At 46.6% G+C, this 57,671-nt stretch carries 50 protein-coding genes (2 of these 50 cut by a window edge); 42 read left to right on the top strand and 8 right to left on the bottom strand.

The features are described from left to right. The 4 genes in view from tsaB to tsaD are tightly spaced (at most 5 nt apart) and all read left to right on the top strand, a layout consistent with a single transcriptional unit that may run on beyond the window. Positions 1 to 98: the end of a tRNA (adenosine(37)-N6)-threonylcarbamoyltransferase complex dimerization subunit type 1 TsaB gene (gene tsaB / locus KGF70_RS01925; protein WP_050339166.1), read on the top strand. 628 nt of this gene lie to the left of the window's left edge; only the last 98 of its 726 coding nucleotides appear in the window; its start codon lies beyond the left edge, outside the window; its stop codon occupies positions 96 to 98. Next, positions 82 to 660 (top strand): ribosomal protein S18-alanine N-acetyltransferase, encoded by a 579-nt coding sequence (gene rimI / locus KGF70_RS01920; RefSeq protein WP_050339165.1) that lies wholly within the window; start codon positions 82 to 84, stop codon positions 658 to 660. Before tsaB ends, rimI (KGF70_RS01920) begins: the two co-directional genes overlap by 17 nt. Continuing rightward, the gene (gene rimI / locus KGF70_RS01915) at positions 653 to 1,108 is read left to right on the top strand and encodes a ribosomal protein S18-alanine N-acetyltransferase (protein WP_122210992.1); all 456 of its coding nucleotides are present in this window, start codon (positions 653 to 655) and stop codon (positions 1,106 to 1,108) included. The genes rimI (KGF70_RS01920) and rimI (KGF70_RS01915) overlap by 8 nt, the downstream gene beginning before the upstream one ends. 5 nt (positions 1,109 to 1,113) lie before the next feature. Further along, positions 1,114 to 2,160: a tRNA (adenosine(37)-N6)-threonylcarbamoyltransferase complex transferase subunit TsaD gene (gene tsaD / locus KGF70_RS01910; RefSeq protein ID WP_216767525.1), complete on the top strand. Its 1,047-nt coding sequence runs from the start codon at positions 1,114 to 1,116 to the stop codon at positions 2,158 to 2,160. Positions 2,161 to 2,380: 220 nt separating this feature from the next. Here tsaD and KGF70_RS01905 read toward each other — a convergent pair whose 3' ends face one another. Continuing rightward, entirely contained in the window at positions 2,381 to 4,363 is a 1,983-nt protein-coding gene (locus KGF70_RS01905; protein ID WP_216767526.1) for an ABC-F family ATP-binding cassette domain-containing protein, read from the bottom strand. A 168-nt stretch (positions 4,364 to 4,531) separates the two neighbouring features. Between KGF70_RS01905 and KGF70_RS01900 the strand changes: the two genes are divergently transcribed. Beyond that, the gene (locus tag KGF70_RS01900) at positions 4,532 to 5,209 is read left to right on the top strand and encodes a redox-sensing transcriptional repressor Rex (protein ID WP_216767527.1); all 678 of its coding nucleotides are present in this window, start codon (positions 4,532 to 4,534) and stop codon (positions 5,207 to 5,209) included. Between the two features lie 111 nt (positions 5,210 to 5,320). Here the strand turns inward: KGF70_RS01900 and KGF70_RS01895 are convergent, their stop codons facing one another. Next, positions 5,321 to 5,965 carry a CPBP family intramembrane glutamic endopeptidase gene (locus tag KGF70_RS01895; RefSeq protein WP_105920649.1) on the bottom strand — a complete coding sequence of 215 codons (645 nt, stop codon included), beginning with the start codon at positions 5,963 to 5,965 and terminating at the stop codon, positions 5,321 to 5,323. A 1,075-nt stretch (positions 5,966 to 7,040) separates the two neighbouring features. Here KGF70_RS01895 and groES point away from each other — a divergent pair. The 5 genes from groES to KGF70_RS01870 all read left to right on the top strand — a co-directional run bounded on the left by groES (position 7,041) and on the right by KGF70_RS01870 (position 13,809). Further along, positions 7,041 to 7,325, top strand: a complete 285-nt coding sequence (groES, locus tag KGF70_RS01890) for a co-chaperone GroES (protein ID WP_003637813.1) — start codon at positions 7,041 to 7,043, stop codon at positions 7,323 to 7,325. A gap of 55 nt (positions 7,326 to 7,380) precedes the next feature. Beyond that, entirely contained in the window at positions 7,381 to 9,006 is a 1,626-nt protein-coding gene (gene groL / locus KGF70_RS01885; protein WP_003637814.1) for a chaperonin GroEL, read from the top strand. 251 nt (positions 9,007 to 9,257) lie between these two features. After that, entirely contained in the window at positions 9,258 to 11,093 is a 1,836-nt protein-coding gene (locus tag KGF70_RS01880; protein ID WP_216767528.1) for an APC family permease, read from the top strand. 216 nt (positions 11,094 to 11,309) lie between these two features. Then, positions 11,310 to 12,407 (top strand): glycosyltransferase family 4 protein, encoded by a 1,098-nt coding sequence (locus tag KGF70_RS01875; protein WP_082230276.1) that lies wholly within the window; start codon positions 11,310 to 11,312, stop codon positions 12,405 to 12,407. A gap of 496 nt (positions 12,408 to 12,903) precedes the next feature. Further along, positions 12,904 to 13,809: a phosphate ABC transporter substrate-binding protein gene (locus KGF70_RS01870; RefSeq protein WP_216767529.1), complete on the top strand. Its 906-nt coding sequence runs from the start codon at positions 12,904 to 12,906 to the stop codon at positions 13,807 to 13,809. A gap of 79 nt (positions 13,810 to 13,888) precedes the next feature. Here the strand turns inward: KGF70_RS01870 and KGF70_RS01865 are convergent, their stop codons facing one another. Further along, positions 13,889 to 14,530: a YigZ family protein gene (locus KGF70_RS01865; RefSeq protein ID WP_050339157.1), complete on the bottom strand. Its 642-nt coding sequence runs from the start codon at positions 14,528 to 14,530 to the stop codon at positions 13,889 to 13,891. Between the two features lie 65 nt (positions 14,531 to 14,595). Between KGF70_RS01865 and KGF70_RS01860 the strand changes: the two genes are divergently transcribed. From KGF70_RS01860 to galU, 20 genes are all read left to right on the top strand, one after another. Beyond that, positions 14,596 to 15,948, top strand: a complete 1,353-nt coding sequence (locus tag KGF70_RS01860) for a DEAD/DEAH box helicase (protein WP_216767530.1) — start codon at positions 14,596 to 14,598, stop codon at positions 15,946 to 15,948. After that, positions 15,908 to 16,594: a ComF family protein gene (locus tag KGF70_RS01855; RefSeq protein ID WP_216767531.1), complete on the top strand. Its 687-nt coding sequence runs from the start codon at positions 15,908 to 15,910 to the stop codon at positions 16,592 to 16,594. Before KGF70_RS01860 ends, KGF70_RS01855 begins: the two co-directional genes overlap by 41 nt. A 133-nt stretch (positions 16,595 to 16,727) precedes the next feature. Beyond that, the gene (gene raiA / locus KGF70_RS01850; protein WP_003637821.1) at positions 16,728 to 17,294 is read left to right on the top strand and encodes a ribosome-associated translation inhibitor RaiA; all 567 of its coding nucleotides are present in this window, start codon (positions 16,728 to 16,730) and stop codon (positions 17,292 to 17,294) included. Positions 17,295 to 17,609: 315 nt separating this feature from the next. Next, entirely contained in the window at positions 17,610 to 19,973 is a 2,364-nt protein-coding gene (gene secA, locus KGF70_RS01845; RefSeq protein WP_003637822.1) for a preprotein translocase subunit SecA, read from the top strand. 104 nt (positions 19,974 to 20,077) lie between these two features. Then, positions 20,078 to 21,194 (top strand): peptide chain release factor 2 gene (gene prfB / locus KGF70_RS01840; RefSeq protein WP_099722273.1). Its coding sequence is split into 2 segments (ribosomal slippage): positions 20,078 to 20,149 and positions 20,151 to 21,194, totalling 1,116 coding nucleotides; the frame shifts between segments, so codons are not numbered across the junction. Between the two features lie 184 nt (positions 21,195 to 21,378). Then, positions 21,379 to 22,554 carry a PDZ domain-containing protein gene (locus tag KGF70_RS01835; protein ID WP_216767532.1) on the top strand — a complete coding sequence of 392 codons (1,176 nt, stop codon included), beginning with the start codon at positions 21,379 to 21,381 and terminating at the stop codon, positions 22,552 to 22,554. Next, the gene (locus KGF70_RS01830) at positions 22,554 to 23,282 is read left to right on the top strand and encodes a response regulator transcription factor (protein WP_082230274.1); all 729 of its coding nucleotides are present in this window, start codon (positions 22,554 to 22,556) and stop codon (positions 23,280 to 23,282) included. Before KGF70_RS01835 ends, KGF70_RS01830 begins: the two co-directional genes overlap by 1 nt. Then, positions 23,275 to 24,675, top strand: a complete 1,401-nt coding sequence (pnpS, locus tag KGF70_RS01825; protein WP_216767533.1) for a two-component system histidine kinase PnpS — start codon at positions 23,275 to 23,277, stop codon at positions 24,673 to 24,675. Before KGF70_RS01830 ends, pnpS begins: the two co-directional genes overlap by 8 nt. 1,246 nt (positions 24,676 to 25,921) lie before the next feature. Next, a complete protein-coding gene (locus KGF70_RS01820) occupies positions 25,922 to 26,797 on the top strand; it encodes a phosphate ABC transporter substrate-binding protein PstS family protein (RefSeq protein WP_216767534.1) in 876 nt (291 codons plus the stop codon). A 10-nt stretch (positions 26,798 to 26,807) separates the two neighbouring features. Next, a complete protein-coding gene (pstC, locus tag KGF70_RS01815; RefSeq protein WP_003637827.1) occupies positions 26,808 to 27,737 on the top strand; it encodes a phosphate ABC transporter permease subunit PstC in 930 nt (309 codons plus the stop codon). Beyond that, on the top strand, positions 27,727 to 28,611 hold the full coding sequence (gene pstA / locus KGF70_RS01810) for a phosphate ABC transporter permease PstA (RefSeq protein WP_216767535.1): 885 nt from the start codon (positions 27,727 to 27,729) through the stop codon (positions 28,609 to 28,611). The genes pstC and pstA overlap by 11 nt, the downstream gene beginning before the upstream one ends. A 14-nt stretch (positions 28,612 to 28,625) precedes the next feature. Continuing rightward, positions 28,626 to 29,435, top strand: a complete 810-nt coding sequence (gene pstB, locus KGF70_RS01805; protein ID WP_003637829.1) for a phosphate ABC transporter ATP-binding protein PstB — start codon at positions 28,626 to 28,628, stop codon at positions 29,433 to 29,435. Positions 29,436 to 29,446: 11 nt separating this feature from the next. Next, positions 29,447 to 30,202: a phosphate ABC transporter ATP-binding protein PstB gene (gene pstB / locus KGF70_RS01800; protein ID WP_003637830.1), complete on the top strand. Its 756-nt coding sequence runs from the start codon at positions 29,447 to 29,449 to the stop codon at positions 30,200 to 30,202. An 11-nt stretch (positions 30,203 to 30,213) separates the two neighbouring features. Beyond that, the gene (gene phoU / locus KGF70_RS01795; RefSeq protein WP_003637831.1) at positions 30,214 to 30,888 is read left to right on the top strand and encodes a phosphate signaling complex protein PhoU; all 675 of its coding nucleotides are present in this window, start codon (positions 30,214 to 30,216) and stop codon (positions 30,886 to 30,888) included. A gap of 100 nt (positions 30,889 to 30,988) precedes the next feature. Continuing rightward, positions 30,989 to 31,306, top strand: a complete 318-nt coding sequence (locus tag KGF70_RS01790) for a PspC domain-containing protein (RefSeq protein ID WP_050339150.1) — start codon at positions 30,989 to 30,991, stop codon at positions 31,304 to 31,306. 15 nt (positions 31,307 to 31,321) lie between these two features. Continuing rightward, positions 31,322 to 31,687, top strand: a complete 366-nt coding sequence (locus KGF70_RS01785; RefSeq protein ID WP_088769986.1) for a phage holin family protein — start codon at positions 31,322 to 31,324, stop codon at positions 31,685 to 31,687. Positions 31,688 to 31,832: 145 nt separating this feature from the next. Beyond that, positions 31,833 to 32,783 (top strand): HPr(Ser) kinase/phosphatase, encoded by a 951-nt coding sequence (hprK, locus tag KGF70_RS01780; protein WP_003637834.1) that lies wholly within the window; start codon positions 31,833 to 31,835, stop codon positions 32,781 to 32,783. 15 nt (positions 32,784 to 32,798) lie between these two features. Further along, a complete protein-coding gene (lgt, locus tag KGF70_RS01775) occupies positions 32,799 to 33,647 on the top strand; it encodes a prolipoprotein diacylglyceryl transferase (RefSeq protein WP_050339148.1) in 849 nt (282 codons plus the stop codon). Positions 33,648 to 33,663: 16 nt separating this feature from the next. Next, positions 33,664 to 34,680 (top strand): NAD(P)H-dependent glycerol-3-phosphate dehydrogenase, encoded by a 1,017-nt coding sequence (locus tag KGF70_RS01770; RefSeq protein ID WP_101873995.1) that lies wholly within the window; start codon positions 33,664 to 33,666, stop codon positions 34,678 to 34,680. A gap of 42 nt (positions 34,681 to 34,722) precedes the next feature. Further along, positions 34,723 to 35,646, top strand: a complete 924-nt coding sequence (gene galU / locus KGF70_RS01765; RefSeq protein WP_088769983.1) for a UTP--glucose-1-phosphate uridylyltransferase GalU — start codon at positions 34,723 to 34,725, stop codon at positions 35,644 to 35,646. Positions 35,647 to 35,919: 273 nt separating this feature from the next. Here galU and KGF70_RS01760 read toward each other — a convergent pair whose 3' ends face one another. Continuing rightward, a complete protein-coding gene (locus KGF70_RS01760) occupies positions 35,920 to 36,600 on the bottom strand; it encodes an EAL domain-containing protein (RefSeq protein ID WP_050339145.1) in 681 nt (226 codons plus the stop codon). A 549-nt stretch (positions 36,601 to 37,149) separates the two neighbouring features. Here KGF70_RS01760 and KGF70_RS01755 point away from each other — a divergent pair. The 3 genes from KGF70_RS01755 (at position 37,150) to trxB (ending at position 39,901) form a co-directional block, all read left to right on the top strand. After that, positions 37,150 to 38,562, top strand: a complete 1,413-nt coding sequence (locus tag KGF70_RS01755) for an FAD-dependent oxidoreductase (protein ID WP_216767536.1) — start codon at positions 37,150 to 37,152, stop codon at positions 38,560 to 38,562. A gap of 56 nt (positions 38,563 to 38,618) precedes the next feature. Then, complete coding sequence (locus KGF70_RS01750) at positions 38,619 to 38,870, top strand: hypothetical protein (protein WP_253954666.1); 252 nt, start codon at positions 38,619 to 38,621, stop codon at positions 38,868 to 38,870. 92 nt (positions 38,871 to 38,962) lie between these two features. Then, positions 38,963 to 39,901: a thioredoxin-disulfide reductase gene (gene trxB / locus KGF70_RS01745; protein ID WP_216767537.1), complete on the top strand. Its 939-nt coding sequence runs from the start codon at positions 38,963 to 38,965 to the stop codon at positions 39,899 to 39,901. 129 nt (positions 39,902 to 40,030) lie between these two features. Here the strand turns inward: trxB and KGF70_RS01740 are convergent, their stop codons facing one another. After that, complete coding sequence (locus tag KGF70_RS01740) at positions 40,031 to 40,663, bottom strand: DUF421 domain-containing protein (RefSeq protein ID WP_216767538.1); 633 nt, start codon at positions 40,661 to 40,663, stop codon at positions 40,031 to 40,033. Next, complete coding sequence (locus tag KGF70_RS01735) at positions 40,664 to 41,116, bottom strand: DUF3290 domain-containing protein (protein ID WP_216767539.1); 453 nt, start codon at positions 41,114 to 41,116, stop codon at positions 40,664 to 40,666. It lies immediately after the preceding gene. A gap of 218 nt (positions 41,117 to 41,334) precedes the next feature. Here KGF70_RS01735 and KGF70_RS01730 point away from each other — a divergent pair, with 218 nt between their 5' ends. Then, positions 41,335 to 43,062: a phospho-sugar mutase gene (locus KGF70_RS01730; protein WP_216767540.1), complete on the top strand. Its 1,728-nt coding sequence runs from the start codon at positions 41,335 to 41,337 to the stop codon at positions 43,060 to 43,062. Positions 43,063 to 43,239: 177 nt separating this feature from the next. Here the strand turns inward: KGF70_RS01730 and KGF70_RS01725 are convergent, their stop codons facing one another. Continuing rightward, complete coding sequence (locus tag KGF70_RS01725) at positions 43,240 to 43,953, bottom strand: EAL domain-containing protein (protein WP_105920642.1); 714 nt, start codon at positions 43,951 to 43,953, stop codon at positions 43,240 to 43,242. Positions 43,954 to 44,106: 153 nt separating this feature from the next. Between KGF70_RS01725 and KGF70_RS01720 the strand changes: the two genes are divergently transcribed. Further along, entirely contained in the window at positions 44,107 to 45,465 is a 1,359-nt protein-coding gene (locus tag KGF70_RS01720; protein ID WP_216786388.1) for an FAD-dependent oxidoreductase, read from the top strand. Between the two features lie 66 nt (positions 45,466 to 45,531). Here the strand turns inward: KGF70_RS01720 and KGF70_RS01715 are convergent, their stop codons facing one another. After that, the gene (locus tag KGF70_RS01715; RefSeq protein ID WP_122217738.1) at positions 45,532 to 46,089 is read right to left on the bottom strand and encodes a M15 family metallopeptidase; all 558 of its coding nucleotides are present in this window, start codon (positions 46,087 to 46,089) and stop codon (positions 45,532 to 45,534) included. Positions 46,090 to 46,445: 356 nt separating this feature from the next. Here KGF70_RS01715 and KGF70_RS01710 point away from each other — a divergent pair, with 356 nt between their 5' ends. The 7 genes from KGF70_RS01710 to argH all read left to right on the top strand — a co-directional run. Next, positions 46,446 to 47,642 carry an MFS transporter gene (locus KGF70_RS01710; RefSeq protein WP_216767564.1) on the top strand — a complete coding sequence of 399 codons (1,197 nt, stop codon included), beginning with the start codon at positions 46,446 to 46,448 and terminating at the stop codon, positions 47,640 to 47,642. Between the two features lie 1,194 nt (positions 47,643 to 48,836). Next, complete coding sequence (locus KGF70_RS01705) at positions 48,837 to 49,484, top strand: HD domain-containing protein (protein WP_050339134.1); 648 nt, start codon at positions 48,837 to 48,839, stop codon at positions 49,482 to 49,484. Positions 49,485 to 49,632: 148 nt separating this feature from the next. Next, positions 49,633 to 51,636 carry an excinuclease ABC subunit UvrB gene (uvrB, locus tag KGF70_RS01700; RefSeq protein WP_003637855.1) on the top strand — a complete coding sequence of 668 codons (2,004 nt, stop codon included), beginning with the start codon at positions 49,633 to 49,635 and terminating at the stop codon, positions 51,634 to 51,636. Between the two features lie 37 nt (positions 51,637 to 51,673). Continuing rightward, positions 51,674 to 54,529, top strand: coding sequence for an excinuclease ABC subunit UvrA (gene uvrA / locus KGF70_RS01695; protein WP_050339132.1), 2,856 nt, complete (start codon positions 51,674 to 51,676; stop codon positions 54,527 to 54,529). 61 nt (positions 54,530 to 54,590) lie between these two features. Further along, on the top strand, positions 54,591 to 55,067 hold the full coding sequence (locus KGF70_RS01690) for an S-ribosylhomocysteine lyase (RefSeq protein WP_216767542.1): 477 nt from the start codon (positions 54,591 to 54,593) through the stop codon (positions 55,065 to 55,067). A gap of 467 nt (positions 55,068 to 55,534) precedes the next feature. Beyond that, positions 55,535 to 56,782: an argininosuccinate synthase gene (locus KGF70_RS01685; protein WP_216767543.1), complete on the top strand. Its 1,248-nt coding sequence runs from the start codon at positions 55,535 to 55,537 to the stop codon at positions 56,780 to 56,782. Continuing rightward, on the top strand, positions 56,782 to 57,671 hold the 5' portion of the coding sequence (gene argH / locus KGF70_RS01680; RefSeq protein WP_216767544.1) for an argininosuccinate lyase. 514 nt of this gene lie beyond the right edge of the window; 890 of the gene's 1,404 nt are visible here — the first part of the coding sequence; the start codon lies at positions 56,782 to 56,784; its stop codon lies off the right edge, out of view. The genes KGF70_RS01685 and argH overlap by 1 nt, the downstream gene beginning before the upstream one ends.

Below are 57,671 nucleotides of genomic sequence, written 5' to 3'. Positions count from 1 at the left end.
ATTTTGTGCCGAACTACTTGCGGTTAACGCAAGCCGAACGTGATTGGCAAGCCAAGCACCCAGAAAAGGAACATGCGCCCTATGTTGAAAAAATTTAAGGAGTACTTTCAGAAAATCAGAACTGGTGGCAATCAACGACGTCAACGCGTCCTCGCCATCCAAAATCATATCGTCCAAGTTGGTGCGACGAACTACTATGTGTCACGCGCGTTAATTACGGATGTGCCCGAAATGTTGGCGATTGAACGAGCGGTGTATGCCGGGCAAACGCCGTGGGACGAGAATGCGTTTAAGACCGAGTTACGACGGCAAAGTGGTCGTTTTTATATTGTGATGCGCCATGAAGACCGACTCGTTGCATTTTGTGGCTGTGTCTTCGATGACCGGCGGCAAGATGCCCATATCACTAATATTGCCGTTCATCCGGACGTACAAGGTCGCGGCCTTGGGCATTTTATGATGCAGGTGATGATGAAACGTGCTCGGAAACTAAATTATCAAACCGTCACGTTAGAAGTTCGTTACAGTAATACGACGGCGCAGCAACTCTATCAGGACCTCGGTTTTGAAAAGACTGGCATTAAAAAGCGCTACTATTTTGGCGACCACGAAGATGCCATCGATATGACGTATCGAATTCCGGTTGCGGCCAATGACTGAACGGCAGTTGGTGACGGCGTCTGACTTGCCGGCTGAACAGGTTGCTCAGATTTGTTACCAACTAGCGACCAAGGCGTACGCCCAGGGTTCGCCGTGGCGACAGGCGACTTTTGCCAGTGATGTGGCGCTACCAACTGCCCATTACGCGTTATTGCGATGGCAGGGGGCGTTCGTTGGCTTCATCAGCCGTTCGACGGTGCTCGATGAGACGGAGATTACGAATATTGCGATCGACCCGGCGTATCAGCGTCAAGGGCACGCCCGGTGGTTGTTAACGCAATGCTTATCGCAATTGTCAGCCGGCACGGTATTTTTAGAAGTGCGCGCACATAATATTGCTGCGCAGCGCTTGTATCAACAAGTGGGCTTTGAGCAGATCGCCACGCGCAAGGCCTACTATCAGGATCCCGATGAAGATGCGTGGATCATGCGAAAAATTATCGATTAAAAAGGATGGAAACCGTGGAAAAACAAAACTTGATATTAGCGTTTGAATCTAGTTGTGATGAGACGAGTGTGGCGGTCATCAAGGACGGCCACGAGATCTTATCAAATGTGATTGCAACGCAGATTAATAGTCATAAGCGGTTTGGCGGCGTCGTTCCCGAAGTTGCCAGCCGTCATCATATTGAACAAATTACGATTTGTATTGAAGCAGCTTTGGAAGAAGCACACGTGGGCTACGACGATTTGGATGCCGTTGCTGTAACCTATGGCCCAGGACTTGTCGGGGCCTTATTAGTAGGCGTTAATGCAGCCAAGACAGTCGCTTACGCTCACCATTTACCATTGATTCCAGTTAACCATATGGCCGGCCATATCTACGCGGCCCGGTTTTTGGAACCGTTCGAATTCCCGTTAATGGCACTGCTCGTGTCTGGCGGCCATACCGAACTGGTTTACATGCAGGCGGATGGTCAATTTGAAATCATTGGTGAGACGCGAGACGATGCGGCTGGAGAAGCTTACGATAAAATAGGTCGTGTGCTGGGTGTGCCTTATCCAGCGGGGAAAGTTATTGATGAGATGGCCCATCAAGGTCACGATACCTTCAACTTCCCCCGGGCAATGATTGATGAAGATAACTACGATTTCAGCTTTAGCGGGCTGAAGAGTGCCTTCATCAATACAGTTCATCATGCTGACCAGATTGGTGAAACGCTTGATAAAAACGATTTGGCTGCTAGTTTTCAAGCCAGTGTTGTCGACGTTTTGATGAGCAAGACGTTGCGGGTCTTGAAGCAATACCCAGTCAAACAACTCGTCTTGGCGGGGGGCGTTGCGGCCAATCGCGGCTTACGTGAACGTCTCCAACGCGATTTGCCAGCGGCGTTTCCAGACACCAAACTCATTTTGGCGCCATTGAAACTCTGTGGTGACAACGGTGCAATGATTGGTGCAGCCGGCTATGTGCAATATCAACACCACCAATTCGGTGATGCGACCCTCAATGCTGATCCCAGTCTGGAGTTTGACTGGATGCCAGGAATGTTGAAATAAATCAAAAATTGGCAGTCAGTCCAAATTAAGGACGACTGCCAATTTTTAGTTGGTTCTGTTGAAGCTAGATGGTCACAAACGAAAACGGACCGTCGTTTCAGTGATGTTAACTAGCGCAAAACCAAAATAGCCGCCGCAATTTTCCATAATGGAAAGACTTGCGGCGACTATTTTGGTTTCTCGGATAACCGAGTTTTAGCGAATGATTTACAAAACCGGCCTAATCAAAGGCTTCCAGAGCCTCAGCTTGTTCAGTCCATTCCGTTTCAACTTGCTCTTGTTGCGCGCTGATTTCATCCAGCTCTTTTTGTAGATCTGTTAAGCGGCCAACATCCGCTGAGACTTCAGGTTGGGCCATTTCAGTTTGGATTTTAGTGGCTTGCTCATCGAGCGTAGTCATTTGTTCTTCCAGCGCTGCCACGGTTCGTTCCAATTTACGCTTTTCACGTTGCTGTTGCTTGCTAGCTTGATAATCTTGCTGGCCCTTTGAGCGGGGTGCAGCGGTTGCAGCAGAACTTGGCTCTGCGGCGTTAGCGCTAGCTGCTGATTCAGCGGCCTGACTAGCTGCGGCGGCCGCCATTTCAGCTTGTTCCTGTTTCTTATCGATATAATAATCGTAATCGCCAAGGAAGAGTTCGGTTCCTTCTGGCGAGACTTCCACGACACTGGTTGCCACTTGGTTGATGAAGTAGCGGTCATGTGAAACGAAGAGGAGGGTACCATCAAAATCATTGAGGGCCACTTCCAACACTTCGCGACTGTCGATGTCCAAGTGATTGGTCGGTTCGTCCAAAATCAAAAAGTTATCATTTTGCATCGCGAGTTTCGTCAGCAATAACCGCGCGCGTTCACCACCAGATAGCGCGTGAACCGGTTTGTCGACATCGGCACCCGTGAACAGGAAACTTCCCAAAATCGTCCGAATATCCTTTTCGGGCGTGGTGGGATGTTCGTCCCAGAGTTCACTCAAAACGGTCTTTTTGTCATTTAAGTTGCGTTGCTCTTGGTCATAGTAGCCCGTGACAACGCCGGTACCGAAGACGGCCTGGCTTTTGATGAACGGAATCTGGCCGAGGATACTCTTGAGAAAAGTCGACTTACCGATTCCGTTTGGACCCACGATGGCGATGGCTTCGTGCTTCTTAACGTTTAAGTTATCCGGTTCAGACAGAATATGCCCATCATAACCGACTGCCGCATCCTTGACGGTCAAAACGATATTACCGCTCTGCTTTGCAGCGTGAAACCCAAAGTGGGCCGTTTTTTCATCACTATCAGGTCGATCGATTCGGTCCATTTTAGCCAACTGTTTCCGCCGCGCTTGAGCTCGCTTGGTCGTCGAGGCCCGCACGATATTCCGGTTGACAAAGTCTTCGAGCTTGCTAATCTCAGCTTGTTGCTTTTCGTAATGCTTCCACTGAGCTTGAATCCGAGCGGCCTTTTCTTGTACAAACTGGTCGTAGTTTCCGGTATAGTGCACCATTTCGTGATGTGACAGGTCGTACACTTCATTGACGACGCGGTCTAAGAAGTAGCGGTCATGGCTGACGATCAGTAGGGCACCGGCATAGGATTGTAAGTAACTTTCAAGCCACGTCAACGTTTCAACGTCCAAGTGGTTGGTCGGTTCGTCCAGAATCAGTAAATCGCGTTTTTCTAGTAGTAGCTTTGCTAAGGCCAGCTGAGTTTTTTGCCCACCGGAAAGTTCGGTGACCGACTTGTCATAAACGTCGGCATCGAACTGAAAACCGTGTAGGACACCACGGATTTCGGCCTGGTAGCCATAGCCATTTTTCTGTTGAAATTCTGTCTGAACTTGGTCGTAAGTTTTTAAGGTTTGTTGGTAGGCCTGGTCATCGTTCATGATGGCGGGGTCGCTGAGCTGATTTTCAAGCGCATGCATCCGCTTTTCAATGGCGTGTAGTTCAGCAAACACGCTGCTCATTTCTTCCCAGATCGTATTTTGACTATCCAATCCTTGGTCTTGAGCTAAGTAACCGATCGTTAGACCCTTGCGCATCGATATTTGGCCTTCGTCAGGCACGGTCTCGCCGGCAATCATTTTAAGTAAGGTTGATTTACCAGCACCGTTGCGGCCGACTAAGGCAACGCGGGCGTGTTCTTGGATGTCCATTTGTACGTTATCGAACAAGACATCGGCGCCAAAACGCCGCATAACTTGCTGTACTTGTAGTAAAATCACGCTTTATTAAGCTCCTTTCACATTTGATTCGTGAGATAATTGTAGCATATTGTTACGGTTCGACCCAATTATTCGGAATAATAAGTAATTATTATTTCACAAAGTCGCAGGTTATGCTAGAATAGTGTCAGCAAATTCACAAACTTTTGATTGGGAGGAAACGTCCGAATGGCAGAGACAAAGATTCCACGGGCAACGGCAAAACGATTACCAATTTATTATCGCTATTTGAATATCTTACTAGACGCAGATAAGAAACGGGTATCGTCAACTGAATTGTCCGAGGCGGTTAAAGTAGATTCAGCAACGATTCGGCGTGATTTTTCGTATTTTGGGGCCCTCGGTAAACGCGGGTATGGATACGATGTTGAAACGCTGCTGGCATTTTTCAAAAAAATTCTAAATCAGGACATGCTAACCAACGTCGCGCTGATTGGGGTCGGTAATTTAGGCCACGCCCTGTTGAATTTTAATTTCCATAAAAATAGTAATGTCCGGATCTCAGCGGCTTTTGATGTTAATGAAGCCATTGCAAATACGGTCCAGAGTGGGGTTCCCGTCTATCCAATGACGGAACTCAAAAAGCAATTGATCGAACAACAGATTGAAATTGCCATCTTAACGGTGCCAACAACGGTTGTTCAAAAGATTACCGATGAGTTAGTTGATGCGAATGTTAAAGGCATCATGAACTTTACCCCATTGCGGATCTCAGTTCCAGAAACAGTGCGGGTTCAAAACGTTGATTTAACCAATGAATTGCAGACCTTAATTTACTTTATTGAACATTATGGTCAACAATTGGGTGACAACGGTCAAGATGAACCAGACGAAGATGAAGATTAGTCTGCGCATGCATCTCAAGATTATGATACCAAAAAGCTTCTCTGAAATAAATTTTCGGAGAAGCTTTTTTGAACGTCTAAATTAATGCCACGAACGAATAAGCGGCGCAATCTAATGAAGTGCAGTCAAGAGCGTCGGCACAACGACCGCAGCGTTCATCAAAATATGAGACGTCATCGAAGTCTGAATTCGGCCGGTATGTTGATAAAGCCAGCAGAACAGCAATCCAACGAAGGCGTAGAGAATTAGATGACCGTCCGCGTGGGCGAGGCTGAAGAGAAAGCTCGAAATCAAGGCGGCCCCGATTTTGCCGGTCACCGCACTCAAGTTACCAAAGATGACCTTGCGGAAGACGATTTCTTCCATAATTGGGGCACCCACGATAATGGCTAAGAAAAATACCGGGTATTGTTGCCCAACGGTGAGTAGGGTCGACGTATTGTTGGAAGCCGTCGATTGCCCCAACATCGCAGTTATTTTAAGAATCAGGACTTGGCCGACAATGACTAGGACGAGCCCAATCAGGCCCCATAGAATGGCGACCAGCCAGTTACTGCGCTGCTGCTCAACGGCGTTTTTGGCTGTCATTCGGCGTGCTAGCCACAGCAATAACAGTGCGCCGACCAAGTAGTCGACCGTTTGAATCAAGAAGACTTGGGACCCCAGTTGATGAAAGGCGGCCACTAAGACGCTTGGTAGCGCATAAACAATAAAATAAATAATCAGAATTAAGATTGATTGGCGGCGATTAACCATCAGCTCACGTCCTTTTTGAAAGTTTGTTTGATTTTTTCATTAACACACGCATTGTGTTCGTTAATTTATCATGAATCATGATTAAATCATGGTGTTTTCTGAGTTCAAGCCCGCCAGCTGAGACCCGCTGGAAACAGTGCGAATTTGCGTAAACCTGCTGTTGTGGATGCTTCCTACGCCGGCTTCCAGGTATTTCTGACAACGCTGGAACGCGATGGACACAGATTTAAGCCGACAAACCACGTCTTAAATACTGGTCTTCCACTAACCAAGCACACAACGCTTGCTAAGTGGAATTTCATCGCTGAGCATTGTCAGAAACACCTTCCAGCCGGGGATGGTATTCGAAAGGCAGACATGTGCGGCCCCAACATTTTGTTGGATTAGTCGTTGATTCCCTGGTACAGGGCCATTTTGACTTTAACTGTCAGACCGACTCCAACATATAGCAATACTTTTTACCAATGCTTTAAGGTTCCTGACAAACAGCTTCACTTAGCTTGTCAGAATCTTCTTTAGTCGTTTGAGATAGCAAAGTTTCGAATTATAAACAAAGGCTATTTTATCGACTAAATTCAAAACTAGTGTCCGTTGAAATTAGTGAATCATATCCAAGTAATCTGATCAGTACTAAAATGCCATAAAACAGCATCAATACTGATCAAAAAGTTTGCCTGAAGGGCCGGTCACTTAATATCCAGTGGTCAATTGTACCAAGATAGCTGGGCGTTCATCCGTCATTCGAGCGGTTTCCCGACCGGAGGGGCTGGCTGACAATGCTCAAATCGATGTCCGCCCTGTTCCAGCGTTGTCAGCCAGCCCCGGAGGTCGGAATCGGACGCGCATCGGCTGACGAACAGGAATCCACCAACTGGCACATTTTAATCATCATGAATACAAAATAATAACAAGCACAACACATATTAACACGATAATACCCATTATAGTCGATTTGACATTCTTTGACTAATAATTGACAAATCACTTGCAATCTCAAATTAAAATGATATAGTTGACAATGTAATTAGCACTTGAGGTTCAGGAGTGCTAAAAAAGAATAAATGGAGGGATTCACGTGTTAAAACCATTAGGAGATCGCGTTATCTTGCAACAACAAGAAGAAGAAGAACAAACCATTGGCGGTATTGTTATCGCCAATAACGCTAAGGAAAAGCCCCAAAGCGGCAAGGTTGTTGCCGTCAATGACGGTCGTGTTTTAGATAACGGGACAAAAGTTGACCCCAGCGTGAAGGTCGGCGATCAAGTCTTATTTGACAAGTATGCCGGTACTGAAGTGAAGTACCAAGGTGATAAGTACTTGGTATTGCACGAAAAAGATATCGTTGCAATCGAAGACTAATCCATTTAAAGGACGCAATTTAAAATAAACTAAATTCATGAGGTGAATAAGGATAATGGCTAAAGAATTAAAGTTCTCTGAAGATGCACGTTCAGCTATGCTAAAAGGTGTCGACCAATTAGCTAACACAGTTAAGTCAACGTTAGGGCCTAAGGGTCGCAACGTCGTATTGGAACAATCATATGGTTCACCAACCATTACTAATGATGGGGTTACCATTGCCAAAGCCATCGAATTAGATGACCACTTTGAAAACATGGGTGCCAAGTTAGTTTCTGAAGTTGCTTCAAAGACTAATGACATCGCCGGTGATGGGACCACCACTGCGACTGTTTTGACGCAATCCATCGTAACGGAAGGTATGAAGAACGTTACGGCCGGTGCTAACCCTGTTGGCATTCGTCGTGGGATTGAAGAAGCTACTAAGACGGCGGTTGACTCATTACACGCGATGGCACACGAAGTTAAGACGCAAGAAGATATTGCGCAAATCGCTTCTGTTTCATCAGCAAGTGAAGAAACTGGTAAGTTAATTGCTGAAGCTATGGAAAAAGTTGGTCATGATGGTGTCATCACGATTGAAGAATCCCGTGGTGTTGATACGAGCTTGGACGTTGTTGAAGGGATGCAATTCGACCGCGGCTACTTATCACAATACATGGTTACTGATAATGATAAGATGGAAGCCGACTTGGACAACCCTTATATCTTAATCACAGATAAGAAGATTTCAAACATTCAAGATATCTTACCATTGTTACAATCAATCGTTGAACAAGGCAAGCCATTGTTGATCATTGCTGATGACATTTCTGGCGAAGCTTTACCAACCTTAGTATTGAACAAGATGCGTGGGACGTTTAACGTTGTCGCTGTTAAGGCACCCGGTTTTGGTGATCGGCGTAAGGAACAATTACAAGATATCGCTATCTTAACTGGCGGAACGGTTATCACTGACGATCTTGGCCTTGAATTGAAAGATACGACGATCGATCAATTAGGTCAAGCGAACAAAGTAACGGTTACTAAGGACAACACGACCATCGTTGAAGGTGCGGGTTCTAAGGACGCCATCTCCGAACGGGTTGAATTCATCCGTAACCAAATCAGTGAAACGACTTCTGACTTTGACAAAGAAAAGTTACAAGAACGTTTAGCTAAATTAGCCGGTGGGGTTGCCGTTGTTCGTGTCGGTGCCGCTACTGAAACTGAATTGAAAGAACGCAAGTACCGGATTGAAGATGCTTTGAACGCCACTCGGGCTGCCGTTGAAGAAGGCTTTGTTGCCGGTGGTGGTACTGCCTTGATCAACGTGATCAAAGACGTTGCTGCATTGAAGGAAACTGGTGACGTTCAAACTGGGATCAACATTGTCAAACGTGCTTTGGAAGAACCAGTTCGTCAAATCGCTGAAAACGCTGGTTTGGAAGGCTCCGTTATCGTTGAAAAGATGAAGGAACAAAAGCCAGGTGTTGGTTTCAACGCTGCGACTGACGAATGGGTCGACATGATTGAAGCTGGTATCGTGGATCCAACTAAGGTGACACGTTCTGCTTTACAAAATGCCGCATCTGTTTCAGCCTTACTCTTAACGACTGAAGCCGTTGTTGCTGAAAAACCTGAAGAAAATGCACCTGCTGCACCAGCCGCACCAAACCCAGGTATGGGCGGTATGATGTAAACAAATCGTAACATTAAGCACTTACTCGGCTGAGTAAGTGCTTTTTTAATGCTGTTGGTGGGCAAATCAACTAAAATATGGGTATTGATTTATCCATAATGGAGCGGTAGGATTAGTCGTTAACGCAAAACAGGGGTACCTGGTCGTGCCCGGTAGTTTTAACTGGTAGTATTAATCAAGCTAAAGTAGTAGAATCTACTTTGACTTAGCTTACTTGGGATAATTATTTTGGATATAAAGGAGTTATTATCATGTGGCGTTATTTAAAACGGTTAGTTATTGGGAAACCGTTAAAAACCATGGACGAGGGTGGGCAAGCGCTCACTAAGTTCAAGGCCCTGGCGCTGCTGTCGTCAGATGCGCTATCATCAGTGGCTTACGGTACTGAACAGATTACGACGGTCTTAATTACACTTTCAGCGGCTGCTTTGATGTATCAATTGTATGTCGCGGCGTTAGTGCTGGTCCTACTGTTTGCCATCACGATGTCGTACCGGCAAATTATCCGGGCTTATCCATCTGGCGGGGGCGCCTACGTGGTTGCTAGTACTAACTGGGGTCGTCCAGCTGGACTAGTGGCTGGGGGCTCGCTGCTCGTCGACTACATGCTGACAGTGGCGGTTTCGGTGACTTCAGGGACTGAAGCCATTACGTCGGCAGTTCCGGCGTTAGCCAATTACCAAGTGCTGATTGCGGTACTGATCGTGATCGCAATTATGGCGCTGAATCTGCGTGGAATGCGTGAATCCGCATCATTCTTAACGTTCCCCGTATACTTTTTCATTATTATGATTATTGGCATGATTCTGTGGGGCATTATGAATATTGCGAGTGGTAACTTAACTTACCATGCATCCGCCGCTGTTGGGGCGCCAGTACAAGGCATGACGCTAGTACTGTTCCTACGAGCCTTCTCCTCTGGGTCGTCATCACTGACCGGGGTTGAAGCCATCAGTAACGCGGTGCCAAACTTTAAACGGCCGAAGCGTAAAAATGCGGCCAATACGCTTGCCATTATGTCGCTCGTGTTGGCAGTATTCTTTGGTGGAATCACTTATTTGAGTTACTACTTGGGAATCAAACCGCAAGCAGACAATACCGTGCTGTCACAAATTGCGACGGCGGTCTTTGGTCACGGCTTGTTCTACTACTTGCTCCAATTAGCCACTGCCTTGATTTTAGCGGTTGCCGCTAACACCGGTTTTTCCGCGTTTCCAATCTTGGCGTACAATTTGGCGAAGGATAAATTCCTGCCACATGCTTACATGGACCGGGGCGACCGGCTAGGCTACTCTAATGGGATTATCTCGTTAGCCGTCGGGGCGATCGCGCTCATCTTTATTTTCCACGGTAAGACGACGCTCTTGATTCCGTTATACGCGGTCGGGGTGTTCGTGCCGTTTACGTTATCTCAATCCGGGATGATCGTGCACTGGCTACGCGAACGTGGTCAATGGTGGTGGATGAAAGCCGCTGTTAACTTCCTAGGTGCCTTGATTTCGTTAGGTCTAGTGGTCTTCTTATTCTTGCTCCACTTTGGCAACGTTTGGCCATACCTAATCGTGATGCCACTGTTGCTTTACATGTTCTTCCGGATTCACGTGCATTATAAACGAGTAGCTGCCCAGTTACGGGTGGTCGCAAAGGAAAAGGCCGCTATTCATGATTATGATGGGGCCACGGTGATCGTGCTCGTTTCAAATGTTACGCGGGTAACGGCCCAAGCAGTCAACTATGCGCGTTCGATTGGGGATTACGTGATTGCGATGCACGTGTCCTTTGATGAAAATCCTGAAAAGGAACATAAAACGGCCGCGGAATTCAAAGAAACCTTCCCGGATGTTCGGTTCGTCGATATTCATTCGTCGTATCGTTCGATTGCCACGCCAACGTTACGCTTCTGTGATGTGATTGCCGAACGGGCGGCGGAACGGAACTTCTCTACTACCGTTTTGGTCCCACAATTTGTGCCTAAAAAGCCTTGGCAGAATATTCTGCATAACCAGACCAGCTTACGGCTACGCGCGGTATTAAATTCGCGTGAAAATATTATTGTGTCGACTTATAACTACCATTTAAAAGAATAGTAACTTGATATTGAAACCCGGTATAACTGCCGGGTTTTTAATTTTGTGTCATAATATGAGTAACGATGGTTATAATTTAAGGGTTTGATTAGCACGTGACGGTTCAAATGTGAACGAATTGTGTTGCCTTTCCTAAGTTTTGGTGAAGCAAGTTGTCAAGCGTCATTGGGATTTGTATAATTATCATAATAAGAGTGAGAAGGGGGTTGCGCACAAATGATCAGGTTTGAAATTTTAGTATGCCTAGTGGCGACCATGATAGTTTCTGCAATCTTGACGCCGTTTGTGCGGAAGCTCGCATTTAAAATCGGGGCGGTGGACAAACCGAATGTCCGGAGGGTCAATAAAATACCGATGCCAACAATGGGTGGCTTAGCGATTTTTATTTCCTATACCGTCGGGACAACTGTCCTCTATCTGATGCACCAATTTCCTAGTCGCATTTTTTTCGCGCTATTAGGTGGCGAGCTGATTATTATTGCGACTGGAATTATCGACGATATTTATGAATTGAAGCCCCGTCAGAAGATGTTGGGTATCACATTAGCGGCACTTGAAGTTTACTTTATCGGTGGCATCCGAATGACGACCTTTACCTTTCCGTTGCTGGGACTGATTCATTTCCAATGGTTAAGTTTGCCGGTGACGCTGTTATGGATTTTAGCCATCACCAACGCGGTGAACCTAATTGATGGTCTGGACGGCTTAGCGACCGGAGTCTCAATCATTTCACTCACGACGATGGGAATCATCGGGTTATTCTTCTTGAATGCGAATATGTTTGTCTCGTTGCTGATTTTTACCCTAGTTGCAGCGATGATGGGCTTCCTGCCGTACAATTTCTTCCCAGCAAGAATTTATCTGGGGGATACGGGTTCCTTGTTCATCGGTTTCATGACGGCGGTGTTCTCGTTGTTTGGACTCAAAAACGTGACGTTGATTTCCGTTGGGATTCCAGTGATGATTTTAGGCGTGCCAATCACGGATACGGTCTACGCGATGATTCGCCGGATCTTGAATAAAAAGCCGATTTCGCAGGCGGATAAACATCACCTGCACCACCGGCTGATGCAATTAGGATTGACCCATCGACAAACCGTCATGGTCATTTACGGGATTGCATTGATTTTTTCGTTCATTTCATTGCTTTACCCGATTTCATCGATCTGGGGTTCAGTTCTCCTGACGATTGGCTTGTTACTGGGACTGGAACTCTTCGTTGAAGCAATTGGCTTAGCTGGCGATAATCGTCAGCCGTTACTCGATTGGATCAAACGAACCGTTGCCCGGCTGACTTCCAAGACTAATCATTAAAAGTTAAGTCAACAAATCAGTTGAATGTAAGGCCCTCTGATATTGTGATTGGTGGCGACGTCATCAGTACGCGTTAGTTAGTGGTCTAACTCACTGCTCAGTTCTGAGTGCGTCCACCGTGGTAGCTTGGCTGCCAGATTGATGGCCTCGCGCTTAAGACAATGGGCACAGCTGGTATCATTCAAATGAAAATACACTTTAAATTATTACAGGCATCCGCCACGTCAATCGTGCGGGTGCCTGTTTTTCGTTATCGCTGCTTGCGTTCATCGACCTCGACTTTACCAAAACTATACAAGCATTTTACACAATCGTCATTCACAATTTACAAACGATCAGTAATATTAAGCATGTTCCAAGCAATCAACGAAGTGTAACCGTCGAGTGGTGATGCTGCTCCATCACCAGCAACAATACTCCTACCCAGTTATGCGATGACGGTTATCATGTTGGTTGCTTCATTTTGATAGTCAATTGAAGAAGGGGAGTTTCAATTATGAAAAAAGCACTGACACTCGGCGCATTGGCAGTAACGATGACCGTTTTACTAGCCGGTTGCGGCAGTAGCTCAGCTACGAGCACGAAGAACACGAGTAGTAGTGGTAGTGGCAGCTCAAAAACAACCAAGATTGTGGCAACCGGATCAACCGCGTTACAACCACTGGTCGAACAAGCTGGCCAAGCTTACCAAAATGAACATGCCAACGTGACGATCAACGTTCAAGGTGGTGGTTCCGGTGCCGGCCTTAGCCAAGTTGCTAAGGGCTCAGTTAATATTGGAAACTCAGACTTATTTGCACAAGAACAAAAAGGGTTAGACGCCAAAGGGTTAGTTGATCATAAAGTGGCCGTTGTGGGGATGGCACCTGTCGTTAATAAGGATGCCGGGGTCACGAATGTTTCTAAGCAAGAATTAGTTAAGATTTTCCAAGGCAAGATTACCAACTGGAAAGATGTCGGTGGTAAGGACGAAAAGATCACCGTTGTCAACCGGGCACAAGGTAGTGGGACGCGGGCAACGTTTGAAAAATGGGGCTTAGATAATGCCAAAGTGGCAACGAGCCAAGAACAAGATTCAAACGGGACGGTTCAAAAAATCGTCAGCACCACACCGGGGGCAATCAGTTACTTAGCGTTCTCACACGTTAAGTCTGATGTTCAAGCCTTAGCCATTGACAATGTTAAACCAACTGAAGCCAACGTTGCCACTAACAAGTGGAAGATCTGGGCATACGAACACATGTATACTAAGGGTCAACCAACTGGCGAACTGAAGAACTTCTTGACGTACATGACGTCCAAGTCAGTTCAAGGCAGTTTGGTTAAGAAATTAGGTTACATTCCGTTGACTTCAATGAAAGTTGACCGGGGCCAATCAGGTGCCATTACTGATTTGAAATAACCGCAAAAAAGTCGAGCAAGTTGTGCTCGGCTTTTTGTGTATCCTAAATATGATCTAGCAGAACTACCGGTAATCCAGCTTAATCCTGAGATACCGGTACTTCCGCAAACTGTTCACCCTGTTCAGTGAAGGTCACTTGACCACTCAATAAATTAGTGATGGCCGTTTGCACCGCGGCTAACTCTGCTGCACTCACTGCGATCGTCTGGGTGACTTGAACGCCGTAATCGGTATTTAGTATGACCAGTTGGTTTTGCTGCAAGTAATAGTTCAACGCGTCGACGTTGCGGTAATCAAGAGCAATCGCCAGCCGCATCTGTAAAACCCGTTCGACTTTGCCACACGCTTCGATTGCAGCGGCCGGGGTCCCGTTGTAGGCGCGAATTAGGCCGCCAGCCCCCAGCTTGATCCCGCCAAAGTAGCGTGTCACGACCGCCAAAACATCGTGAACGTCATTGGCTTTAAGGACTTCCAGAATTGGGGAGCCGGCCGTTCCTGAGGGTTCACCGTCATCACTCATCCGTTGAATGTGGTCGTCGTCGCCTAGCATGTAGGCAAAGCAATTATGGTTCGCCTTCGGGTTGGCAGCGCGGACCGCGGCAATTTTAGCCTGGGCGTCCTCCTCACTGGTAATGCGGTAAAGGTGTGCGATGAAGCGCGATTTCTTGATGGTCTGTTCAAAGACCGTGTCTTGGGTAATGGTGTAATAGGGTTTCGTCAAAATTATCGATTCCTTTCGTGGATTTCAGCATGATTTGCGTATGTAATCTATAAAGGGGTGAAGACGTGCAAGCACAAGAACTATATGGTCGGCAGTTAGCCTTATCCGCCGAGGCCGCGCGTGACTTACCGGCTGGCTGTCAAGTTTTGCCAGCGATGCAAGTGACGGCGACCCAGGTCCAGTGTCAACGCTGTGGCAGTCAGCTGGACCGCCAGCGCGCGCAATTACCGAACGAGCAGTATTATTGTTACCAATGTCTGAATCTAGGTCGTATCAGCACCCTTGTTAAACTCTATCATATGTCAGAACCGAATGCTTTTGCAACGGTCCCGACCTGTACTTGGACTGGTCAGCTAACGGTCCAACAAGCCGCGTGTGCACAAATGATTCAAGAAAAGTTTGCCGCACGAGAACGACAATTATTGTGGGCGGTGACCGGTGCAGGGAAAACGGAAATGCTGTTTCCCGGGATCACTTGGGCCTTAGCACAACGGTGGCGCGTGGCCATTGCGTCACCGCGAGTCGATGTTTGTTTGGAACTGGCGCCCCGATTGCGAGCAGCATTTGCGGATGCGCCAATTGCCGTGCTGCATGGCCGTGACCCGGAACCGTATCAATATACGCAATTGACGATTTGTACGACCCATCAATTGTTACGTTTTCGCCACGCCTTTGATGTCCTGATTATTGATGAAGTTGACGCTTTTCCATTCGCAGCTAATCCGCGGTTGGCATTTGCAGTCAAGCAAGCGCTCAAACCAGATGGCGCACTACTGTATTTAACGGCGACCCCTAGTCCGGCGCTGTTACGGCAAGTTCGACGAGGACAGTTAGCGATTAGTTATTTGCCATTACGGTTTCATCAACACTTACTGCCGACAATTACGGTGCGATTGCAGCCCAACTGGCCCCAGCTACTAGCACACGGCAAGTTGCCGCGGTGCCTAATTCAACGGTTACAGCAGTATCAGACGCGGCACCAACGCTTTTTGTTATTTGTGGCGCGAATCGAACAGTTGGCGCCCGTGCATCATCTGCTCCAACAGTTATTTCCGCAAATGGCGGGGCAGACGGTACATTCGGCGGACCCAGACCGGTTGACGAAGGTCCAGCAGATGCGAGATAAAGCCGTTCAATACTTAATTACGACAACGATTCTGGAGCGCGGCGTGACACTGCCGGGAATTGATGTCATTGTCTTAGGTGCGGATGATGCCGTGTTTTCGACGGCAGCGCTGGTGCAGATTGCGGGCCGGGTCGGTCGTAGCAAGGCACGACCAACTGGACTAGTCTGGTTTATTTGTCAGCAGCATGGCCGTAACATTAAGCAAGCACAGCGCCAGATTCGTACCGTCAATCGAAAGGGGCGAGCATTGCGTGCCAGCATGCCTATTGTGTCAAAGTCAGATTCAGATTAAGTTAACCTTGCCGTGGTTATTAAGCTGGCAACCCATGCGCCGCCCAGTGGTTTGTGACCGTTGCTGGCAACGCTTTGAGTCGATCAAGCGTCTCCATGCTTGTCCAGGTTGTGGGCGCGCACAAGACCAACCGACGCAATGTCTCGATTGTGCCCGCTGGCCGACATTAGCTGGTTTTCATAACGAAGCCCTATTTCGTTACAATGAGGCGATGCAAGCTTATTTTCATCAGTATAAATTCAGCGGCGACTATCAATTGCGGCAGGTGTTTGCGACGGTGTTTCAACAAGCTGTTCGCCAGCGCATCGCCCATACCGCAGCAATAGTTGTGACGATTCCTGTCACGCCCGCGACGATGCAGACCCGGGGATTCAACCAAGTGAGTGGGTGGATACCCACGATTGAAACGGCGGCAGTACTGACGACTCAAGCTACGACTAAGTTAGTGCCGCAGTCCAAAAAAGACCGGCACGCGCGGTTGCTGACGCCCCAACCGTTTAAATTAACCACGCCGACAGATATTACCGGTCAGTCGATTTTAATTGTCGATGATATTTATACGACGGGCCACACGATTCGGCATGCGGCCAGCCTGCTTTTAGAAAACGGTGCCAAGAGCGTGACAGGGCTGACCCTCGCCCGTTAATTTCGGTGGAAAGTGCCGTTTGGATTGTTTATTGTAGCGCTTTCTATTATAATGAAATTAAGCAAAGTAATTAGAGAGTGGTCCTTTAATTACTTTGGGTACACAGTAATGTGTGTGAAGGGAGAGAAGATCTATGCTAAATTTTAATATTCGCGGTGAAAATATCGAAGTGACCCAAGCAATTCGGGACTACGTTCAAAAACGGGTGGGCAAGTTACAGAAGTACTTTGACAATAATGTTGACTCAATTGCCCATGTCAACTTAAAAGTTCACCCAGACAAGACGGCTAAAGTCGAAGTCACTATTCCACTTCCCTATTTAGTTCTCCGGGCAGAAGAAACTTCTCCTGATATGTATGCGAGCGTTGATTTGGTGACCGACAAGTTGGAACGCCAAATCCGTAAGTATAAAACTAAGGTCAACCGTAAGTCCCGTGAAAAGGGCTACAAAGCGATTGACTTTGCAGCGACTGATGAAACAGTTGCCGCTGCCGACAATGATCAGGACGATAAGTTAGACGTTGTACGCACGAAACGCGTGGCTTTAAAGCCAATGGATAATGAAGAAGCAATTCTGCAAATGGATATGCTCGGCCATGACTTCTTTATCTACGAAGATGCGGAAACCGACGCAATTAATATCGTCTATCGGCGTAACGATGGCCGTTATGGTTTGATTGAAACCGACGACAATCACTAAATTTTGAAACGTAACTAACGAGGACTGGTCAGTTGACCAGTTCTTTATTTTTGACCATGGAAGTCTGTTAGGGCAGACGTTCGGTTAAGAAATGCTGTCCGACTGAATTAAAGAACCCGGGTCAGCGATTGGAAATACGGGGTTAAAGACTAATATTTAGTTAAGGATGTAAATAAAACGGCTGACGGTATCGGTTACATAGGGGTCCGTGGTTTTCATTACTAGTAAATAATGGTAAAATGACAGATGGTATTTTATTTTGAAATGGACAATTGAAATTAAAATTTAGATTAATTATTTGGAGAGGATACGTAAATGGCCAACATTTTAAAACGCTGGGTTGAAAGCGACAAGCGGACTATTCGGCGTCTGGATAAGATTGCTAATAAAGTTGAAGCTTATGCTGACGAATACGCCAAGTTAAGTGATGCTGACTTGCAAGCGAAGACCCCAGAATTTCGTGAACGTTACAAGGAGGGCGAATCGTTAGACGATTTGTTGCCAGAAGCATTTGCTACGGCGCGTGAAGGTGCTAAACGGGTGCTGGGACTTTACCCGTTCCACGTTCAAATCCTCGGTGGAATCGTGTTGCATCAAGGTGACATTGCCGAAATGAAGACTGGTGAAGGGAAGACCTTAACGGCCACCATGCCAGTTTATTTGAACGCCATCTCTGGTAAAGGGGTGCACGTTGTTACGGTTAACGAATATTTGTCAGCTCGTGACGCGACCGAAATGGGTGAGCTCTATAACTGGTTAGGCATGAGTGTCGGCATTAACGGTGCTGAAAAGTCACCAGAAGAAAAGCGGGCTGCCTATAACGCAGACATTACTTATTCAACCAATGGTGAAATCGGGTTTGATTACTTACGTGATAACATGGTGGTTTACCGTGAAGACATGGTACAACGCCCATTGAACTTCGCGATTATTGATGAAGTTGACTCCATCCTGATCGATGAGGCGCGGACGCCGTTGATTATTTCTGGTCAGTCAGAAGGAACGACTGGGATGTACAAACGGGCGGACCGGTTTGCCAAGACGTTGACTAAGGATGAAGATTACAAAGTCGACCTCGAATCCAAGACGGTTGCGTTATTGGACGAAGGGATTCGAAAAGCAGAAAAGTATTTCGGTTTAAAGAACTTGTATGATACTGACAACACGGCTTTGAACCATTACTTGGACGAAGCCTTACGGGCCAACTACATCATGCTCAAGGATAAGGACTACGTGATTTCTGACGGTGAAGCGTTAATCGTTGATTCCTTTACGGGTCGGATCATGGATGGTCGGCGTTTCTCTGACGGGTTACACCAAGCGATCGAAGCGAAGGAACACGTTGAGATTCAAGAAGAGACCAAGACCATGGCCAACATCACTTATCAAAATTTATTCCGGATGTATAAGAAGCTTTCCGGGATGACTGGGACGGCCAAGACGGAACAAGAAGAATTCCGTGAAATTTACAACATGGAAGTTATTACGATTCCAACCAACCGGCCAATGATTCGTGATGACCGTTCTGATTTACTGTACCCAACGTTACAAAGTAAATTTAACGCGGTTGTTAAAGAAATCAAGGAACTCCACGAAAAGGGTCAACCAATGCTAATCGGGACCGTTGCCGTGGAAACATCAGAATATTTATCACACCGTTTGGATGAAGAAAATATTCCGCACGTGGTCTTGAACGCCAAGAACCATGCCAAGGAAGCCGATATCGTTGCCAATGCCGGTCAACGCGGCGCCGTCACGATTGCCACCAACATGGCTGGTCGTGGGACGGATATCAAGTTAGGACCGGGTGTCAAAGAAGTCGGTGGGTTAGCCGTTATTGGGACCGAACGTCATGAATCACGGCGGATCGATAACCAATTACGGGGCCGTGCCGGTCGTCAAGGTGATCCTGGGATGTCACAATTCTACCTATCACTTGAAGATGATTTGATGTTGCGGTTCGGTTCTGAACGAATCAAGAACTTCTTGCAACGGATGAACGTGGAAGATGACGACGCTGTGATCCAGTCACGGATGATTACGCGTCAAGTTGAATCTGCGCAGAAACGGGTCGAAGGGAATAACTACGACTCACGTAAAAACGTGCTTCAATATGATGACGTCATGCGGGCCCAACGTGAAGTGATTTACGGGGAACGTCAACAAGTAATCATGGAAGAAAAATCCTTGAAGCCAGTGATTATGCCAATGATCAAACGGACCGTCGAACGCACCGTTCAATTGCATATGCAAGGCGATGAAAAGGATTGGGACCTTGGTGCCGTGGTTGACTTTGCACAAGCGGCCATGGTCAAGGAAGATTCCATCAGCGTCGATGACCTGAAAGGCAAGTCACCAGCTGAAGTTGAGGATTACTTGATGAAGCGGGTCGACGAAGTTTACGATGCCAAGACGAAGCAATTATATGATGCTGGTCAAATGCTTGAATTTGAAAAGGTCGTTTTATTACGAGTGGTCGATTCACATTGGACGGATCATATTGATTCAATGGACCAATTACGGCAATCAATTGGGTTGCGTGGTTACGGTCAGTTGAACCCATTAGTTGAATACCAACGTGACGGTTATCAGATGTTTGAAGAAATGGTCGCCGATATCGATTACGATACGACACGTCTCTTCATGAAGTCAGAAATTCGCCAAAATATTCAGCGTTAAGATTAAGGTTAACGAAAGCGAGTCTGAGACTGAGGTCTTGGGCTCGTTTTACGGTTGCAAACGATATTAAATAAATAATAAATAAGTTGAAAGAAGGGTTCTTTGTGGAATTAAGTGAATATAAACACCTGATCACGGAAATGCAAAGTGCTGTCGACGACTTTAGGGGGTCGCTTTGACTTAGATGCGTTGAACGAAAGCATCCAAGAAAACGAAGCCCGAATGGCCGAACCAGGATTTTGGGATGACCAGGCTGCGGCGCAAAAAGTCATTGACGATAATAATGCGTTAAAGAGTAAGTATGAGACGTTCAAACAATTGTCTGATGAGGTCGGCGACTTAGCGGTGGCGTACGAGTTACTTAGCGAGGAGCCGGATGCTGAGATGCAAGCTGAGTTCGAAACGGACTTCAAGCATGCCGAACATGATTTACAACAGTACCGCCTCAGTTTGCTATTAGATGGCCCGTATGACCGTAATAATGCAATTCTGGAAATCCATCCCGGTGCTGGTGGAACGGAATCACAGGACTGGGGATCGATGTTGCTGCGGATGTACACGCGTTGGGCCGCTAGTCATGATTTCAAAGTCGAAACGGTCGATTATCAAGCGGGTGATGAAGCTGGCATCAAGAGTGTCACGCTACTTATTAGTGGACATAATGCGTACGGTTATTTGCGCTCCGAAAAAGGCGTGCACCGGTTAGTTCGGATCTCGCCGTTTGACGCAGCTGGACGGCGGCATACGTCCTTTGCCAGTGTCGACGTGATGCCGGAACTAGACGACACGGTCGATATCGATGTGCGGCCAGAAGATCTGAAGATCGACGTTTATCGGGCGAGCGGTGCTGGGGGTCAGCATGTTAACAAGACTTCTTCAGCCGTTCGAATCACGCACATTCCGACTGGAATCGTGGTGGCTAGTCAGGCACAACGGTCGCAATTGCAGAACCGGCAAACGGCCCTGAATATGTTGCGGGCCAAGTTGTATGAGCGTGAAGAAGAGAAGAAGGCCAAAGAACGCGCGGCGATTCAGGGTGAACAGATGGACATTGGTTGGGGCTCACAGATTCGCTCCTATGTCTTCCATCCGTACACCATGGTGAAAGACCACCGGACCAATTACGAGTCCCATGATGGTCAAGCCGTGATGGATGGCGACCTTGATCCATTCATGGACGCCTATTTACAATGGAAATTAGCGCAACGGAACCCCCAATAATGATGGGGTAATACTAAGGTGACCTATCGTTGTGTAGGTCGTCTTAGTATTTTTTTGGCCAAAAGTCTTATAATATAGAAATATTAATGCGGTAATAGCAAGGCTGACCAGTTTGAAACGGCGTTGGTCTACACCGGTAAAAATGCTATACTAACTTCAGAGTTTAACGTTAGGGGTCACGCACATGCAGGTATTGAAGATATTCGAATTGTTCCTTTTACAGCCACTCGTTTGGATTGGCTTACTGCGCAGCTATTTAACTGCCAAACGCCGAGTCACCTATGAACGCCAAAATTTTCATAGCGCCATCAATTCACAATTGGTCGAGGTCCGGCACTTTTTCATGGACGGCTGCTTATTGGGAATTTTAATGACCATCATTAGTTTGGCACTCGGGTTAGTGGTCTCACCAGTCTGGGTCGTCCTGTATGAGGCACTTGCGACCATTAGTCTGATTATTCTGCCAGGAATGCTAGTTCCGGTGACGGTCTTTGGCTTGAGTTGGTTGGGATACTGGCTCATGAGCCCCCAATTGACAACAGTTGGCGGAATTTTGCAACAACACGGCATTTCAACGACGAGCATGAGTGGCAACTTGGTCGTTAATGGCCTGATGTTATTAGCCGTTGTTTTGGGGACGACGGCATTACTGCTACGTTGGCATGACCATCAAGGCCGTTCGCCGAAGTTGCAACCAGATCAGCGTGGCAAACGGCTGGTTCGTTACCAATGGCAGCAATTATTAGTCTTACCAGTTGGTGTGTTGATTCCAGGAGATTGGATTCATGCGACGCTCAGCTGGTGGCCGGTATTCACGGTTGGCGAGCGGTCATTTAGTATTATATTATTGCCATTATTAGTTGGTGCCAGTGCGCGGGTTTACAAGCAGTTGCCCCAAATTGCGTGGCGCCAACTCGCGACCCGCTTGGGGGGTGTCGCGGTGGTCAGCGTGATTCTCGCCATTGTGGCCCGCTTTGCAGTACTCAGTCCACAGTGGTTGCTGGGGCTATTAGCATTCGTGGTCGTGTTGACTTGGGTTGTGATGATTCAACATCGATTTGATGATCGGCATCAGCAATTGCGTTTCTCTGATACTGAACAGGGCGTGCGCGTGATTGGTCTCAGACCGAATACACCTGCAGATAAGTTGAATCTAGACTTAGGCGACGTGATTCTGGAATGTAATCGCCAACCGGTCAACACAGAAACGGAGTTTTATGCTGCGCTATTGAAAAGTCCAACCTATGTCCATTTAAAAGTACGTAACCGACAACAAGAATTGATTATTACCGAAACGGCGATTTATAATGGCGCCCCACACGAGTTAGGAATTGTGTTATTCACTGATCAGGAGGATTAATGACCATGGATAAGATTTTAGTGGTAGACGATGAACCGGCAATCGTAACGTTATTGTCATACAACTTAAAACAGGCGGGATACGAGGTCGTGACGGCGACGAATGGTGCGGACGCGTTGTCACTAGGTCTGGAACAATCGTTTACATGTATTTTGTTAGATTTAATGTTGCCGAAATTAGATGGAATGGAAGTCACTAAAAAGTTACGGCAAGAAAAGATTCAAACGCCGATTATTATTGTGACAGCTAAAAATGATGAATTCGATAAGGTCTTTGGATTAGAACTCGGGGCGGATGACTATATCACCAAGCCGTTCTCACCCCGCGAGGTCTTGGCGCGAATCAAAGCGGTGATTCGGCGGACAACCCCTGATGAACCGGTGACACCACCAACGCCAATCGCACCCGCTAATCGTTCCGTGATGCTAGTCGGGGATTTGCAGATTGACCAGAATAAATATCGGGTCGCACGCAACGGTGAAAATATCAGTTTGACACCGAAAGAGTTCGAGCTACTGATTTATTTTGTCGAACGTGAAGGTCGGGTGCTCAGTCGTGATGCGATTTTAAACCATGTCTGGGGCTATGATTATGCCAGTGAGACACGCATCGTGGATATTCACATTTCACATTTACGAGAAAAAATCGAAGCAGATCCAAAACATCCGCGCCTGATTCGGACGGTCCGGGGCTTCGGCTACGAATTCGTGGGTGACAGTCATGCATAATCGCTGGCAACAGACGACCAGAATCTTAGTCATGGAAAATGTCCTGATTACATTGATTGTCCTGGTTGTGTTGCAGCATTTTTCACCAATCAAGTGGTCGTGGGGATTAGTGCTGAGCCTCTGCTGCGGGCTCATTGGCTTAGCAATTATTGAAGGGGTCATCACTTGGCATCAGCAATATAATCGTCAAAAAACGATCGACCGGATGGAAGCCAAACTACGCCAGATGAGCAGTCAGCAGTTTCCACCCCACATTTTACTGCCACAGTCAGATCCGTTATATAGTCTGGCCCAGGCAGTCAATCAATTAGAAAGCTTTCAAAAGCATCAAACGCGGCGTGCGGAGTTACAAGAAAAAGAACTGATGATGATCATGCGCTATTTACCCGTTGGGGTGATGGTAATTGACCATCGCCGACAAGTACAACTGTCCAATCCAACGATGAGTGAGTTGTTACAGGTTCCCGTTAACTCTGTTGCCCACATTTATACGAAGGACATCCAACTGTACGCGTTGACCAAGTTGATTGAAGATACGATTACTAGTGGTGACAATCAACGGGCGACGATCACATTGACGCCGGCACCTAATACGCAAGTGGTGGAAGCTTCCACTGTTTACATTCAAGGGAACCGCGGCCAGTTTCAAATCGTCTTGATTCTGTATGATATTACTGAGGTCTATATGATCGAACAGATGCAGGATGATTTTGTTAGCAATGCCAGTCATGAATTGAAGACGCCGATTACGGCGATTGCGGGGTTCACTGAGACGTTACTTGGCGGGGCTAAGGATGATCCAGAAACGCTCGACCAATTTTTACACATTATTGCGGATGAGAGTCAGCGGCTGATCGATTTGATTCAAGACGTGCTCTCGTTGTCACGCATTCGAGCTCAGAACACGACCAAGTTAACCTTGTCGTCAGTTGCGGTGCGACCGTTGATTACGCAAGAACTAGCGGTCGTTCAGCAGGCCACCGACCGGCAACACTTGACGATTAATAATCAAGTTGATCCGGATTTGACCGTGACCAGTGATGCCCAAAAACTCAATCAAATCGTCAAAAACTTGCTGACGAACGCGATTAAATATAATCGACCACAGGGGAGTGTGACGATTGCAACCCATGTCGGTGAACAATCTTGGTCGTTGATTATTAAAGATACTGGGATTGGAATTAGCGCGGACGACCAGCAACGGATCTTTGAGCGCTTTTATCGCGCCAGCCCATCCCGCTCACAGCAACTCGTGAGCGGCACGGGACTCGGACTAGCCATCGTCCAGGAACTCGTGAATGCGATGCAAGGCACGATCGAAGTGGTCAGTCAGCGAGGCGTCGGTACAACAATGACGGTGACGCTACCTTTAATTGCGCCGGAATCAGATTAACTAACCGGTGATACGCATTGTAGGCGTTATTCTTTAGCATTAAAGATAATTAAAACGTGCTATTTTCTAAGTTCAAGAGCCGCCAGCTGAGACCCGCTGGAACAGTGCGAGTTAGCGTAAACTTGCTGTCGTGGAGACGTCCTAGGCCGGCTTCCAGGCATTCTGGGCAATGGCCGGAACGTGGTGGACACAGATTTAAGCCGACGACCCACGTCTTAAATACTGGTCTTCCACTAACCAAGCCAAAAACGCTTGCTAAGTGGAATTTCACCACTGGGCCTTGCCCAGAATACCTTCCAGCCGGGATGGTATTCGAAAGGCAGACATGTGTGGACCCAACATTTTATTGGATTAGTCTTTGATTCCTTGGTACACGGGGACTTTGATATTGAACTTTCAGATCAGTTTCTAACAATCGTTAAACTTTCTTACCCAATGTTTTAGCTTTTCGAATCAGCGACTCCACGGTACTTGTCAGAACTTTTCCTAGTTGTCTGAGATAGCAAAATCTTGGATTCTCAACGAAGATAATCCTATCGACTAAGTCCAAGACCAGTTGCTATTGAAGTTGGTGGCATTAAGATGGGTGAATAATATTTGTTAATCTTCTCAGCAGTTAAATGCCATAAGTCATCATCGATACTGATTAAGAGCTTTCTTGAAGGGCAAGCCACCTAATATTCAGTGGTCAGTTGTACCAAGTTAGGTGGTCGTTCATCCGCCATTCGAGCGGCTTCCCGACTGGAGGGGCTGGCTGACAATGCTCAAGGGCGAAGTTCTTCTTGTCCGGGTGGGTTTCCCGGGCTAGAAGAAGACTCGTATTTGAAATTGCGCAGTGGTCTTCTGCGTGAGTTCAAATCGATGTCCGCCCTGTTCCAGCGTTGTTAGCCAGCCCCGGAAGTCGAATTAGGAAGCGCATTGGCTGACGCACAGGACGCCAACTTGGCACGTTTTAATCATGATTCATGATAAATCAACTAACACATTGTGTCCGTGATATTAATGGTGCCCACTGACAAGTCACCATTAAAAATGATTCAAAACATAACGATTTTCAAAGTGAAATGTAAACTTTGAAAATCGTTTTTTTGTGCACTTTTCTCATGTTCTTGCCATTTTAGGACGGATAAAGCGTCAAATCCTTAAAAATAATTCGACGTTTACACAATCTTTACAAAACTCATATAAAGCATTTACACAAACTTTGTATTATTGATATTGAGCAATGGGTAGGAGGTATACATTTATGAAAAAAAGTCGGGTCATCCAATTAATTGGGTTGGTCGTGATTATTGGATTGGTCGGGTTGGCGTATGTGCGTCGTGACCGGACCAGTGCCAGTGAATCGATCACAGCAGTTGGATCAACGGCCTTACAGCCACTAGTTGAAGCTGCCGGTGAACAATATAGTAGTACCCACACCGGGGTATTGATCAATGTGCAGGGTGGTGGTTCTGGAACGGGGCTGAGTCAAATTCAGTCGGGCGCTGTCGCTATTGGTAACTCAGATATTTTTGCAGAAGAACAATCGGGTATCACCGCTAGTAAGTTGATTGACCATCGGGTTGCCGTGGTCGGCATCGCACCAATCGTCAACAAACGCGCGGGTGTCACTAATTTGACGCAACAACAGCTCATCCAGATTTTCACGGGTAAAGTGAAGAACTGGCGTGAAGTCGGTGGACGGGACTTACCAATCACACTGATCAACCGCGCACAGGGCTCTGGAACACGTAAAACCTTTGAGCGGTATGCCTTAAAGGGTCATGACAGTATTGAATCCCAGGAACAGGATTCTTCCGGATTGGCACGCTCAATCGTTGCCAGTACGCCAGGTGCCATCAGCTACGTGGCATTTTCATATTTAGACAAATCTGTTCAGACCGTCAAAGTTGACGGTGTTCGACCAACAGAGCAAAATGTGCGGAATAATCGCTGGTACATTTGGTCGTATGAACATTTATATACCGGGAAAAATCCCAACCAATTAACTAAAAAATTTATTGATTACATTTTATCAACCGCTGTTCAACAAAAGTTAGTCAAGCAGTTAGGTTATATTTCGGTCCATGACATGCAAGTTCAGCGGAATGCGGCCGGTAAAGTTTCAGTTGTGAAATGAGGGAGAGCGCATGGATAAAATTAGAGAGAGTTTATTGAAGAAATCAGTTGCTAGCAAGATCGAACGACGTGGTAAAGCCATTAGTTTGCTCTGCCTAGCTTTAATTGTCGGCGTCGTTTTTTTGATTTTTTACTTTGTGGCGTCACGGGGACTCGCAACGTTCTTCGAAAATCACATTAATATTTGGCAATTCTTGAGCGGCACACAATGGAATCCTGGCACGATTGGCAGTAATGGTCAACCGGCCGTGGGCGCCTTACCAATGATTGTCGGGTCGTTCTTGATTACGATTCTTTCCGCATTGGTTGCAACGCCCTTTGCCATCGGAACTGCCGTCTTTATGACTGAAATCTCACCTCGTCGCGGGGCACAAATCTTGCGGCCAGTTACTGAGTTATTGGTCGGTATTCCATCAGTTGTTTATGGGTTTATCGGTTTACAAGTTGTTGTACCATTCGTTCGCAATACGTTTGGCGGTAGTGGTTATGGGATCTTATCAGGGACGTTCGTGCTGTTTGTCATGATTTTACCGACTGTGACGTCCATGACGGCCGATGCGTTGAATGCGGTCCCTCGTTATTACCGAGAGGCGTCCTTAGCTTTGGGTGCAACGCGTTGGCAGACAATTTATAAAGTCGTGTTACGCGCTGCGATTCCTGGCATGCTGACGGCGGTCGTCTTCGGGATGGCCCGGGCGTTTGGGGAAGCCCTCGCGGTACAGATGGTCATCGGGAATGCGACGCTGTTACCACACAACTTGGTCTCGCCAGCAGCAACCTTGACGAGTATCTTGACGATGGGAATTGGGAACACGGTCATGGGGTCATTACAAAATAATGCACTCTGGTCATTAGCAATGATCTTGTTACTGATGTCCTTAGTCTTCAACCTAGTTATCCGCTACATTGGGCGAAAGGGGAAATTAAACCATGAACGCTAAACGAACTGATAAAATGGCGACCGGGATTCTCTACGGCGTCGCGGCCTTCGTGGTCATTATTCTAGTCGCCCTGTTAGGGTACATTTTGATTCAAGGGGTGCCCAAGATTTCTTGGCACTTCTTAACATCACCAGCGTTAGCCTTTGAAGCTGGTGGGGGGATTGGGATTCAATTGTTCAACTCCTTCTACCTGTTATTTTTAGCCTTACTGATTTCGCTCCCAATCTCGCTGGGTGCCGGAATTTATTTAAATGAATACGCGCCACAAAATACGGTCACTGGTTTGATTCGGACGACCATCGAAATTTTGAGTTCTTTACCTTCCGTGGTCGTGGGGTTGTTCGGTTATTTATTCTTCGTGGTTCAGTTCAAGTTAGGCTTTTCGATTCTGTCTGGGGCGTTTGCACTGACTGTTTTCAACTTACCGATTTTGACGCGGAGTATTGAAGAAGCCTTAGCCAATATTTCAGATAATCAGCGAGAGGCGGGTTACGCCCTTGGATTATCACGCTGGGAGGCGGTGACCAAAATCGTCGTCCCCGCTGCGTTACCAAGTATCATTACGGGGGTCGTCCTCAGTGCCGGCCGAATCTTTGGGGAAGCCGCAGCCTTGATCTACACGGCGGGCCAAAGTGCACCAGCGTTGGACTTTACCAACTGGAATCCGTTCGACATTAGTAGTCCGTTGAGCCCCTTACGACCAGCCGAAACGTTGGCGGTCCACATTTGGAAAATCAACTCTGAAGGGATCATGCCGGATGCCAAAGCCGTTTCAGCCGGTGCTTCAGCCGTGCTGATTATTGCGGTCTTACTCTTCAACTTCTTGGCTCGTTGGCTCGGCAAACGCTTGTACAAACACTTAACCGCTGAATAAAGGAGGCCGTTTTGATGGCAGATAACACAATGATGACAACGCAACGAAATATTATGACGTTTGATCCTAAAGACCACGAAATCGCGCTTTCTACCGAAGACTTACACGTCTTTTACGGGAATTCGGAAGCCATTTCGGAAGGTGATTTGCAATTCGAACGGTATAAAATCAGTGCGTTAATTGGCCCTTCTGGTTCCGGGAAGTCGACCTACTTGCGGTCTTTAAACCGGATGAATGACCGGATTGCGACTGTAAAGGGTAAAATTATGTATCGTGGCTTGGATATTAATAGTAATGACATTGATGTCTATGAAATGCGTCGGCACATTGGGATGGTGTTCCAACGGCCGAACCCGTTTGCAAAGTCGATTTATGAGAACATTGCCTTTGCATTGCGGCAGCGTGGGTTGAACAATAAACAACAGTTGGATGAAATCGTTGAACGTTCACTCCGTCAAGCTGCGATGTGGGACCAAGTTAAGGACGATTTGAATAAGAGTGCGTTAGCGCTATCCGGTGGGCAACAGCAACGGCTCTGCATCGCGCGGGCAATTGCGGTCAAGCCTGATATCTTATTACTGGATGAACCGGCGAGTGCCCTCGATCCAGTCTCGACTAGTCAAATCGAAGATACCTTACTAGAATTAAAGCAAAACTACACGATTATTATCGTGACTCATAACATGCAACAAGCGTCACGGATTAGCGATTACACGGCGTTCTTTAACCTTGGAAAGGTCTTGGAATACTCAGAAACTGGTGAGATTTTTACGAATCCGCAAGTTGACCTGACAAACGACTACATTTCCGGGAACTTTGGATAGGAGGATCGTTCATGAGTACAATTTTAACGACTGAGAACTTATCATTATTTTATGGTAAAAAAGAAGCTCTGAAAGGTGTTAACCTAGACTTTGAGGACCGCGGGATCACTGCGTTGATTGGCCCTTCCGGTTGTGGGAAATCCACTTTTCTGCGCTGCCTGAACCGCATGAATGATCTGATTCCAAACGTCACGATTACTGGTGAAGTTAATTTTAACCAGCATAATATTTACGCTCCGACGATGGATACGGTACAATTACGGAAAGAAATTGGGATGGTATTCCAACAACCCAATCCTTTTCCGTTCTCAATCTATGAGAACGTGGTCTATGGGCTACGTTTAGCTGGTGTCCATGATAAGGAACGTTTAGATGCGGCCGTTGAAAAGAGTTTGAAGCAAGCGGCAATTTGGGATGAAGTTAAGGACCGCTTGCACGCCAATGCGTTATCACTGTCTGGTGGGCAACAACAACGGGTCTGCATCGCACGGGTGCTTGCTGTGGAACCCGATATCATTCTCCTAGATGAAGCAACCAGTGCGCTGGATCCCATCTCTAGTCGAATGATTGAAGAGACCCTATTGAATTTACGTCAAGATTACTCTATCATAACTGTTACGCATAACATGCAGCAGGCTTCACGAATTTCTGACCGCACGGCGTTCTTCTTGAATGGTGAATTGATTGAAGTGAACGATACCAAGCAGATTTTCATGAATCCGGTTAGACAAGAAACCAATGACTATATTTCGGGACGATTTGGTTAGGAGGAAAAAACATGCGACGACTTTTTGATGATGAACTAAATGATATTGATGCAAACTTCACTGAGATGGGAATGATGGTCAGCGAAACGATCGAAAAGGCGGTTAAAGCCTTTATTGACCATGACCGCGATTTGGCCCAAGAGATCATTGATAATGATAAAAAAATCAATCAACGTGAAGTGGAACTAGAACAAAAATCGTTTGAAATGATTGCGTTATACCAGCCCGTGACTTCCGACTTACGGGAAATTGTCACCATCTTGAAAGCCGTTTCTGAATTGGAACGTATGGCTGACTACGCGCGTAACATTGCCCACGCCACGATTCGGGTCAAGGGTAACGTTCGTGTTCCTGAAATCGAAGCCGCGTTATCCGAAATGGGTAACCGGGTTCGGAAGATGGTAGAAGACATGTTAGCCGCCTACGTGAAGAGCGATGACCAAGAGGCACGCCGCGTTGCCGCCAAGGATGCCAAAGTCGGTGAGATGTACGACAAGATCAACGCTAAGGGCATCTCTAAGATGGAACGGCACCCAGAGACGGTAATCGGATCGACCGATTATTTAAATGTGGCGACTTACCTGATGCGGATTGGGGCCTTAGTAACGAATATCGGCGAATGGATCGTTTATTTGAACACGGGCGAAATCATCGAACTGAATCCAGAAAGCTCCAACTTAGTCTAGTTAATCATAAATAATTCTTTAAAGCCGGTCGTCTCGTTTGCAACCGGCTTTTATAATTAGTAAGATAAAGTTAGACCAGACTTATAAGGAGTGGCTAACGATGAAATCAAATACAAAACAAAAATTAACTAAATCCAATAATCGCGTTTTTGCCGGAGTCTTGGGCGGAATTGCTGAATATTTAAATTGGAATGCAAATGTATTACGAGTCTTATATGTTATTTTGACCTTAATTACCCATGGCTTTGGTCTTTTGGTATACTTATTATTAATGACAATTATTCCAAGTAAGCCAGAAAATACCGGCTTCTTCGAACAGATGCGGCAGAGTGCTGGCCAACCAGCACAACCAACCAAACATGGACGAAAAGAAATTCATAATGTTCATGAGGAGGATGAGCCGCGTCACCAAGATTAATGGAGTGATAAAAAAGTGGGTTTTGTGAAACGAATTTTAATCAATACGATCCTATTTATTGCGATTGCAGGCTTCTTTCAGAGTAGCTTTCACGTTGCCAATGTGTGGATGGCGTTATTAGCAAGCTTAGTGTTGGCGTTCCTGAACGCTGCCATTAAGCCGGTATTGATCATCCTTTCATTGCCAATTACGTTAATCACGTTAGGGCTGTTTAGTATTGTCATCAACGGGTTTATGCTCCAAATGACCTCGTTTGTCGTTGGCAAGAATAACTTTGGCTTTTCGAGTTTTGGCATGGCGATTCTTGTCTCCGTCCTGATGTCGATTGCCAATGTGATCGTATCCAATTTTTTCGCAAAAGACAGCATTGATGGTGAATAAAGCGCTTTAAAGTGCTAAAATTAGCAGATAGGGATAATCCGTTTTCAGTCATAAAAGTGTGGCCGCTTGAAAAGGTAGCGTAATAGCGCGACTGGACAACGCCGGTCACACTTTTTTATTAACGGAACGATTTGGAGGGATTCATTTGGCAGAGAGTGTAACCGTTGCCGATTTGGTTAAAAATACGCGTCTGGACGTTTACCATGGCGCTGATTTATTAGATAAAAAAGACATTACGACTAGTGATATTTCACGCCCGGGACTCGCGTTGACCGGTTACTTCAACTACTATCCACGTGAACGGGTTCAATTATTAGGCAAAACTGAAACCGCTTATTCAAAGAACATGAGTCATGATGAACGGTTGATGATTTTTCGTAAAATGTGTCAATTAACGACGCCAGCGTTTGTGATTTCAACTGGTTTACCAGTGCCAGAAGAACTGGTTCAAGCTGGTGAAGAGAATGGGGTGCCGATTCTTGGCACTAAGATGACGTCGTCACGGATCTTGAGTAATATGACCAATTACTTGGAAGGCAAACTCGCTGAACGGCAGTCCGTTCATGGGGTCTTGGTCGATATTTATGGTCTCGGTGTCTTGATCACTGGTGACTCCGGTGTTGGGAAGAGTGAAACCGCGTTGGAATTAGTCAAACGGGGCCATCGTTTGATTGCCGATGACCGGGTCGATGTTTATCAACAAGATGAACAAACACTGGTTGGTGAAGCGCCTGCAATTTTGAACCACCTATTGGAGATTCGCGGTATCGGAATCATTGATGTCATGAACCTCTTCGGGGCTGGTGCGGTCCGTCAAGATACTGACATTGACCTCATCGTCCACTTAGAGAATTGGACGCCTGATAAGCAATTTGATAGACTAGGGAATGGAGAACAGAATCGGAAATTCTTTGATGTTGAAGTTCCAGAAATCTCAATTCCAGTCAAGACCGGGCGTAACCTTGCCATTATTATTGAGGCGGCGGCCATGAACTTCCGTGCCGAGAGTATGGGATATGACGCAACCAAGGTATTTGATGATAACTTGAACAAGCTGATCAAAACGAATTCCGTCCACGATTCTCACAAGGCATAAGGAGATGGCAGTAGCGTGAATACCGTTTTAGGGGCACTTAACCCGATTGCACTACGGTTGGGACCAATTCAGGTCCATTGGTACGGCGTCATTATTGCGAGCGCCGTCGTGATTGCGGTGGCACTCGCGGTACGTGAAGGTCAGAAGCGGGGCATTCGTCCCGATGATATTTACGACATGATTTTATGGGCACTCCCATTTACGTTGATTGCGGCGCGGACGTATTACGTCATCTTTCAGTGGTCGTATTATAGTCAACACCCGAGCGAGATTATTCGTATCTGGGATGGTGGGATTGCCATATACGGTGGCTTGATTGGTGCCGGAATTGTGGTCGTCCTATTCTGTCGGTCGCGGTTCATTCCCACCTGGTTAATGTTGGACGTTGCGGCGCCCACGGTGATCATGGGCCAAGGAATTGGTCGCTGGGGTAATTTTATGAACCAGGAAGCCTTTGGGCGTGTCACGAGTCTGAGCTTCTTGCAAGGGCTTCATTTGCCCGAATGGCTCATCAATCAGATGTATATCCAAGGCGCGTATCGCCAACCGACTTTTTTGTATGAATCAGTCTGGGATTTATTGGGGTTTGTGATGTTGATGGTGACCCGCCATCGAACGAATTGGTACAAGCAAGGTGAGGTCTTCTTGACGTACGTTGCTTGGTACGCCTTTGGTCGCTTCTTTACGGAAGGGATGCGTACTGATTCGTTAATGTTATTTAACGTCATTCGAGTCTCACAAGCATTATCAGTCGTGCTCTTCTTCGGGAGTATCGGCCTGATGATCTGGCGGCGGCGACGTCATCCAGAGAATCGCTGGTATTTAGCTGGTTCAGGGCAAAAGATTGCCACGGAAAACAAGTAGAGTAGAGGTTATTTACATGTCAAAACAAATTGCCGTCTTAGGTGCTGGCTCATGGGGCAGCATCTTGGCAAATTTATTAGATGAAAATGGTCATTCCGTTCGTTTATGGTCGTACGCACCTGCACAGGTCGCTGAACTCAACGAACACCACACGAATCAGCGCTATGTGCCTGATTTTCACTATTCAGAAACATTGACGGCTTATTCAGATTTAGCAACCGCAATCGACGGTGCCGACGTGATTTTATTCGTCGTTCCAACCAAGGCAATTCGAAGCGTCGCACACCAAGTTGCCGACGTGTTAGCGAAAACGAATGCCCACCCAATCATTGTTCACGCAAGTAAAGGGTTGGAACAAGAGACCCATAAACGGTTGTCGCAAGTCTTGGCTGAAGAAATTCCGTCTGCGCAACGTGAAGCAATCGTCGTATTATCAGGGCCAAGTCACGCTGAAGAAGTCGCACGGAAAGATATTACGCTGATTACTGCGGCGAGTGATAATGAGGCGGCGGCCGAAACGGTACAACAACTCTTCATGAACGATTACTTCCGAATTTATACGAATACGGACGTGGTCGGTGTTGAACTGGGCGCTGCGCTCAAAAACATTATCGCGTTGGGTGCTGGTGCGTTACATGGCTTAGGCTATGGTGACGATGCCAAAGCAGCCTTGATGACGCGGGGACTAGCTGAAATCAGTCGGTTAGGTGTTGCGCTAGGGGCGAACCCATTAACGTTTATCGGCCTTTCTGGTGTCGGCGATTTAATCGTTACTGCGACGAGTGTGCATTCACGTAACTGGCGTGCTGGTAACGAGCTCGGCTCCGGTCAAGATTTGAAGACGGTCATTGATACGATGGGTATGGTTATTGAAGGTATTCCGTCAACTAAAGCGGCTTATGAATTAGCTCAGCAACAAAATATCGAAATGCCCATCACGGAAGCGATTTATGATGTATTATATAAGAGTGCTGATATTAAGGAAGTCATTCCACAATTAATGCGGCGCGAGGGGAAACCTGAGATTCAGTAGGAGTTTCCAAACTAATTTCACTATTTTTAGGAGGATTATCACATGTCAAAAGTTAGAAAAGCCGTTATCCCAGCGGCCGGTTTAGGGACCCGGTTCTTACCTGCTACTAAAGCGATGCCTAAGGAAATGTTACCAATCGTTGATAAGCCAACGATTCAGTTCATTGTTGATGAAGCACGCAAATCTGGTATCGAAGATATTGTTATCGTTACTGGTAAGAGTAAGCGGAGTATTGAAGATTACTACGATTCTAATCCAGAACTTGAAGATAATTTACGGGCCAAGCACAAGGAAGAAATGCTGAAGCTGGTTCAAGAAACGACCGATATTAACTTATACTTCATTCGTCAATCACACCCACGTGGCTTAGGGGATGCGGTCTTAACGGCCAAAGCGTTCGTTGGTGACGAACCATTCGTTGTCATGCTTGGTGATGACTTGATGGAAGATAAAGTGCCATTAACGAAGCAATTGATGAATAGTTACGATAAGACACATGCTTCAACCTTGGCCGTTATGAAGGTTCCTCACGAGGAAGTTTCGAAGTATGGGGTCATCAATCCTGAAAGTGAAAAGGAACCTGGCTTGTACAACGTTAACAACTTTGTTGAAAAGCCATCACCTGAAGATGCACCTAGTGATTTAGCCATCATTGGTCGTTACTTACTAACACCAGAAATTTTTGATGTTCTAGAACATCAAAAACCTGGTAAGGGTGACGAAATTCAATTGACCGATGCCATTGATACGTTGAACAAGACGCAACGCGTTTTCGCCCACGAATTCAAAGGTACGCGGCATGATGTTGGTTACAAGTTCGGTTACTTGAAGACGACCATCGAATACGGGTTGACTCATCCAGATGTTAAGGACGACTTACGGACTTACATCAAGGACTTAGGTGCCCAATTAACCAAAGAAGATAGCACAACGGCACCAAAGGCCACTAAAAAAACAACCAAATAAGCGCCACTGATCAGGTTGAGCATCGTCTTAACTTGATTGACGAGCGAGAATCGGCAGCCATTCCAATCTGGGGTGACTGCCGATTTTTTTGCGGTGGTCAAATGAGGTGAGAAGTCGTATGGCTGACCCATGTCAGAAATACCGATCAATGAACTGGCCGGCTACGGTATGCTGCATAAAAAAGCCATGAAATCTGCTTCAAATTTCATGGCTGTAATCCAAGACAATCGCACGTCGTTATCAGTGTGAGCCCCAATTAATGATGAATAATAGCTAATGGTCGGCCTTTAATTTGAATAAATGTGGTTTGCCGTAATAGTAACCTTGGCGTAATGCGATATTTAAGTCATCTGCCATCTGGTCTTCAACGTCATTTTCGACGCCTTCGAGAATCAGGCGAATATCATGCTTTAAAGCGATGTCGCGCCAAAATTTCAGTTGAATTGGAATCTCGTTTTCGCGATCTTCCGCGCGAAAGTTTTGCATCGCAAACTTGATTTCTTCAGCTGATTCTAACAATGGTTTGATGTGATCATACACGTTGATGCCAGTCCCAACATCATCAAGACTGAATTGTAAACCGCTGGCCTTGTACTTGGCAATTTGTTGTTGCATGGCCGCCAGCGTATAGGTGTCTTCACCCGGTTCTTCGGTGACTTCAACGATGACGTGAACCGGGAATAATTTCTTCTGCGCGTCAATGACGGCGTTGGCGATGTCATCGTTCAGAAATTGTTTGCGGTTGAAATTAATCGACACCGAGCCAATTTTAAGTGCTAGTTCACTGGCCGTAGCCTTTAGTAAGCTGACTTGTACATCGATTGGAATATTATCGAAGCTCTCCGGTAATGTCCAGCGGTCCTGATCGGTTTCACGATAGCGAATCAGCATTTCGTAACCAATCAGTGAATTATTAAATTTATTTAACTGAGGCTGAATAAAGTAACGGTACATGAGCTGGCTCCTTTGATTGGATTAAAACGTTGAACCTTTCACTAATACATACTATACCAAATAACGACTTAGGGAAACTGTTTGTCACTGACTTTTTTGCATTATGTTGAATGTCAATTGGGATAATGATAATTGTGCTCAATCAACTAGTTGGCCAGTTAAGTGCTCACAGTCGTTGATAAGCGGCAGAAATTAAACGAGTTCAGGTCCCACATCGCAGTTTGTCATTCGGGGGTTTGGTGGTTACGGACGGGTGATATGTCTCGTGCAGCGTCAGCATAATTTGTGGTGGTCTTAATTCGCGACGAGATGAGTATGAGATTGCACGACCGAGTCAGTTGAATACTTGCTGTTTTTAGGGCGACTAAGCTGTTCAAGAAGACTGGTTTCAATTCGGCCGTAACAACCGTCAGCCAACCCTGACCATAACGACGGTTATCAGGTTATCAATAACTGTGTCAATTGTTGATTAAGTAATGTAAATTTAGAGAGAAGCAGTTATAATTGATTATGTTTAAATAAATCAAATTAATAATGGGAGTAAATGAAATGAAAATCGTAATTGTTGGGTGTACCCATGCTGGGACTGCCGCTGCAGCCCAAATTTTGAAAAGTCATCCTGAAGCCACAGTTCGAATCTATGAGCGTGATGATAATATCTCCTTTCTATCCTGTGGGATTTACTTGTACTTGGGGGGCAAAGTCAATCACCTAGAGGACATGTTTTATTCTTCACCAGAGGCCTTAGCCAAGCTGGGAGCGTGTGTTAAAACACAGCATAACGTGCTCAAAATTGACGCGCAGGCCAAAACGCTGCAAGTCGTCGATATGCAGACGGGGAAAGTCTTCGATGATACCTACGATAAGTTGATTATGACGACGGGGTCAAACGTGGCCGTGCCACCGATTTTTGGGATTGATGAATCCAAAGTGTTGCTCTGCAAGACTTATCAACAAGCCCAAGAAATTTACGAGACTGCCAAGGACAATCAGCGCATTGCCATCATTGGGGCGGGCTATATTGGTACGGAATTATCCGAAAGCTATGCTAATACGAATCATGACGTCACCTTGTTCCAATCACATGACCAGATTTTGAATAACTACATTAGTCCGGATATGTCCGATCAGGCGGTGCAATTGTTGAAAGCGCACGGCGTCAACGTGTTGCTGAACCATCAAGTGACGGCCTTTACTGGTGGGGATGATGGCGAACTCGTTATCGAAACCAATCAGGGCGATTTTACGGCTGATTTGGCAATCGTCGGGACCGGGTTTGTGCCGAATACGGAATTGTTGCGGGGACAGGTCGAGATGGATAAACACGGTGCCATCATTATCAATGACTATGTGCAGACCTCGAATCCTGATATTTACGCTACCGGGGACTCGTGCGTCGTCAACTTTAATCCGACTGGGGCGTCAGCCTACACGCCACTAGCGACTAATGCCGTTCGTCAAGGTGCTTTGGCGGGGTTAAACGTCTTTGGCAATCAGCAACGTTACATGGGGACACAAGCGACGTCCGCGATGCAACTCTTTAACCACACACTGGCAACGACCGGTTTAACGCTGAAAATGGCCCAGCAAAGTCATATTCCAGCCGAACGGGTCACGTTTGACGGCACGTGGCGGCCTAGCTATATGCCAAGCACCGATAAACTCACGATCGAACTCATCTATAATCCGGAGAATCGTAAAATTTTGGGTGCCCAATTCTTGAGTGCTCATGAGGTCGCCCAGTCCGCGAACGCAATCTCGATTGCGATTCAAAATGGGAATACGATTGATGACCTAGCCTTTGTCGACATGTTATTCTCGCCTAATTTTGATGACCCGTTTAACTACCTGAACTTGGTCGCACAACAAGCCGTTGAACAGGAACGTCAGGCCGGACGCGATAACCCCCGTATCACGGCCTATGGCGATTGGGCAAAACAAAATGACCGTGACTTACAGTAAGCCGTTACGTCGATATTGGTGGTTAATCGGCCTGCTGATAGCGTTGATGGGACTGAGTGGGTGTCGGACAGCAGACGACCGTAAAGCCGCCCAAACAAGCGCCCAGTGGCTTTGTCGTGACTACGAAATATGCGGCTGACCGAATCAAAACGAATTTTGCGAAGAATTTGCAACGGTCGACCAGTTTGAATGCCTTAGAAATTTTATTGGTCGTCGGAATCGCCAGTTGGGATGCCGATAAAATGCAGAGCCCGTATGACTTTATGAATACAGGCATCAAGGAGACGGAATACGATGTGGCGCGTTGATTTCGGTTGTGTACAAACAAGATAGTCGACAAATATAAATTTTGGGGGTATATTAGGCGTCATAGTAATTTAAGTGGAAGGGGTCTTTAGAAATGGCAAAGAGTTACGACGTGATTATTATTGGTGCGGGGCCTGCCGGCATGACAGCCGCCCTCTATGCTTCACGGGCCAATCTATCAGTACTGCTATTAGATCGCGGAATCTATGGTGGACAAATGAATAATACCGCCGCAATTGAAAATTATCCTGGTTTTAAATCAATTTTAGGACCGGATTTGGCTAAAGACATGTATGAATCAGCGACCCAATTTGGGGCTGAATATGCTTATGGTAGTGTTGAATCTGTTGAGGATCGTGGCGATGTCAAAATCGTGACGACCGACAGTGATACGTTCGAAACGAAGGCCCTCGTCATTGGGACCGGTTCTGAATATCGTAAGTTAGGCGTTCCTGGCGAAGATACGTATGGTGGCCGGGGTGTCTCATACTGTGCCGTTTGTGACGGTGCGTTCTTCCGCAACAAGCACGTGGTCGTTGTCGGTGGTGGCGATTCCGCAATCGAAGAAGGCACGTACTTGACGCAACTCGCTGATAAGGTCACGGTGATCCATCGTCGGGACCAATTGCGGGCACAACAAATCTTACAAGACCGGGCATTCGCAAACCCTAAGATTGAATTTGTCTGGAACAGCAATGTGACGGAAATCGTCGGTGACGACAAGAAGGTCACTGCGGTTAAGGTCAATAACAACAAGACGGGCGAAGACAGCGAAATTGCAGTCGATGGTGTGTTTATTTATGTTGGGATCAACCCAATTACCAAGCCATTCAGTAATCTTGGCATTACCGATGAAAATGGCTGGATTGAAACCAATGATCACATGGAGACCAAGGTTCCTGGTATCTTTGCAATCGGCGACGTTCGTAAGAAGGACTTACGTCAAGTTGCCACAGCCGTTGGTGAAGGTGGGACTGCCGGACAAGGCGTCTACAACTACATCACTGCGTTAGGTGACAAGTTCAAAAACTAAATCTGATTAAATGCACTAAGACGACCGTGGCTGGTGATTAAGTTTGAACTTAATGACTGTCTGGCGTTAAAGTGCAACACAAAATGCGCGACTAACCTGAGATTAGCCGCGCATTTTTTAGTCATTAACTCAATGCTGATAGGGGAACAGTAACAATTGTTTATTCGTATAAGTTGCTAGGTAAATATCACTGATTTGATACCCCTGTGCCTGCAACTGTGTCAGTAGCCACGTTTCGTCGTGCTCGCTGGTTTCCAGTGCATCAGTGTTGACTTGACCGTCGACGATCAGCGGATATTTGACAGTGTCGTCACCGACTTGCGTAATCGTCAGTTGCCCATTTTGCTCTAGCACGGCGCGTTTGACGTTGCGAATATCGGTAATGCCTTCTGTTCGCAAGCGGAACGTCAAGTCGTTGGCACTCAAACCGTTTTTAAGTGCGGTACTGACTAATAGCTCACCGTTTTTGATGAGTAGCTGTGGGCGACCATCAATCATGCGTTTGACGAAATGATTGTGATTCGTTAAGAACCGTAAGACCAGTACTAACAATGTCCAAATAAGTAAGACCAGGATATACTGCAGCACGGTGAAGCTGGTGCTATAAATCATACCACCGACAATTGCACCAAGGACGTAATTCTGCACTTGATCCAACGCGCTGATCGGGGCTAAGTTACTCTTACCAGAGAGGTTGATTTGGATGATGATGGTTAATAACCCGAGTGCGAGTTTGATGGTCACATCCCAGTATGAGAACATTTACTCACCCTCCTTAACGTAATTGATTTTAGACTGAATCGGGGTCGCTTTGGTCAGGGTATAGCTATTGCCATCCGTATTGACGGTCACGTTGTAGATATGGTCCTGAACTTTGATGAGCATCCCACTGCTGACGGAGCTCGTGTTGGACCAGACGGCCGTCTTCTTAACGCCCTTTTCCTTGGCCACCCGCTGCATGATTTGGGTGACCTGCGACTTCTGATTGAAGCTGTTTTGCAAGCTCTCCCATTTATTGTATTGAATACCGACGAGTAACAATAATAAGAGAACCATGATAATGAATAAATCACGGTATTTGAGGTCCGTCTTGTGACGATACCAGAGCCAACTGAGCACGGCAATGATTAAAATTGTAATACCGATGATGCCGAGCTGAATTAGCGTATGATTGCTGTTTTGATGGACTAAGTAGTTGTATGAATAAAAAGTCATGTCGCCCTCCTTATAAGATTCATTATAGCAAGTTTTGCGACTGACTTTACAAACCGACACTTGGATAGCGCCCCTGTACAGCGCTTACATTAACGAACTAACCGCGCGAAAGTCGGGGATTAATGGATTTTCTTAGTAAATTTTACTTTGTTAAGCCTGGCAATGTTGTATACTATTTTTGTAAGCACTAACAAATATCGGAATTGGAGATGGTTTTTGTGAGTTGGCAAGATACTTATAATACCTGGAAAAACCAAGCGACACTTGAAACAAGTTTAAAACAAGAATTAACGGCGATGGCTGGTGATGACTCAGCCTTAGAAGATGCCTTTTATGAACCAATGGAATTCGGAACTGCCGGCATGCGTGGGGTCCTCGGACCTGGAATCAACCGGATGAATATTTATACTGTTCGTCAAGCAACGGAAGGGTTAGCCCGGTTCATGGATACGCTACCCGCCGATGTTAAGGAACGCGGCGTGGCGATCAGTTTTGATTCACGGCATCATTCTGAAGACTTTGCCCACGAATCCGCACGGGTCTTGGGGCAACACGGCATCAAGTCATACGTGTTTGAAAGCTTGCGGCCAACTCCAGAATTGTCCTTCACGGTACGGCATTTACACACCTATGCCGGCATTATGATCACGGCTAGCCACAATCCTAAGCAGTATAACGGCTATAAGATCTATGGTGAAGATGGTGGTCAAATGCCACCAAAGGAATCCGATTTGATTACGTCATACATCCGGAAAGTTGACGACGTGTTCGCCATTGCGGTTGCTGATGAACAACAATTATTAGCTGACAAGACTGAAACGATTATCGGTGATGACGTCGACCAAGACTACTTGGCAAAGGTCAAGGAAGTCACGATCAACCAAAAATTAGTCGATGAAGTCGGCAAAGACATGAAGCTGGTCTTCACGCCACTGCACGGGACTGGTCGGATGCTGGGTGAAAAAGCCTTGAAGAACGCTGGGTTCAAAAACTTCAGTGTCGTTAAGGAACAAGCAGTCGCTGACCCTGACTTTTCAACGGTCAAGTTCCCGAACCCTGAATTCCCAGAAGCCTTCAAGATGGCGATCGATTTAGGGAAAAAGGAAGGTGCCGATGTATTGATTGCGGTCGACCCAGATGCTGACCGGTTGGGGACAGCTGTTCGGCAACCAGATGGCGAATACGTCTTATTGACTGGGAACCAAATTGCGGCCGTCTTATTACACTACATCTTGCAAGCCAACAAGGATGCAGGGACCTTACCAAAGAACGCTGCCGCGGTCAAATCGATCGTTTCCAGCGAATTTGCGACGAAGGTTGCGGCTTCCTATGGTGTGACGATGATCAACGTCTTAACTGGATTTAAGTATATCGCTGAACAAATCGAACACTTTGAAGCCACCGGTGAACACACCTACATGTTTGGCTTTGAAGAAAGCTATGGCTATTTGATCAAGCCATTCGTCCATGACAAGGATGCCATCCAAACGACGGTCTTATTAGCCGAAGTTGCCGCTTACTACAAGCAACAAGGTAAGAACCTCTATGACGGGCTTCAAGACCTATTTAAGGAATATGGCTACTTCCGTGAACAGACGACTTCTGAAGAATTTGACGGTGTCGGTGGTAGTGACAAGATTGCAACCTTAATGACCAAGTTTCGTAGCGAAGCCCCAACGGACTTTGCTGGTTACGCGGTTCAAGGGACGGAAGACTTCCAGAGCCAAACGGAAAGCTTTGCGGATGGTCACACGGCCCCAATCGATTTACCACAAGCCAATGTTTTGAAATATCACTTAGAAGACGGCACTTGGATCGCCATTCGGCCTTCTGGGACGGAACCTAAGATCAAGTTCTACATTGGTACCTTGGGCGACACCCTCGATGAAGCCAATGATAAATTAGCTAAGTTTGAAGCTGCAATTCAAGCGTTTATCAAAGAATAACGATTAGCCTGCGCAGGCTACCTGCCTGATTTTAATTAGAGCCATCAAAATAACACCCGCTAGTTTCAGTAACTTGCTGAGACTAACGGGTGTTATTTTGGATTCGATAATAGCAGTTGTTGGAAATCGAGTAAAAAAACTGGATGACTGACGCAACTATTTGTGTGGTGGTGACGATTAAGCTTGAGCGGATGGTAATTCAAAGTTGATGGGATCGCCAGGGAGCCGTAATAATTGCGGCTTGCCATAGTAGTAGCCTTGTCGTAAATTAATGTCAAAATGACTACTTAGGCGGTCGTCATCCTCGTCTTCGATGCCTTCGAGAATTAAACGCAACCCATATTCACTACTGATGGCACGCCAGAAATGTAACTTCTGTTGGATTTTGGGGTCCTTCATATCGCTGCGGAAATTCTGCAAGGCAAACTTTAATTCGGAAGCTAATGGCAGAATCTCCTGAATGCTCTTGAAATCATTGATCCCGGTGCCCACGTCGTCTAGTGAAAGCTGCATACCATGTTCAATGAACCCCCGTAAGTGTGGGATCAACTGCGTATCTGGGTACTGCTTAGGCCCGCGTTCCTCAGTCAATTCGACCACGAGTTTGGCAGGGTAGAGTTGGACTTGACTCTGAATAATGGCTTTAGCGACCGTGGTGTCCATCAATTGTTCACGACTGATGTTGACCGCACAGTAGCGGACCTTGAGTGCCAGAATCTTCGTCGTGGCAATCAATAAGTCTGAGGTCGTCTTGGAACTAATGGCCGCAAAGGACTCTGGTAGGCGCCAACCATCTGGTGTCAGCTGTTTAATGAGCAGTTCATAACCATAGACGGTATTATTTAATAAGTTTAATTGGGGTTGTACGAAGTAGCGGTAAATTGGTTCCATAAGTTCCATCGCCTTTTATAGTAAGTTTTAAGTCATTGAATCGTTTTAAAAATAACCAAATCGCTGTATACTCTAAGTATACGTCAACCTAAATGAATGTTTAACCATTCTGTGGTTTAATTTTAATATTTTATGAAAGCTGTGGTCGAATCAATGAAAGTTGCTATTATCGGCTGTACACATGCGGGGATTGCCGCCATGCGGCAAATTTTGAAATACTATCCAGGCACTGAAATTACCGTGTATGAGCGGCACGCGACGATTTCGTATATGTCCTGTGGTACTTATCTACACTTAGGGGGAACCATCAAGGATTTGGATCAAGCACTATACGCTAATCCTGATGAGTTCAGTAAGCAAGGCGTCCAAATGCGGATGCAACATGATGTGATCAAGGTTGATGCGACGAAACACACCATTTTGGCCCAAAATCTACAAACCAAGACGATGGAAACTGACCACTATGACAAATTGGTTATGGCGACCGGATCACTGACCGCGATTCCGGCAATTCCTGGTGTTGAGAACCCGAAAGTGATGCTGTGCAAGACTTGTGAACAGGCTCAGCAACTTTATGAAGCGGCCCAGCACGCCAAACAAATTGCAATCGTGGGTGGCGGCTATGCCGGGGTGGAGCTTGCTGAGGGCTATATCAAGTCTGGGCACGCTGTCACCTTATATCAACGAGGGCCACAGCTCATTGATGAATACTTGGATGCCAATCTGGCGAACAAGGTTGAGGCCTTATTGACGAGTCACGGCATTGACGTGCGTACCAATGCCCAAGTCACTGGATTTCAAGATACGCCCGACAATCGCTTGCAAGTGACGACGGCCGATTCTGAAACTATCTATGATATGGCCGTCATTTGTCCTGGAGTCATTCCACAATCAGAATTGCTGGCCGGGCAAGTCAACCGCACGAAGCAGGGTGCCATCGTGACGGACCGTTACATGGGAACTTCGAATCCTGACATTTTTGCGGCTGGTGATGTAACGGAGGTCAAATTTAACCCCACCAAAGATCACGCCTATATGTCATTAGTTTCGCACGCGATTCGTCAAGGCGCCTTAGCGGGGATCAATATTTTTGACAAACGGCTCGGTTCGATTGGCACACAGGCGACGACCGGCATGTTGATTTTTGGGCAGACGATTGCTTGCACCGGGATGACGCTCACGGCAGCAAAAGCCGCCCATTTTGAAGCCAAGACGGCCGTTTATGAAGGCAATTATCGACCAGACTTCATGCCAACGACTGCCAAAATCACCATCGAATTGGTGTATGATCAGCAAACCCGTAAAGTACTAGGCGGCCAATTGATGAGTGCCCACGAAGTCTCGCAATCAGCCAACACGTTGTCAGTGATTATTCATAACGGTAACACGATTGATGAGCTGGCCTTTATGGATATGCTCTTCTCACCGAATTTTGATGAACCCTTCAATTATCTGAATTTAGCAGCTCAGGCCGCAGTCGACCAGGAACATGGGTATCGACGGAATAATTAAGACCGTCGTGATTTAGATGATTGTATTTAAAAAAGTTCACGTCGCGTTGACGTGAACTTTTTGTGGTTAAGCATAATCGTTGGGGTCGGCTGCTAAGGGCTGGTACGCGTCCATGTCTGCGTCCCGATAGTCCCACCATTCGTTAACGTAGCCGACAAAGCCAGCGGCGCGCATCGCTTCGTCTAAACGTTGATAATACTTGTCTTGTTCGGCCGTCCGTGGTGCATCACGGTGTGCTCGGGCAGTAAAATCATCAAAGGGCGTTGGCATTGGTAGATCACGACCGTCTGCATCGACTAGGGTCAAATCGAGCGTGACGCCTTTTTGATGACTAAAATTCGGATTTGGGCGCGCAACGAATTCGGGGTCAGGGTAGACTTCAAACAAACGTTTTTGCGCACTAACGGGGCGGTAGGCATCCCAGATTTTGAGCCGGTAACCTTCCTGTTTGACGATGGCACTGGCCTGCGCGAGTTTGTGAGCAGTGCCAGTCCGAACGATTGCCGTCGTAAAGTCGTAAATAACTTGATGCGTGAAATTGTCAGTGGTGGCGTAGCGTAGGTCAACAAGGATATCGGGGTCTAAACGTTGGACATTGGTAAAACCGGTAAGTGCTTGCTCCATGGTGTGGCCTCCTCATATAAGTTACCGTTATTGTAGCTGATTTCGCCGCTTTTTACTGGAAAAAGGATTGTCGGTTTGACCACAAACTTTTAACTAGCTTTCGACAGGGCGCCCTGATAAGATGTAAAGCGGTGTGTATTTATGATTATTTTTGTATAACGTAATTTGACATCGTTATGAAGCAACCTTAAAAGCAGTCAGTTGTACTTAGCTGAGGACCGCTCGAAGCCGAACAAACTAGCGGCCATAGTGGTCGACGTGCATACGCTAGTTGCCAGTTGAAACGGCACGTATCCAGGCTAATTAACAACAGTTCAAACGATGTCGGCGATAATTAACAGAAGAGGTGAGGGCATATCGATCGACAAACACGACGAGCCATCTTAATTTTAGTATTTAGTGAATTTTTAGTCTGCTTAGGGATTAGTTTAGTGATTCCAGTGATGCCGTTTATTAAAAACGAGCTGCATTTAACCGCAACGGATATGGGGATCATGAACGCGTTATTTGCGTTGGCACAGTTTGTGGCTTCGCCGATTATCGGACGGGTGTCTGATAAACTCGGTCGTAAGCCAGTTCTGGCCACAGGACTCTTCCTATACATGGTGTCAGAAGTGTTGTTTGCGTTAACCAATCAACTGTGGGTATTCAACATTTCGCGGATCGTCGGTGGCCTGTCAGCTACGATGGTCGTGCCGACCGCAATGGTGCTTGCTTCAGATATTACGACCAAACGACAACGGGCCCGCGTGATTGGCTGGCTGTCAGCGGCGTTCAGTGGTGGCTTGATCCTAGGCCCTGGGATTGGCGGTATTTTGGCGGGAATCAGTTACAAGACCCCGTTTTGGGTTGCGGGTGCGCTAGGCTTATTAAGCGCGATTGTGCTGATCATTCTATTGCCAGCTGACCGGCAAATCGACCCAGACAGTGAAGCCAAATCGGCTGCTGCGATGCCTGAGCATCATCCGATGACGCGGGCGTTCTGGACGGTGCCAATTATTATTTTGTTCACGATGATATTAGTGTCATCCTTTGGTCTGCAAGGGTTTGAAAGCATCTATAGTATCTACGTCAACGAAGTCTTTCACTTTAGTCTGAGCAACATTGCGTTGGTGCTGACGCTCAACGGGCTGATTTCGTTGTTCCTGCAAGTCGCACTTTTCGACACGTTCGTGCAGCGCTGGGGCGAACGGCGCGTCATCCGGGTATGCTTTGCAGCCGCGGTGATTTGCACGATTTGGATCACTCAAGCCCATTCCAAACTCGCGGTGATGATTGCCACACTCGTCATCTTCTCAGCCTTCGACTTGCTACGGCCCGCCATAACGACGCTGCTGACGAAAGCTAGTGAAACGAATCAGGGCCTGATCAACGGATTGAACATGTCTTTGACGAGTGTTGGTAACGTGGTAGGACCAATCATGTCTGGAATGCTATTAGATATGAATTACCACTATCCATACCTAGTCGTTGCGGGATTCTTGATTGTGTCTTATCTGATGGCCTTCATGTTGCGCTTACCAGGACAGGTGCAGTCCCATCAGCACGTCTAGAACTTGAATTTGTCATGAATTATGATTAAAACGTGCTATTTTTTAAGTTCAAGAACCGCCAGCTGAGACCCGCTGGAAACAGTGCGAATTTACGTAAACCTGCTGTTGTGGCGACGTCCTATGCCGGCTTCCAGGCATTCTGGGCAATGGCCGTGACGTGGTGGACACAGATTTAAGCCGACAGCCCACGTCTTAAATACTGGTCTTTCACGTTGCCTGCGATATGGATGAAACGTGTTCAGGTCAGACTGGGACTTCCGGTTAGCTACGCCAGAACGCCAAGCGGAAGTTCGCCGCTTAACGTTCTTGCTAGGCTAATCCTCAGTCCCACCCCGTCTGAACCTCACACTCTGAAAACACTTGGCCTTGCCCAGAATACCTTCCAGCCGGGGTAGTATTCGAAAGGCAGACATGTGTGGGCCCAACTTTTTGTTGAATTGGTCGTTGGTTCATTGGTCCACGAGAATTTTGATATTGAACCGTCAGACTGTTTTCTAACAATCACTAACCTTTCTTACTCATGTTTTAAGGTCTCTGACAAGCGACTTTACTGAACTTGCCAGAATTTTATCTAGTCGTCTGAGATAGCAAAATCTTGAATTATAAGCGAAGGTCGTTTTATCGACTAAATGCAAGACTAGTGTCCGTTGATATTAGTGAATTATATTCAGTAATCTTCTCAGTACTCAAATGTCATAAAGCATCAGCGATACCAATTCAAAGCTTGCTTGAAGGACAAGGCCCTAACATTCAGTGGTCAATTGTGCCCAGTTAGGTGGCCGTTCATCCGCCATTTGAGCGGGTTCCCGACTGGAGGGGCTGGCGGACAATGCTCAAGGGCGAAATTCTTCTTGTCCGGGCGGGTTTCCCGGGCTAGAAGAAGACTCGTATTTGAAATTGCGCAGTGGGTTTCTGCGTGAGTTCAAATCGATGTCCGCCCTGTTCCAGCGTTGTCAGCCAGCCCTGGAAGTCGGATTAGGAAGCGCGTTGGCTGACGAACAGGACGCCAACTTGGCACGTGTTAATCATTTTTAATGCTAAATAATAATTAACACGCGTGCTCTCTCCCAAAAATGTGTGATAAATAGATTTTAAGAATCGTTACAATAATTCTGATCAAAAGCGCCCCAAATTTGCGTCACTGGGGCGCTTTTGGTACACTTAGGCCAAATTAGATTAAGGATGGTGGCTGCAATGGGAATGCATCAATATTTTCAAAGTTTGAGTAATTTAGAAACGATTCAACGCGCGCCGGGCTTCTTTAAGTATCAAAATCATTCAGTTGCGGCCCATTCGTTTAAGGTGGCGGAAGTGGCCCAGTTTTTAGGCGATGTGGAAGAAAATGCGGGTCAAACGGTGGACTGGCGGGCTTTATACGAGAAGGCCCTCAATCACGATTACAACGAGCGTTTTATCGGCGATATCAAGACGCCGGTCAAGTATGCGACGCCAACGTTACGGTCGATGCTTGCGGATGTGGAACATAAACTCTCCCAGAACTTTGTTCAAAATGAAATTCCGGCTGAATTTCAGGCGGCCTATTCGCGGCGTTTGTCCGAGGGTAAAGACGAGACCCTGGAAGGCCAGATTCTGTCAGTGGCCGATAAAATTGACTTACTATATGAATCATTTGGTGAGATTCAAAAAGGTAATCCAGAGCCAGTGTTCACCGATATTTATCAAGAAAGTTTAAAAACAATTGTGGCGTTTAAAAAAATGACCAGTGTTCAATATTTCTTAAAAGCAGTCCTACCGGAGATGTTAGCGGAACCGTTCACGCATCAGGACCAATTACAGGCATTGACGACGCAAATATTAACGGCCACAACGCAATCCGATTAATGGCGAAAGTATGTTCGATGTGCTAAAATTAAATGCGATTTGAATCTGATAGGGAAGCGCGGGCTTGCCTATTTTTTATGGTGGGACGGCAAGTTATCGTTATCAACAAATGAACTGAACGGGCAACCGTTTCAAAGGAGGACTACGTTTGATTGATCGGGTAAATAATAATCATTTTGACTTAGTTTCAGATTACCAACCAACTGGGGACCAACCCCAAGCGATTAAGCAATTGACGGCTGGAATTGAGTCCGGTGAGAAAGAACAGATTTTGTTAGGGGCCACCGGGACCGGGAAGACGTTTACGATTTCCAACGTGATTGCACAAGTGAACAAGCCGACCTTGATTTTGTCACACAACAAAACGTTGGCGGGACAACTTTACGGCGAATTTAAAAAGTTTTTCCCGAATAATGCGGTGGAATATTTTGTCAGTTATTACGATTATTATCAACCGGAAGCGTACGTGCCTTCGAGTGATACTTATATCGAAAAGGATTCCGCAATCAATGATGAAATCGATAAGCTGCGACATTCTGCCACGAGTTCATTATTAGAACGTAATGATGTCATTGTCGTGGCGTCGGTTTCCAGTATTTTTGGTTTAGGGGATCCGCATGAGTACCAAGACCACGTCGTTTCACTGCGGGTCGGTATGGAAATCGACCGCAATGACTTGTTACGGAAGTTGGTCGATATTCAGTTCGACCGCAACGACATTGATTTTCAACGGGGCCGTTTTCGGGTGCACGGGGATGTTGTCGAAATCTTCCCGGCGTCACGTGATGACCACGCCTTACGTGTCGAGTTTTTCGGTGATGAGATCGACCGGATTCGCGAAATCGATGCATTGACTGGTGAAGTGGTTGGTGACCGCGAACACGTGGCCATTTTTCCAGCGACCCACTTTATGACCAACGATGATATTATGGAACACGCCATTAAGGGCATTGAAGAAGAACTGGACAGCCGGTTGAAAGAGTTGACTGCGGACGGTAAGTTATTGGAAGCGCAACGTCTGAAGCAACGGACGACTTACGATATTGAAATGCTCAAAGAAATGGGCTATACGAGTGGTATCGAAAACTACTCACGGTTCATGGACGGCCGTAAACCGGGCGAACCGCCATATACGTTGCTGGACTTTTTCCCGAAGGACTTTCTACTAGTTGTCGATGAATCTCACGTGACGATGCCGCAAGTACGCGGCATGTATAATGGTGACCGTGCTCGTAAACAGATGCTAGTAGATTACGGTTTCCGGCTGCCAAGTGCGCTGGATAACCGGCCATTGAAGCTCGAAGAAGTCGAACAACACATCAACCAGGTCGTTTACATGTCTGCGACGCCAGGGCCTTACGAAATGGGCCGGACGAAGCACATTGCACAACAAATTATTCGACCGACTGGCTTGTTGGATCCAACCATTGAAGTTCGGCCAATCATGGGCCAAATCGATGACTTAGTTGGCGAGATCAATAAGCGGATCGAGCTGAATGAACGGGTCTTCATTACGACGTTGACCAAGAAGATGGCCGAAGATTTGACCGACTACTTCAAAGACTTAGGAATCAAAGTGCGGTATTTGCACAGTGATATCAAGACGCTGGAACGGACCCAAATCATTCGTGATTTACGATTGGGCAAGTTTGACGTGCTCGTCGGGATCAACCTGTTGCGGGAAGGTATCGACGTGCCAGAAGTTTCATTAGTTGCCATTTTGGATGCTGATAAGGAAGGCTTCCTGCGTAATGAACGGTCATTGATCCAAACGATTGGACGGGCGGCCCGGAACGAACACGGGGCGGTCATCATGTATGCGGATACGACAACCGATTCGATGCAAGCGGCCATTGATGAAACCGCGCGGCGTCGGACGATTCAAATGAAGTATAATGAGGACCATCATATTACACCACATACCATTCAAAAGGCCATTCCAGATTTGATTGCGTCTACCAAAAAATCTGAGGATACTGGTGAAAAGGATGACTTCTTGGAAACTGACTTTGATGATATGACGCACGAACAACAATTAGATATGATTGCAAAACTTGAGGAACAAATGAAGACTGCCGCGAAGAAGCTTGATTTCGAACAAGCTGCTACTTTGCGGGATACGGTCATGGAATTGAAAGCACAAATCAGCTAGCTTTGGCTGGTGATGGTTAGATTGAGGAGGCCTTTTTTTGGCAAATGATAAGATTGTCATTCACGGTGCGCGTGCCCATAACTTAAAGGACATTGACGTCACCATTCCCCGCGACAAACTCGTGGTCATTACCGGGTTATCAGGTTCGGGTAAGAGTTCTTTGGCGTTTGATACCTTGTATGCGGAAGGACAACGGCGCTACGTCGAAAGTTTGTCCGCGTACGCTCGCCAATTTTTAGGACAAATGCAAAAACCAGACGTGGATTCGATTGATGGGCTGAGTCCAGCCATTTCGATCGACCAAAAAACGACGTCTAAGAACCCGCGGTCAACGGTCGGAACGGTCACTGAAATCAATGACTACTTGCGGCTATTGTGGGCCCGGGTCGGGGAACCAATCTGTCCAAACGATGGCACGCCAATCGCTAGCCAAACGGTTGAACAGATGGTTGACCGGATTCAGAAGCTACCTGAACGGACTAAGCTCCAGATTCTGTCACCAATCGTTCGTCAAAAGAAGGGCGAACACAAAAAGATTTTTGAAAAGATCAAGCGTGAAGGCTTCGTCCGCGTCCGTGTGGATGGCGAGATTCATGATATTAGTGAAACGTTTGACTTAAACAAGAATCAACAGCACACGATTGAAATCGTGATCGACCGGATCGTTGTTAAACCAGGGGACCGGTCACGGTTATTCGATTCATTTGAAGCGGCTTTACGTTTGAGTGGCGGCTACGCGATCGCCGACGTGATTGGCGGCGACCCAATTATGTTCTCAGAACATTATGCCTGCCCAATCTGTGGTTTTACGGTCGGTGAACTCGAACCACGGTTGTTCTCCTTCAACGCGCCACAAGGGGCTTGCCCGGACTGTGAAGGACTGGGGATCAAGCTGGAAGTTGACGAAGACTTAGTTGTCCCTGATCGCCAATTAACGTTGGCCGAGGGTGCGCTGGCGCCTTGGAATCCAATCAGTTCACAGTATTATCCTGAATTATTAAAGCAAGCTTGTGAACAATTGGGGATTCCGATGGACGTGCCATTTGAAAATCTTTCCAAAGCAGACCAACAGACTGTTTTGTACGGTTCTAATGGTAAAACGTTCCATTTCCACTATCAAAACGATTTCGGTGGTGTTCGCGATGTTGATGCTGTCTTCGAAGGGGTCATTAACAACGTTGACCGGCGTTATCACGAAACTAACAGTGATTTCACCCGCGATGTGATGCGCAAGTACATGACCGAATTGACTTGTCAGACTTGTCATGGTTTCCGTTTGAACCGCAAAGCACTGGCCGTTAAGGTGGGTGGCGAACACATTGGAGCCGTCTCAGACCTCGCAATTGGCAAGGAATTAGACTTCTTCAATGACTTGAAATTATCAGAACAGAGTTTGGTGATTGCCCAACCGATTTTGAAGGAAATTCGTGACCGGCTTTCCTTTTTACAAAACGTTGGGTTGGCCTACTTGACGCTCAGTCGTTCAGCGCGGACCTTATCCGGTGGGGAAGCGCAACGGATTCGCCTAGCCACTCAGATTGGATCGAATTTATCAGGGGTCTTATACATCTTGGATGAACCATCGATTGGGCTGCATCAGCGTGATAACGACCGTTTGATTGGCTCACTTAAGAAGATGCGAGACTTAGGCAACACGTTGATCGTGGTCGAACATGATGAAGATACTATGCGGGCCGCGGATTATATCGTTGATATTGGTCCGGGTGCTGGTGAAAATGGTGGCGAAGTCATGGCGGCCGGGACACCGAAGCAAGTCGCACGTTCACGTAAGTCACTGACTGGACAGTATTTGTCTGGCAAACGGTTCATTCCGCTACCTGAGACGCGGCGTCCTGGCAATGGTAAGAAGATTCGAATTACCGGTGCGGCTGAAAATAACTTGAAGAATATCACCGTTGATTTCCCACTGGGTGAATTTGTGGTCGTCACGGGAGTTTCCGGTTCCGGTAAGTCGACGCTTGTGAATGACGTCTTGAAACGGGTCTTAGCTCAGAAGTTGAATCGAAATTCTGAAAAACCCGGGAAGTACAAGAGTGTCAGTGGCATCAAGAATATTGAGCGCCTGGTCAATATTGACCAAAGTCCCATTGGCCGGACACCACGTAGTAATCCTGCCACTTATACGGGCGTCTTTGATAACATCCGCGATTTGTTTGCGCAGACCAATGAAGCCAAATTGCGGGGCTACAAGAAGGGCCGTTTCAGTTTTAATACGAAGGGTGGCCGTTGTGAAGCCTGTCACGGTGATGGGATCTTGAAGATTGAAATGAACTTCTTGCCGGACGTGTTCGTGCCTTGTGAAGTTTGCCATGGTAAGCAGTACAACTCAGAAACCTTGGAAGTAGAATATAAAGGCAAAAACATTGCGGATGTCTTACAGATGACAGCATCTGAAGCAGTTAAGTTCTTTGAACCAATTCCTAAGATTCGTCGTAAACTCCAGACGTTAGTTGATGTTGGCTTGGGCTACGTCAAGTTAGGTCAGCCAGCAACGACGCTTTCTGGTGGTGAAGCGCAACGGATGAAGTTGGCTTCTGAACTGCACAAGCAACAGTCCGGTAAGAACTTCTATATTTTGGACGAACCGACGACTGGGTTACACAGCGAAGATATTCGTCGTTTGATTGGTGTTCTGGATCGCTTAGTGGATGCCGGTAATACGGTCCTCATCATCGAACATAATCTGGACGTGGTGAAGTCCGCAGACTACTTGATCGACCTGGGTCCAGAAGGTGGCGATGGTGGTGGCACGATTGTTGCGACTGGTACCCCCGAACAAGTGGCTGAAGTGGCCGAAAGTTATACTGGTCAATACTTGAAGCCCGTTTTAAAGCGCGATCGTGAACGGCAGGGAACGATGACTGCCAAATAGGCAACATTGTGCTACACTTGAGTTTGTAATGTGATTTTAATTTAGAGGAGTTGTTGAATACATGGCTAAAGTAGAAAGTTTTACATTAGATCATACCAAAGTTTTAGCACCTTACGTTCGTAAAATTACGGTGGAAAATGGGCCTAAGGGTGACGCCATCACTAATTTTGACTTACGGTTAGTTCAACCTAACAAGGTGGCCATCGATACGGCTGGTTTGCATACGATCGAACACATGTTAGCAGGGTTATTGCGTGACCGGATGGACGGCGTTATTGACTGCTCACCATTTGGTTGCCGGACTGGTTTCCATTTGATTACATGGGGCGAACATGATACGGTCGAAGTTGCTAAGGCATTGAAGTCCTCATTAGAATTCATTGCTGGCCCAGCTAAGTGGGAAGATGTTCAAGGAACGACCATTGATAGCTGTGGGAATTACAAGGATCATTCCTTATTCTCCGCTAAAGAATGGGCAAAATTGATTCTTTCCCAAGGCATTTCATCCGACCCATTTGTACGTAAGGTCGTTGAATAAGCGGTAATCATATCACCGGTCATTGTGAAGATGACTAGGACTACTAAAGACGCCAACTTTCTGAACATAGAAGGTTGGCGTCTTTTTTGGTTGCTTAAAACCTTAAAGCTTAATGAGTTCGATTACTGCGGATAGTGGGCGATTTCAATCTCATCGAATCTGACCGGGTACAGTGGGACCGAAAACGAAGCTGCGCGAACGCTGGTATGACGGGAATCAATTATAAGTCTTGTCGTCACAGCGGGACTATTGCTGAATTCGATGATTGAAGCTGTAAGGGACGGATGGCCGGCTGAAACTAATAAAAAATATACTAAAATAACTGAATAAATGTATAAATATCCATAATTTCAATGAATATCACTGAAATAAAGAATATTTTACAAAAATTATTGCATAAAATGAAATGAGGTGGTACGATACTGTCATTGAGAAATACAAAGATAAAATTTCGGAGGTACAAATCAATGGTCAAACAAAATGATAAAATTATTCTCGCTTATTCCGGTGGTTTAGATACGTCAGTTGCAATTAGTTGGTTAAAGGACAAGGGCTACGACGTGGTTGCTTGTGGGATCGATGTTGGTGAAGGTAAAGATATGGATGCCATCAAGGAAAAAGCCTTGAAGCTCGGTGCCGTTTCCTCATACATGATCGATGCGAAGCAAGAATTCGCTGAAGAATACGCTTTGATTGCGTTACAAGGTCATACCTTATACGAAGGCGAATACCCATTAGTTTCAGCGTTATCACGTCCGTTAATTGCCAAGAAGTTAGTCACTTTGGCCAAACAAGAACATGCCGTTGCGATTGCCCATGGCTGTACCGGTAAAGGGAACGATCAAGTTCGGTTTGAAGTCGCAATTCACGCCTTGGCCCCAGATATTAAGATTGAAGCCCCAGTTCGTGACTGGCACTGGTCACGTGAAGAAGAAATTGATTACGCTAAGGAACATAACATTCCAGTGCCAATCAACCTCGACAGTCCATACTCCATCGATGAAAACTTATGGGGTCGGGCCAATGAATGTGGGATTTTGGAAGACCCATGGCAAGCTGCTCCAGCCGACGCGTTTGACCGGACGAACGGCTTAGCTGACACACCTGACACGCCAACGACCCTTGAAATTACTTTCGAAGCTGGTGTTCCGGTTGCTTTAGATGGCGAATCCATGAATTTGGCCGACTTAATCATTAAGTTGGACAAAATTGCCGGCGAACACGGTATCGGTCGGATCGACCATATCGAAAACCGGTTGGTCGGAATCAAATCTCGTGAAGTCTATGAAGCACCCGCAGCAACTGTGCTATTAAAGGCGCACAAGGATTTGGAAGACTTGACATTTGAACGGGAATTAGCGCACTTCAAGCCAATCATTGAACAAAAATTAGCCGATACGATTTATAACGGCTTATGGTTCTCACCATTAATGGAAGCCATGGTTGCTTTCTTAAAGCAGACTCAACAAGTTGTTAACGGGGTGGTCCGGGTTCAACTCTTCAAGGGTAACGTCATTACGGAAGGTCGGAAGTCACCAAACTCCTTGTATGACACGAGCCTCGCTACTTACACGTCAGCAGACTCATTCGACCAACAAGCGGCAGTTGGTTTCATCAAACTTTGGGGCTTACCAACCCAAGTTAATGCGCAGGTCCAAGCTAAGGCTCAAGCTGAAGCCAAGGCCAAAGCCAAAGCAGACAAGGCGCACGCCTAATGAGCACCAAAAAGTTATGGGGTGGCCGTTTCACTGAAACGGGTGCTAAGTACGTTGATGATTTTGGCGCATCCATCAGCTTTGACCAGTTGCTTGCCGCAGAAGATATTGCTGGTTCCTTAGCACACGTGAAAATGTTGAAAAAAACGGGCATCCTACCAGCCGAAGACGTCGACAAAATCGTTGCTGGCCTGGAAACGTTAGCGGCTCGCCAAAAAGCGGGTGAGTTGGAATTCTCAACGGTCAATGAAGATATTCATATGAATATTGAATCCTTATTGACTGAAGAAATCGGACCAGTTGCCGGTAAACTGCATACGGCCCGCTCGCGGAACGACCAAGTCGCAACCGATTTTCATCTCTATTTGAAGCATCAATTGCCACTGATTTTAGACCGGCTACACGAGCTTGAAACCGTGTTAGTTGATAAAGCTAGTGAAAATGTGGAAATGGTGATGCCAGGGTATACGCATTTGCAACATGCCCAACCAATTTCATACGCGCACTACTTATTGGCTTATTACCAGATGTTCAAACGTGATATGGAACGCTTTGAATTCAATATGCAACACACTGATATTTCACCATTGGGAGCGGCAGCCTTAGCCGGCACGACCTTCCCGATCGACCGTGAATATAGCGCTAAACTATTAGGGTTTAGTGACGTTTATCATAATAGTTTGGATGCTGTTTCTGACCGGGACTTCGTGTTGGAATTCCTCAGTAATGCGTCAATTCTGATGATGCATCTGTCACGGTTCTGTGAAGAAATCGTCAGCTGGAGCAGTTATGAATTTAAGTATATTAGCTTGAGTGACCAATTCTCGACGGGTAGTTCAATTATGCCGCAGAAGAAGAATCCAGATATGGCTGAGTTGATTCGGGGCAA

It is taken from the genome of Lactiplantibacillus sp. 7.2.4, from assembly GCF_018991185.1.
GTDB lineage: Bacteria > Bacillota > Bacilli > Lactobacillales > Lactobacillaceae > Lactiplantibacillus > Lactiplantibacillus pentosus.
This window is presented reverse-complemented; position numbering and strand designations above follow the sequence as displayed.

Excerpts from the sequence above, each read along its gene's own strand:
- KGF70_RS01755 (WP_216767536.1), top strand. The coding sequence starts at position 37,150 with ATGAAAATCGTAATTGTTGGGTGTACCCATGCTGGGACTGCCGCTGCA.
- KGF70_RS01735 (WP_216767539.1), bottom strand. The coding sequence starts at position 41,116 with ATGACTTTTTATTCATACAACTACTTAGTCCATCAAAACAGCAATCAT.
- KGF70_RS01685 (WP_216767543.1), top strand. The coding sequence starts at position 55,535 with ATGGTCAAACAAAATGATAAAATTATTCTCGCTTATTCCGGTGGTTTA.
- tsaD (WP_216767525.1), top strand. The coding sequence starts at position 1,114 with ATGGAAACCGTGGAAAAACAAAACTTGATATTAGCGTTTGAATCTAGT.
- KGF70_RS01870 (WP_216767529.1), top strand. The coding sequence starts at position 12,904 with ATGAAAAAAGCACTGACACTCGGCGCATTGGCAGTAACGATGACCGTT.
- pstB (WP_003637829.1), top strand. The coding sequence starts at position 28,626 with ATGGCAGATAACACAATGATGACAACGCAACGAAATATTATGACGTTT.
- galU (WP_088769983.1), top strand. The coding sequence starts at position 34,723 with ATGTCAAAAGTTAGAAAAGCCGTTATCCCAGCGGCCGGTTTAGGGACC.
- KGF70_RS01715 (WP_122217738.1), bottom strand. The coding sequence starts at position 46,089 with ATGGAGCAAGCACTTACCGGTTTTACCAATGTCCAACGTTTAGACCCC.
- KGF70_RS01705 (WP_050339134.1), top strand. The coding sequence starts at position 48,837 with ATGGGAATGCATCAATATTTTCAAAGTTTGAGTAATTTAGAAACGATT.
- KGF70_RS01900 (WP_216767527.1), top strand. The coding sequence starts at position 4,532 with ATGGCAGAGACAAAGATTCCACGGGCAACGGCAAAACGATTACCAATT.
- KGF70_RS01835 (WP_216767532.1), top strand. The coding sequence starts at position 21,379 with ATGCAGGTATTGAAGATATTCGAATTGTTCCTTTTACAGCCACTCGTT.
- groL (WP_003637814.1), top strand. The coding sequence starts at position 7,381 with ATGGCTAAAGAATTAAAGTTCTCTGAAGATGCACGTTCAGCTATGCTA.
- KGF70_RS01790 (WP_050339150.1), top strand. The coding sequence starts at position 30,989 with ATGAAATCAAATACAAAACAAAAATTAACTAAATCCAATAATCGCGTT.
- phoU (WP_003637831.1), top strand. The coding sequence starts at position 30,214 with ATGCGACGACTTTTTGATGATGAACTAAATGATATTGATGCAAACTTC.
- raiA (WP_003637821.1), top strand. The coding sequence starts at position 16,728 with ATGCTAAATTTTAATATTCGCGGTGAAAATATCGAAGTGACCCAAGCA.
- KGF70_RS01720 (WP_216786388.1), top strand. The coding sequence starts at position 44,107 with ATGAAAGTTGCTATTATCGGCTGTACACATGCGGGGATTGCCGCCATG.
- KGF70_RS01830 (WP_082230274.1), top strand. The coding sequence starts at position 22,554 with ATGACCATGGATAAGATTTTAGTGGTAGACGATGAACCGGCAATCGTA.
- pstC (WP_003637827.1), top strand. The coding sequence starts at position 26,808 with ATGGATAAAATTAGAGAGAGTTTATTGAAGAAATCAGTTGCTAGCAAG.
- KGF70_RS01760 (WP_050339145.1), bottom strand. The coding sequence starts at position 36,600 with ATGTACCGTTACTTTATTCAGCCTCAGTTAAATAAATTTAATAATTCA.
- pstB (WP_003637830.1), top strand. The coding sequence starts at position 29,447 with ATGAGTACAATTTTAACGACTGAGAACTTATCATTATTTTATGGTAAA.
- KGF70_RS01740 (WP_216767538.1), bottom strand. The coding sequence starts at position 40,663 with ATGTTCTCATACTGGGATGTGACCATCAAACTCGCACTCGGGTTATTA.
- pstA (WP_216767535.1), top strand. The coding sequence starts at position 27,727 with ATGAACGCTAAACGAACTGATAAAATGGCGACCGGGATTCTCTACGGC.
- KGF70_RS01875 (WP_082230276.1), top strand. The coding sequence starts at position 11,310 with ATGATCAGGTTTGAAATTTTAGTATGCCTAGTGGCGACCATGATAGTT.
- KGF70_RS01880 (WP_216767528.1), top strand. The coding sequence starts at position 9,258 with ATGTGGCGTTATTTAAAACGGTTAGTTATTGGGAAACCGTTAAAAACC.
- KGF70_RS01690 (WP_216767542.1), top strand. The coding sequence starts at position 54,591 with ATGGCTAAAGTAGAAAGTTTTACATTAGATCATACCAAAGTTTTAGCA.
- pnpS (WP_216767533.1), top strand. The coding sequence starts at position 23,275 with ATGCATAATCGCTGGCAACAGACGACCAGAATCTTAGTCATGGAAAAT.
- KGF70_RS01820 (WP_216767534.1), top strand. The coding sequence starts at position 25,922 with ATGAAAAAAAGTCGGGTCATCCAATTAATTGGGTTGGTCGTGATTATT.
- rimI (WP_122210992.1), top strand. The coding sequence starts at position 653 with ATGACTGAACGGCAGTTGGTGACGGCGTCTGACTTGCCGGCTGAACAG.
- KGF70_RS01895 (WP_105920649.1), bottom strand. The coding sequence starts at position 5,965 with ATGGTTAATCGCCGCCAATCAATCTTAATTCTGATTATTTATTTTATT.
- rimI (WP_050339165.1), top strand. The coding sequence starts at position 82 with ATGTTGAAAAAATTTAAGGAGTACTTTCAGAAAATCAGAACTGGTGGC.
- trxB (WP_216767537.1), top strand. The coding sequence starts at position 38,963 with ATGGCAAAGAGTTACGACGTGATTATTATTGGTGCGGGGCCTGCCGGC.
- KGF70_RS01770 (WP_101873995.1), top strand. The coding sequence starts at position 33,664 with ATGTCAAAACAAATTGCCGTCTTAGGTGCTGGCTCATGGGGCAGCATC.
- KGF70_RS01725 (WP_105920642.1), bottom strand. The coding sequence starts at position 43,953 with ATGGAACCAATTTACCGCTACTTCGTACAACCCCAATTAAACTTATTA.
- secA (WP_003637822.1), top strand. The coding sequence starts at position 17,610 with ATGGCCAACATTTTAAAACGCTGGGTTGAAAGCGACAAGCGGACTATT.